The sequence below is a fragment of the Halodesulfurarchaeum sp. HSR-GB genome (assembly GCF_031432215.1).
In the GTDB taxonomy this organism is placed as follows: Archaea; Halobacteriota; Halobacteria; order Halobacteriales; family Halobacteriaceae; genus Halodesulfurarchaeum.
On record NZ_JAVKGN010000001.1, the window covers coordinates 1,165,743 to 1,221,747 of the forward strand.

The following is a 56,005-nucleotide window of genomic DNA, read 5'->3' on the forward strand; positions in this document are numbered from 1 at the left end:
TTACGAGGTCCACCTGAACAAATGGCTCCAGGAGGCTGGCTGGCTCTCCTTCGAGAGTGAGGACCCCGAGGACCTGAGCGACATCGACTCGGAGACGACCGCCTATTCCTTCATCCCCGGCCGCTTCTACCTCAACCTCGACGGGCGGGAGCCCCGCGGGTCGGTGCCCGAGTCCGAGTACGAGTCGGTCCGCGCGGATCTCAAAGCGGAGATCGAGTCCCTGACGGGCCCGGACGGCCGCCCCGTCGTCGACCGAGTCGTTCCGAAAGAGGAGGCCTTCGCGGGCGATCACGACGACATCGCGCCGGATCTGATCGCGATTCCGAACGACGGCTTCGACCTCAAATCCGGGTTTACGGCCCACGAGAACGTCTTCGATAAGGGTCCACGAAACGGGATGCACACCTTCGAGGAGGCCACGCTGATCGTGGACGACCCGTCGGTGTCGATCCCCGCGGAGACGGACTTGCTCGACATCGCGCCGACGATTCTCGATCTGATGGACCTCGACCCGGCCGTCTCCGAGTTCGACGGCGAGTCCCGCTGCTGAGGGGGGGTCCCGAGGTTTATCAGGGAACGTCGGCCCACCCTGGAGCGATGCCTGCACGACGCTCCATCGACGAACGACTGGGTGCCCTCGAACGCCGATTCGACGACCAGGACGGTCCGGCCCCACCGGCCAGGGCGGACACCGACCCAATCCGGGAGGAGTCCCTCGAAGCCCGAATCGAATCCCTCGAGGAGACAGTCACCGAACTCCGGTCGGAGATCCAGGCCCTACGGGGCTACGTGGGCCAGGTCGAGCACGTCAACCAGTCGGTCGAACGGCGGGCCGACGCGGCGATCGCCGCCGTCGAACGGCTCGAATCGGCCCCGAAGACCCCGCCACCGATCGCCACGGCCAGTCCCGAACCGACGACCGACGCCCCTGATTCTGGGACCGAAACCACCGAGTCTGATCCCGAGGAGCCGGCCGAACCCACCGCGGAGCCGGGACTCCTCGATCGGCTTCGCGACCTTCGATGAGCGTCCGGGTGTTGCTCGCGGTGGTCCTCGCCGCGGCGCTCATCGGGGCGGCGATGCCAGCGATTCACGAGGCCCACGCGGCCCGGGCCGACCAGCAACTCTCGGGGAGCGTCGATCGGCTGACCGCTGGAGCGAGCGAACTCACTCGCCACAGCGATCCAGTAACGCCCGGCGTCCCGGGGGCCAGACGACAGGTGTCGGTGACTATCCCGCCGAAACCCGCAGGTGTTTCTCTCACTATCGAACCCGCTTCGGGAAACGGAACCGGCACCGTCCTCCGGGCGACCGTTCCCGGCGAGCCCGAATCGATCACGCACCTCTCGATCCCCGTCCGTCCTGTGGGCACGGAACGGACCGTTCGGTGGAACGACACGCTCGTTCTCGAAGATTCGTGTGATCTCACGCTTCGATACCGGCTCGTCGACGGGCAGCCGGTGGTGACGGTTGCCCGAGGGTTCAAGTAGGGGCACCGGGCCACCCCGCTCCATGTTCGGATCGTCGGACGATGGCGAGGCCGCCTGCCAGTGTGTCCCCACGACGGACGGATCGACTCTGCGACTCGACGCGACTTCCTGCCAGTCCGGCGGCGACCTCGTGACGAGTGGGGCCTGTCGTCGGACTGTCGTCGAAGCGATTTCTCGGCCTATCGAAGCGATTCGCGTTCAGCGAGCCGGCGTCGAGCGGGTGCAGAAGGGTGAGGCGGTCGACCTGTTTCGCGCCGCCGGCCAGTTCGCCCGCCGAATCGGGGCTCGTGATGACCGGCTCGCCACGCGTGCCCGCGAGGATCCCCTCGATGCGGCCGCCGAGGCCGCCGGGCGGGCCGGGCTCGTCGGCGAGGCAGCCGCGGCGAGCGGGTTGGCCACGTACGACGACGCGGACAGCTACGAGCATCTACTGGATCCGATCCGTGTCCCGACGATCGCGTCGAGCGCACTCGACCAGCGGCCGCCGTCGGATGGGGTGCTCCGGGGCTCCCGCGTGCTCGATTCCGGCGCGACCGTTCGGGTCTACGATCGGCCCCACGGCCAGCCGATTCATCACCTCGAACCGCTGGAGTACACCCTCGGGGACACGGCCCTGTCGACACTTGCCGCGGCGCGGGATCGGCTGCTCTCGACGGCCCCCGGGACACCGAGGGATCATCGAACGGCCGTCGAGGCCGTCGCCGGGACGGACTGCCCGATCGACACGCTCACCCGGGTACTCCAGAAACACACCGCCGGATACGGCGTCTTCGAGGACCTCTTTGCCGACGACCGGCTGTCGGAGGTCTTCGTCAACGCCCCGGCGACCGAGAACTCGCTTTTCGTCCGTGTCGACGGCGAGGAACGGCGCACGAACGTCAGGCTCACTGACCGCGGCGCGGATCGGCTCGCCGCCGGTCTCCGCTCCGAGAGTGGTCGGGCCTTCTCACGGGCCACGCCGACCATCGACGCCTCGCTCTCCGGGATCGGGTCGGCCGACGCCGTGCGGGTCGCGGGTGTTCGTGAACCAGCGAGTGACGGGTACGCCTTCGCGCTCCGGGTCGAGGGCACCGATCGCTGGCGGTTACACGATCTGGTCGCGAACGACACCCTGGGGCCTGCGGCGGCTGGGCTGCTCTCCGTGGCGATGGAGCGAGGCGGCGCGCTGCTGATCGCCGGGCCGCGAGGGGCTGGAAAGACCACGATGGCCTCGGCGTTGCTCTGGGAGCTCCCCGCCCACACGCGCCTGCTGGCCATCGAGGACACGCCGGAGTTGCCCGTTCGGGCGCTCCAGGACGCTGGCCGGGACGTACAGCGCCTCGAAGCCGCCGCGGACCCGAACGCGGCGATCGATCCGGCGACCGCGCTGCGGACCGCGCTTCGCTTTGGCAACGGCGCGCTGGCGGTCGGCGAGGTCCGGGGCGAGGAAGCGTCGGTCCTCTATGAAGCCATGCGGGTGGGTGCAGCGAGCGACACCGTCATCGGGACGATTCACGGCGACGGCTACGACGGCGTCAAAGAGCGGGTGGTGGCTGACCTGGGGGTTCCCGAGTCCTCCTTTGCCGCGACGGATCTCCTGGTCACCCTCAAGCCCACGGCCGATGGGAAGCGAGTCCACGCAATCGAGGAGGTCACCGACGGCGGAAGTGCCACCCTCTACGAGTACGACGGCACGCAACTGAATGAGACACCGCGGCTCGAACGGGGGAACAGTCACTTCGCCGAGTCGATCACGCCTCCGGGAGAGACCTACGCCGAGACGCTCCGGGCGATCGAGAGCCGTGCCGACGCGCTCACGGGATCGCCGCTTACTCGGGACGGGCACACAACGGGGGCTCGGGCTGATGGGTGAGCGAATCGAGTGGGAGGCGATCGGGGCGACAGTCCTGACGATCCTGGGGGTGGACGAGCTGATGGAGTGGGTTCGGGATCGACTCGACGAGTTCAGCCGGATCCGGGCGGTCGGGGCCGCACCTGACCTGATCGCCTTCGTGATCCTCCAGTTGAAACTCACGCCGTCCCTGGAACGCGGCGCGGACTTCGCGACGGGGGCCGTCGACGGCCGACTGAGTCGCTCGCTTGCGGCCCATCGGGTCACGACCGTCTCCGGTGAACGTGCCTTCGAGACGTTCGGTGCCGAATGGGCACCGTATGCCCCATCCCTTCGCCGGGCAAGTACCCTGCTGGGAGTCGCGATGGACGCGCCTGCAGAGCGACGGGCGGAGACGCTGGCTGATGCCCTCGAAGCGGTCCTCGAAGGGACTCGCGAACGGGTCGTCGAGTTCTCGACAGCCATTCGCGGGCCGGCGATGGGGATCTACGCGTTTGGCGTGATGCTCCCGCTCGCGCTGGTCGGGTTGTTGCCAGTGCTCTCCTCGACTGGTGGTGGCGTCTCGACGGTCGCGCTGGCGGTCGCGTACGATCTGCTGGTTCCGCTCGGGTTGATCGCGAGCGGGGTGTGGCTCTGGGCCCGTCGGCCGGCGATCGCCGACAGCGCGTTCGACCGCGGGCTGCTGGCCCACGGGACGAGTTGGGTCAAGGTGGCACTGGCGGGGCTTGGTGCGGCCGTCCTCGCCACGCCGGGCGCGACCGTCCTTGGACCGTCCTGGGTCGGGCCGATCGTCGCCGTCGGCGCGAGTCTGGGGACCGCACTTTTCGTCTGGCTCCGGCCGGTCGTCGACGAGCAGGACCGACTCGACGAGTTAGCGGCCCGACTCCCCGACGTGCTGGCCGTCGTCGGGCAACGACTCGAAGCCGGTGATCCCCTCGAACGGACCCTGGTCGCCGTCGGCCAGCGATTCGACGGGCCGATCGGTGATCTCTTCGAATCGGGTGCGACTCGTCGACGCCAATCGGGCGAGCCGGTCGAGGCGGCGCTTCTCGGCCCCGATGGCGTGGTGGCCGAACTGTCACGAAAGCGTGTTCGAGCGGCCACGTCCCTTCTCGTGACGGCGGGCGAGTATGGTCCCGAAGGCGGGGAGACACTGCAGACCGTCGGGAGCTACCTGGGAGAGCTGTTCGCGGTCGAGCGTGAGGCCCGCCGCGAACTCGCACAGACGACGAGTACGCTCCGGCAGACCGCGGTCGTGTTCGCGCCGGCGATCGCCGGGGTCACGGTGGCGCTGGCGACCGGGATGAACGCCGCGGAGGCGGGCTACACCATCGAGGTTGCACCGCTGGGGCGTGTCGTGGGCATCTATGTCCTCCTGCTCGCGGCGATTCTCCCCTCGCTCTCGGTCGTCCTGGCTCGCGGGTTCGACCCGGTCCGGATGGGTTTTCAGAGCGGGATCGCGCTGGGTGTCAGCAGCCTCGTCTACCCGCTTTCCTTCGTGGCCGCCCGGACGCTGGTGTATGTTTAAGTAGGAACGTCGGACCACCCCGGTCCATGTTCGACGTTCCCGCCGACACGACGTGGCTCTGGGTCGGCCTGGTGCTCGTCTCGGCGACCATGCTGGGAGTAACCCTCAGCCTCCCCACGGCCCCACCGGATGCCGAGCGCGCGGCGTCGACGATCGACTCGGTTGCGGCGACTGACTATCCCGGTTCGGCTACGATCGACCTGCAAGCCGAGGCCGTCAAGATCGACTCCGAGCGGATCAGTCTTCGGGGCGCTGGCGGCCGGGCCCACGCAGACATCCAGTATGGCCCGGTCACGCCGGTGCCGCCCAATTCGAGGCTCGAACGAGTGCTCGACGGGCAGTCCCCGGCGTCAGTCTTCGACGGATCGATCGCGTTCGCCGGGGCGGCCGAACGGGCGACCGGCCGGCCGGCGTCCTGGCGCGAGAACAGCGAGACGCTGCGGGTTCGACAGGTAACTTACGGGGAGGTGAACCGTGTTCTCGTCGGCGCGTAGGGGCCAGATCGAGCCGCTTCCGGCCCTGCTGGCGGTCGCGATTTTCGCCATCGGGCTCTCCCTGTACGGGGTCACGCTCTCCGGGGTCCCGAACCCGACTGGACCCGAGATCACCGACGCCACGGTGTCGGCGACCGCCGAAACCCTCGGCGACGGATCGACGGTGGTGCCGGCGCGAATGGATCAACTGGACGGCGAGCTTCCACCGGACGTCGGCGTGACACTTCGGGCCGACGGCCAGGTGTGGGAGTACAACGACCCACCCGCGGACCCGGACCGAACGCGGATTCGACACGTGCTCGTTCGCACGGCGACGGGGGAGCAGCCTGGCCTGCTCCGGGTGAGTGCATGAGCGACCGCGGTGTGAGCACGGTGCTCGACGTCGTGCTCGGACTCTTGCTGGTCGGGCTCGCGGCGGGCGTTCTCGTCACTTCGATTCCTCAGCCCGCGGACCCACCGACCGAGGACGGGACCCCGTCTGTCCTCGGGAGCACGCTCACGGTCGAGTACGAGACGGCTGCGGGAGCCCATTCCGTCGAGGCCTCGGTGGGTACACTCCTGGGGGAGGCAGTCATGGCCAGTCACGGGTCACAGACGCCACGGACGGCTGCGTTCCGTTCGGCCGTTAAGCGGACGGTGAGTAGTCACCTGGAGACTCACGGCCTGCCAGTCCAGTTGGTCGGGACCTGTCGAGGCACCGAATCGACCGATCCACTCGTCGTCGGCCCAGCCCCGCCTGGCGAGCAGGTGGTCCGGGCGACGGTGTACCAGGTTCCAGCCCCGGCCAGTGCCACCGAGCAGTGTGAGCCGACGGTCGTCGTCCGGCGGTGGTCGCGATGACGTTCGTCGCCGACCGCCGCGGGCGGGTCCCCTTCGCGTTCATCGGGGCGGTCCTGCTCCTGACGAGTTCGCTTTACGCCGCCTCCGTGGCCCCGCCCGCGACAACCGAACCGATCGCCGAGGAGGTCGGCAGCGACGCCCAGATCGAGGCCCGACTGGCCCTCGACACGGCGATTCGCGACGCCGATCGAGCGGCCGCGGCCGAACCGGTTCTTGATCCGAGTCCACGTGGACTGGGCCGGGCGCTCCCCGAGAACGACACCTTCGAACACGCCCTCGAACTCCGGATCGCGGGGGCAGCAGAGACGGCCCTACAGGAGGTCGAGGCGGGTCGGGGCGGCGTCCAGGCCACCGTCTCGCTGCCACCGATCCGGGACCACGAGTCGGCCCGTGCGGCACTGGAGCGCGTGTCCATCGAACCCGTCACACCGGACCGCTACCGGGTGACGATCCGGGACCTGCGGGTGACTGTCACGCGACACGATCGGCCTATCGACCGGTTTCGGTACAACGAGACGATCACGATGGAACTCCCGTCGCTGTCTCTCCACGATCGGACGAGTCGGTACGAGAAGCGGCTGAACGCCGGGCTGGCCCAGCCGGGGCTCGCCCGTGACCTCACGGCCCGGCTCTTTCCGATCGTCTGGGCGCGGGGCTACGCCCAGTACGGGGGCGCGCCGATCCAGAACGTCCTGGCGAATCGCCACGTCGAACTCATGGCGAACGACGCGGCGCTGGCCCAGCAGGCGGCGGTCTTCGGCCAGGCGGACCCGGCGGGCCGCCGTGGCGTGAGTGTCGCCGCCATGGACGTCGCCACACGGGACGCTTTCGCGGGGGCCGAGGAGATGCTGAAGTCCCAGGTCAGCAAGCCACGGGGCGACCAGACGGGGGCTGGCGAGATCGAGGGCACCCCGTCGGTCTCGCTACCCAGTGTCGTCGACAACGAACAGTCAGTCGACGCGAACCACACCGCCGACGAGGCCTTCCTGGACTACCTCGCCGGCCGCGAAGGCCCGGATCTGGAATCGACCGTGGACGACATCTATCGAGCCGACGTGCGAGTCGAGACCCGGTCGCGGCCGATCGACACCGAGCGGGTGGCTGCCGAACCGCCGCCATCGAACGGGACCTATCTCGGCCGGACTCTCCACACTGACAAGTGGGTGGCGGACGGGCACTGGGAGTCCGGCCACGGTTCGACCCTCCGGACCTACGAGGGCCAGGTGATCGAGGAGCGACGGGTCACCAAATGGTGGGTCCAGAACGGCTCGCTCGCGTTGACCGAGGAGGTGGATCACACAGCCCACGCCGTCGAACTAACCCTTTCCTGTCGGTACCAGCCGCCGGGAATCGCACCGGACCGACCCGGTGATCGATGTCCCTTCGGGGCCGAGGTGCGCGAGCAACTGGCCGCGGACGGATCCGACCGTCTGCTCTCGGGATCTGAGCTTTCAAATCGGGCGCTGGCGGCCGTCGAAGGGGACGGGGAGTCGGGCTGGGAGCCGATCGACCTGGACCCACCCGAAACTGTTCGGAACCGGGCCCAGCAGGAGACTGGCGAGCTTCGGCGGACGGTCCGGGATATCTCGGTGAGCGTCGAGACCCGCTCGGTCGCGAGTTCCACGAACCCGGCCCGAAAACTGCGAAAAGCCATCGCTGATCGCCGGGCGTCGCTGCTCGAGACGCCTGCCAGCTACGACTCGGCGGCGGATCGGGCGGTGGCCGCCACACGCCAGACCTATCTCGACCGACTCACCGACCGCCTGGGGGACCGAACTCCCAAGGTCCAGCAGGCCCAGGCCGCGTTCTCGGATCAGCTCCAGGCCCACGCGATTCCGAGCGAACCGCCCGAACGGTCCAGCCCCACACGTGCCCCGTACGTGGCCGGGGTAGACGCCGGCCCAGCGTATCTCTCCGCCGATCCACCCTCGGAGACCGACCCGTCGATCGATGTTCGGAACGTGAACCTCTTTACGGTCCCCTACGGGGATGCAGCCGATGCCGTCACCGAGCAGGTCGAAGGCGTTGGGTCCCGAGGGGTCTCCCTCCGGACCGCGGCCCAGACGCTCGCAGCGGTCGAATCACGGGACTCCGTGTCCGGCCGCGAGGTTCGAGCGCTCCGTCGCGGAATCGAGGACTCGGTGGCGAGTGCGACGGCCCGCTACCGGTCAGTCCTGGAAGCGGAACTGGGTTCCCACGAAGCCGATCGGGTCGTCACCACTGCCACGAACCGGTATCCGGACACCGCGTCCCGGGCGCTCGCGATCACGGACGGGCGACTGGCGCGGGCCATCGGCGACTCGCTTCCGGCGGGGTTGCCATCCCACGAGCGGGATCGGCTGCGCGTGGCCCTCCGGGTCGCCGGAACCGAGATCCAGTCCGAATCCGAGGTTCAGGTCTCCCAGGACCTGGTCGAAAAAGCCCGTGTGGCGGTCGAATCCGGCTCGAATCCCGTCGTCTCGGAGACGGCCAAGGCGGCCGGCGAGAAAGTCGGGACGGCGGCCTGGGAGAAGGCAACCGACTCCTCGGTCGCAACGCTCCCCGCCGGGCTGCCGCTGTTGCCCATGCCCGGCTCCTGGTATGCCACCGCGAACGCCTGGACGGTCTCGGTCAGGGGCTCCTACGAGCAGGTCAGCGTTCACACGCGTCGGGCCACACCCGCCAGGGCAGAGAACGGGACCGTCGAGTACGTCCGCGAGGACGTCCCCGTCCGGCTGGATCTCGATCGGGACGGGCATCCCGACCGTCTCGGCTCCAATCGCGCGATCGACTTCGAGGCCCAGACGGGCGTGGTCATCGTGGTCCCGCCGGGCAAGACCGGCGTGGGCGATCGCGGTGGCGACGCGATCGAGGAGTCACCGGGCTGGTGAGCGGCGATGACCGAGCCGCCACTGACGGCATTTTTGCGGGTTCCAGAGCGAAGTGTGGAACCGATCACTGTCTCGCTGGAGAGTTTCGAGATGCTCCGTCGCGAGTATCGAGCGGTCCTGGCTGACGTGGTGCGAGCCGCGGGCGTCGACGCCGTGGCTGAGTCGACGGGGCTGGACCGGGAGCAGGTGGCGGCACTGCACCCTTCCACCGACGGATCGACGCCCTCGCTCACGATCGATTCGGCGGCCGCGATTCTCGCGGTCGAGTCTTCGCTGTCCGAAGCCGAGATCGGCGAGCGGATCCGGGAGGACCTGCAGGTCGAAATGGCCCGGGTCCCGATCGACCTGGAGGAGCTGGTGGCAGCACACGCGCTCGGTGATCGAGCGACGCTCCGTGCACAACTGGCGGGCGAACAGCCACTCTCGCTCCGCTCGTACGCACGCATTCGGGCGATCCTCTGGGACAGCGCACGATCGTAAGGTTTGACACGAGCCCCGGAGAATCCCAACCGTGCAGCCGCCGCAGACCGCCGACGCCGAGCGCCGCCGCCTGCAGGTCTTCTCGTCGCTTCTGGTGCTCGTTTTCCTGGTCAATTTCGGCCGGATCGTGTTTGCGCCCCTCCTCGATCCGTTCATCCGGACCTTCGGCGTCGGCGAGGCGACCGTCGGGATGGTCGCCACGCTCGCCTGGATGGGCAGTGCGGTCCCCCGCCTGCCGACGGGCTGGTTGCTGACCCGGTTCTCTCGCCAACGGGTAATTTTGGGAACCGGCCTGCTGCTCGCCGGGGCCGCAACGTTCACCGCGCTCGCCCAGTCGATCTGGCACATTGGGATCGGGGCCTTCCTGCTGGGTTCCTCGAGTGGGATCTACTTCATCGCGGCAAACTCCCTGGTGAGCGAGTTGTTCCCCGACCGGGTCGGTCGGGTCATCGGCATCCACGGGACCGCCTCCCAGGTGGCCGCGGTCGTCGCGCCGTTCCTCGTGGCCGCGGCCATCGCGATCTACAACTGGCGATTGCTCTTCGTGGCGATGGCGATCGCCGCCCTCCTGGGAACGGCCTGGCTGGTCTACACGGCCCGACGGACGGAACTCCCCGACGTGGGTCGCGGGGACCGCCATCTCCTGCGGTCGGTCCGGAATCACTGGCCGATCGTCCTGACCGCGGTCGCGATCATCGGCGCGACCGGCTTCGTCTGGAACGGCTTTTTCAACTTCTTCGTGCGCTATCTCGTCACCACGAAGTCCCTCTCCTCGGGGATGGCCGGGGCGATGTTGACGTTGATCTTCGCGGCGGGCGTGCCGGCCTTTTTCTATGCCGGGCGACTGGCCGACCGTCTCCCGCAGGTCTCGCTGATGCTCGGGATCATCACGTGGTTCGTCGGGTCCCTGCTCGTGATGACTGTCGTCCAGGGGCTCCTCGCGATCACCGTTGCGACCATCGCGCTGGGGCTGGGAATGCACAGTCTCCTCCCGGTCATCGACACCTACCTCCTCTCCTCGCTCCCCGATGCGGACCGCTCCAGCGCCTATGCGGCCTACAGCGCCACCATGATGGTGATCCAGGCCAGCGCCAGCGTCGTGGTCGGGACGCTGATCGAGGCGGGCTATGGCTTCGATCAGGTGTATCGCAGCTTTTCGGTCGTGCTGGTGATCGTCGTCGTCCTCCTGCTCGCTCTCCACCTGACTGACCGGCTCCCGGAAGGGACAACGTGATAGCGGCCCCGAACGAGGGGCCGGTATGGAGCTGTCAGGCGACGAACTCGCCGGGATCGTCGACCAGTTCGGGGCCCTGCCCCCGGCCGCGCTCCGCTCGGGGATCGAGGAGACGGCCTTCCGGGTCGGTGTGGAACTCGATGGGGAGACCGTCGAGGAGTGGATCGACGAGGCGAAAGCGGACTTCGAACTGTTGACTGTCGAGCACGACGACGAAACGCTGATCGTCCCGGGTCCCCGGGCGTTCCCCGAGGTTCCCGAGGCCGCCTCGGACCTGCCACACGTGCTGGCGGAGCCAACCCGCACGGTCCCGGCGAGTGCACTAGAGTCGGGCATCCGAGCGCGGCTGGACGAGTCCGTCGCGGCGGCCGAAACCCCGGAGCGTGCGCACGAACTCATCGACGTGACCTACGACGCGGAAGCCTGGGCCGGGATCGAACTGGCGGACGTTCGGGATCGGTTGCTCGATCTGGCGGAGGGGGAAAGCTAAGTTCCTGCATCCGAACTGGGCGTATGGATCTCGGGCCCATCGCCGACCGCGATCCGACCCTCGCCTCGAACCCGCAGCGGGCAGCAGCGGTGCTGGTTCCCGTGATCGAGGGTTCGGGCGGGCCGGAGTTGCTCTTCATCAGGCGGGCCCCGGACCTCGCGGAGCATCCCGGCGAGATGGGCTTTCCGGGCGGGGGTGCCGAACCGATCGACCGTGATCGCTGGGAAACGGCAGTGCGGGAGGCTGGCGAGGAGATCGGTCTGCAACCCACGGAGATCGAGTACGCGGGCCGGTTAGACGACGTGTCGACGACGACCGGTTACACCATCTCGCCCTTCGTCGCCCGGGTGCCACAGCGGATCTATCAACCCGTCGATGGGGAGGTCGCGGCAATCGCGTCGCTCCCGGTTGCGGCGCTGTACCGGACGGAGAATCACCGCTTCGAGCCCCGCGAGCATCCCGAGTACGGAACCGTCCCGGTCCATCATTTCCGGGTCGATGGGTACACGATCTGGGGCGCCACGGCCAGGATACTCACCCAGTTGCTGTCGCTGAGCACGGACTGGACGGAACCGGAACCGCCGGCGCGGCCGCTCGGAGAACTGATCGGGGACTGATCGCCTTACGCCGCCGTCTCGCCCGTCTCGTCCGTGTCTTCCGTGGCGGCGGTCGGGGCCTTTGGCACCGTGACGACCAGCGTTCCGTGGTCGGTCAGCGTGGCTGTTGCCCCGTCGGCGTCGATGGCGTCCTCGGGAAGCGGGACCTGTCCGTCGAGTTCCAGCCCACGTCCCGGGAACAGCATCTCGAAGCCTTCGTTAAAGGGGCGGAAACGATCGATACGGACCTCGATTGTGCCGTCGGTCACTTGGACCTGGACGTCGCTGGCCGTCGCACCGGGGGCGTCGAGGATCACGCGATACGCCGTGTCACTCTCCAGAATGTCGGCCGGGATCGGGGACTCCTCCTGGACCCGACTCGTGGCTCGGCCCACCCGTTCGAGGACTGTCTCGGGAATCGCACGCCCCACCTCACGCAGGGCTCGTGGATCGGGCTTCATACGGTGAGTTCCTCCAGCGTGTCCGTCTCCCCGCAGTACGGACAGGCGAAATCCGCGACGGTGGTGTCATCGGGCATGTCGTAGGTGTAGTGGACCTCGAACATGTCGAGTTCACAGTCCGGATTCGTGCACTTGATCTCCTTTGTCGGGGGCATAGCCGCCTTTGGTCGGCCGCGGGCATAAGCCCGGTGGGCCCGGTGTGCTTTTGCCGGTTGAGCGGCAAACCGACTCGATGACTGCTCCCCGCGACCTGGCGGTGACCATCGTCGACGGGTACGTCGACGAACCGGCCCACTTCGGGGTGCCCCCCTACGTCGCGACCTATCCCCGGTACACTGCCGGGGCCCTCCGGGACGCCGGCGTGCCGGCCGAGTCGATCACCTACCACACGATCGACGGCCTGCGCGAGGACAACGCCGGCTGGCGGGACGTCGAATCGGCGGATCTCCTGATCTATCTCGGCGGGATGACCGTTCCAGGGAGCTACGTCGGGGGGACCCCGGCGGAACCCGACGAGGCCAGGAAACTCGCCTGGACGGCGAATGGCACCGCGATCGCCGGCGGCCCGGTCCGCTTTGGCGTCGGCGAGCAAAACGAGGGCGGTACCGAGACGACCCGGACCGACCTCGACTTCGACTTCCTCGCGATGGCCGACGTGGAGGCCGCGGTCTACGATCTCGTCCAGAACGGTCTGGAAGGGTTTTCCGACCGCTATCGCGATCTCGACGAGGCGGATCGGTGGGCCGAACTGGGTGCGTTCGTCGTCGCCCAGCATCCGGACCACCCGGCGGGGCTCATCGCCGAAATCGAGACGGCCCGTGGGTGTGCCTTCCGCTGTTCGTTCTGCACCGAACCCATGTACGGCGACCCCTCGTTTCGCGATCCCGAAGCGATCCACGCGGAGGTCGCCGCGCTCGCCGACCGGGGGGTCAGACACTTCCGTCTGGGTCGACAGGCCGACATTTTGGCCTACGGTGGTGACGGCGAGCGGCCGAATCCGGACGCCCTGGAGACCCTGTATGCGGGGATTCGGGCGGCCGCTCCCGACCTGGAAACGCTCCACATGGACAATATGAACCCCGTCACCATCGTGAACTATCCCGAGGCCGCCCGGGCGGCCCTGGAGGTCATCGCGACATACAACACGCCGGGCGATACGGCCGCGTTCGGTGTCGAGAGCGCCGATCCGGTGGTGCAAGCGGAGAACGATCTCCTGGTGACACCCGACGAGGCCTTCGAGGCCGTGAAGCTGGTGAACGAGGTCGGTGGCTGGCGACCGGGCGAGGACCACTCGGCCGCCCCCTCGATCGACCCCGAAGTGCCGACGCGGTTGCCGACCCTGTTGCCGGGGATCAACTTCGTCCACGGCCTGGCCGGGGAGCGTGAGGCGACTTTCGAGCACAATCGGGCGTTTCTGGACCGCATCCTCGAATCGGGTCTGATGGTCCGCCGGATCAACATTCGCCAGGTGATGGCTTTCGAGGGTACGGAGATGGAATCGACCGGTGCGGACCTCGCAGACGCTCACAAGAAGCAGTTCAAGGCGTACCGGGCCGCCGTTCGCAAGGAGGTCGACGTGCCGATGCTCGAACGGGTCGCCCCACCGGGGACCGTGCTCCCGGACGTGCGCACCGAGTACCGTGAGGGTGAGTACACTTTCGGCCGACAGGCCGGGACGTATCCGCTCCTCGTCGGGATTCCCGGCGAGCATCCGCTGGGGGAGTTCCTCGACGTCGCCGTGGTCGATCACGGGCCCCGGTCGGTGACTGCCGTTCCCTATCCCCTGTCGATCGACGAGGCGGGGATGGACGAACTCACCGCGATTCCGGGAATCGCTTCGGCCACGGCCGGAGATATTCTCGTCGGTCGGCCCTACGAGTCACTCGAAGCGGTACCCGGGCGGGAGAAACTCGAACCGTACGTCGGGGCTACTCGAAGTCTTCCTCGATGACGTCCCCCACCGCGAAGTTCGACTTCACTTCGGTGATCTCGATTTTCACGCGCTCGCCCATTTCCGCACCGGGCACGATGATGACATAGCCTCGCTCGACGCGAGCGATCCCGTCGCCCTGCTTGCCGATGTCCTCGATCTCGACGTACCGGATCTCGCCCTCTTCGACCGGCGGCTGGGGTTCCGACGGGACAGTCGTCTCCGCGGACTCGCCGCCCTCACTGGGTTTGCCCCCACGGGCGATGATCGCGACACGGTAGACCGATTCGGGGTCGATCGTGCCGTTCTCGACTTCCCGCTCGGGGATCTCCACGACGTAGCCGTCTTCGGTCGTGGTGACTTCCCCGTTGAACAGACAGAGGAGTTCATCAGAGATTTCCATGGATTCCAGCTACCCCTCCACGCGGGCCGCTATTAGTAGTTGTCACCGACGGGTGCCCTCGAAGGCCGTTCCGTCCGGATACTTTGCCCCCTCCGAGTCGTGAACGATCACGCCCTCGGGATCCGGAACCGGCTGGTACTGCTCCCGGAGCGCGATGGTCTCCTCGAGTTCCCTGATCGCCCGCGTCTTGAGTCGCTCGGCCATCGAACGGGCGCGTTCGGCATCCAGCTCAGCCCCGAGTCCGGGACAGGCCGAGGCCCGGACTCGCCCGGCGCTCTCGACGGCCGCGTCCTCGGAGACGCCGGTTCCGGGCAGGGACAGGCTGAACGGGTAGGTTTGACAGAGCAGTGGTCGGGTGCCGTAGATCGAACACCTGGTCCTACCGTCCTCGCTCGTCAGAAACGTACAGTCGCCGTTCGGGGCCGTCTGCAGTGCCCACTCGAAGGTCTCACCGGTGCCGTCCTCGATCCCGAACGGCATCGGTCGCGCGATCTCCGCCCACTCGTCTCCGGTTTCGGTCTGGATCGCCCGCACCTCGTCGGGAAAGACAGTCGCGGTGTGGGGCTCCCCATCGGCGGCCGAACAGCAGCGCCCACAGCGCGTGCACTCGAATCCGATCTCCTGAAGGCTCCGGGCGATCGGCTCCGGGTCGAGTTGCCGGACGAACTCCAGGGCGGCTTCCAGACGCTCCATGGGGTCACCACGGGCTCGCGGGGAAAAACCACTCCGAAAACGGGCCCGATCAGACGTCCAGGTAGTAGACCTGCTTTCGGGCGTCCCGGAAGCTGTACCGCGAATCCACGAGTTCTGCCTCGCTCAACCGGTTGAGCGCGTACCGGACTGTCCGGTCCGGGAGCAGGGACTCTTCGGCGAGTTGGCCCTGTGAGAGGGGCTCTTCGGTTTCCAGAACTTTTGCGACCAACTTCGCGCTCGGCGGGAGCTCACGGAGCCGCTCCCGGAACTCGTCGTTCGCCTGGATCGGGGATTGGCTGGTGGCCGACGTACTCATGTGTTACCCACACTGATGGTGCAAGGTAAAGGTTGTCTATACTTGTGACTATATTCCTTATATTATATTAGGTCAGATCGTCCGCCGAACGCAGTCGGGATCGACCGCCTGTGTGCCATCTCGGTTGTTTCCAGTACGGTTTTAACTACGGGCCGGCGTGTTACTGATGACGTGAAGGGACAGGAGTTCTACCAGGCCGATGCGGTCGCCGAGGCCTACGAGGACAAGCGCTTCTCGCGTGGCGGCCGCCTCATCGATCGCCGCGAGAAGGAAGCCGTACTCGAGGCCCTTTCGCCCCTGCAGGACCGGCGAATCCTCGAAATCGCCTGCGGGACCGGTCGGTTTACCGTCATGCTCGCGGAGCGAGACGCCGACATCGTCGGCCTTGACATCTCCCAGGCGATGCTCAGTCAGGGCCGCGAGAAGGCCAAGCGGGCGGGCGTGACCGATCGCCTGGACTTCATGCGTGGCGACGCCGCCCGACTCCCCTTCCCCGACAATCACTTCGATGCCGTCTTCGCGATGCGATTTTTCCACCTCGCGGACACGCCACAGGCGTTTCTCACAGAGATGGCCCGCGTTTCGAAGGACCTGGTCTTCTTCGACACGTTCAACGCCCGCAGCGCCCGGAGTGTCTACAACTGGGCGCTTCCGATGGGCTCGCGGCTCTACGAGGACTCGGAGGTAACAGAGCTCATCGCGGGGGCCGACCTCGAACTCGAGGCCGTGACTGATGACTTCGTCCTCCCATACGGACTTTACCGGAAGATCCCCGACTGGATGGCCGACGGCCTCCGTGATCTCGACACCGCAGCCACCGACGGCTCGGTGGGCGAGTCCCTCGCGACCGTCTCCTACTGGACTGCGCGGCACTCCTGATCCGAATCCGAGAGGTTTTACGCGTGTCTGTGTTTTGTCACGGGCATGCGACTCTCGGTGGTGGTCCCGACGCTCAACGGCCGGTCCGAGCTTCCGGCCACGCTCACGGCCATCGCCGATCACGCCCCCGACGCGGAGGTCATCGTCGTCAACGGCCCCTCCGCCGACGGCACCTCCGGCTACCTCTGTGGGCACGAGACCGTCGATACGTTCCTCGAACTCTCCGACCGGAACTTGAACGTCGCTCGGAACGCCGGTATTCGGGCCGCGTCGGGCGACGCGGTAGCCTTTCTCGGTCAGGACACCCAGATCGAGGCAGGCTGGCTTCAGGCCGTCCGAGCCGCGCTTGGGGCGGGGGCCGACGCGGTCACCGGCCCGATTCATCGACAGCTCGGCGCTGATGTGACGACCGAATCGCTCGAAGAAACCACCTTCGGCGATCGGACGATCCGCTTTTTCGACGGCGGAAACGTCGTCTTCGACCGGGCGGCCATCGAAGCCCTCGATGGCTTCGACGAGTATCTCACGGTCGACGCCGCCAGGGATCTGGCCCACCGGCTCGCCGCCCAGGACCGCTCGCTCGCCTGGGAGCCCGGGGCGGTGGTTCTCAGAACCGACCCCGACCCGACCGCCCAGGCCGACCCCATCGAAGCGGATCCAAAGGGCCGGTACCGGTCCCGGGGGTATCGACTCGCCAAAAACTACGGGCTCGACTGGCGCTCGGGATTGCGACTCGCCGGTGGGCTCGTGCGGGACGGCCTGGCAGCCGGCTGGGCCGCGCTTCGTGGCGAGGGGAAACCCTCGGCCTGGCTCGGACAGGGTCGGGACGCGATGACGGCCGTGGTCCGGGGGATCCAGGACGGCCTGGCCGCCAGATACGCCGATCGGACTCCACGTCGGAACCCGCACGGGGTCTCGGCCAGATACGGACGCCCCGTAACACGCTGTGAGGACGATTAACTGTCCTGTAGTTCCGGAAACACCCGACGCGGGTTCTTCGTGAACACCCGACCCATGATGTTCTCCGGGACGTCGAGGGTCAGCACCTCCATCACCGCAACGTTGGGGTGGACCGTCGGGCTGTGGCTGCCGAACAGCACCCGATCCGGGTGTTCCATGATCGCCCGTTCGAGCAGGTCACGGAACCGGACCGCGCTGGTGTCCAGATAGAGCGAATCCCGTCGATCCAGCAGGTCGATCGCGTCGGCCATCAACTCCCGGTCGGCTGGATACCCCCCGAAGTGGGCCAAGACGACCGGCATCGAGCGACCGAGAAGGTGTTCGTCGACCCGCTCGGGCGGAAATGCCGTGCCGCCCTCGACGAGAACCGGCAGGCCCACCTCAGCGAGGGCATCCAGGACCGCCGGGGTGGGGAGCCCATCGCGACCGGGATCGAGTTTGAACCCGAAGAACCGATCGTCGTAGGCGTACTGCTCGATGTCTTCCGCGGTGGTGTGGCCGGTGTCGGGGCTGGCGATGGTGTCCCTGAGCCGTGCGGTGACCGTGCCGGTCCCCTCACGCGGCCCGTCGAGTCTGGCGACGGCGAGGAAGGGGCGTTCGACGGCCTGCCGGGCGATGGCGTTGTTCGCCCGGAGGTAGCCACCTTCGTCGCTGACCGGCCCTGGGGCGACGATCGCCTGGGCGATCCCCGCCTGGTGGAGTTCCCGTTCGAGCCCTTCGGCGTCGATGGTCTTCCCCCGGATCGGCTGGCCCGGCCCCGGGTCCAGGCGGGCGTTCACGTCGACGGCCTGGAACCCGTGTTCCAACTCGAGCATGTCACTCCCTCCGTGGGGGCCCCATATCGGCCTGACGGTGACTCTGTCAGTCAGTGGCGTTCTCCACCGGAGCGAGATAGACCGGATCGCCGGGTTCGAGGTCGAAGGCCCGGTCGCCCCGGCCTCGGTTCACCGCGAGTTCCACGTTGCCGTGACTGCCGACGGTTGCCACTCTCTCGGTCGGGGGCACCTCGGCGTAGGTTCTGGCGACTGGGGTCTGCCGGCCGTCGACGAGGATCGCGTCCCGAGAATAGCCATTGAGAAACGAGCCCGGGACGTTCGTGATCGCGTTGCCGAAATCATCGACGACCAGCACTTCTCCGATCGCTTCCGGCCCCTCGATCGTGGGCGTGGGGAACTCGACCCGTGTCACGTCCTCGACCGGGGTGAGTCCCTCGCGCTCGACGGTCGATTCGAGCCCCGAATCCTGGATATCGGCCGCGAGCGGGGCGAACACGTCCCGGCCGTGGAAGGTCGAACTCGCGGGATCGGTCGCCGAGCCAGCATAATAGGTCGGGTCCGCGGCCAGGCGCTCTGCGACCGGCACCAGAATGCCGTTGTCCGGGCCAACCAGGCGGTGGTCCCCGGCCTCGACGATCAGCACGCGGCGGTCGGTGCCCACACCCGGGTCGACCACGACCAGGTGGACGGCCGACGGGAAGTACGGAAGCACTTCGCGGAGCCAGAACGCGCCTGCCCGAGGGTCCTGTCGTGGCAGGTCGTGAGCCACGTCGACGAGGCGGGCGTCGGTCCGGGAGAGGATCACGCCCTTCATCGCGGCGGGATACGGCGAGCCGAAATCCGAGGCGAGGGTGATCATTCCGGATCGGCCCGCCCGCTTTCGTCCGTGTCCGCGACGTGCTGGATGCGGGTGATGCCGTTGATCTCCTCGATCGTCGCCACCACTGGGTCCGGGAGCAGCTCACGCCAGTCCTCGTCCTGGCGCATGCGGTCGCGGATCGTGGTTCCCTCCAGCTGTTCGCGTTCGAACATGGGGGACTGGTGCACTTCGATGTTCGACTCCTCGAAGAGCCGGATCACCAGTGGGTTATTCGAGTAGGCCACGTCGAAGGTCGGGCTCATCGCCTGGACGTGACTGACCCAGACCGAGTTGCGGTTGATGTCCTCGATCGGCACCACGTAGGTGACCAGATCCAGATCGGCCAGACACTTCGTGATCATCACCATTCGCTCCCCGGCCGTGAAGGGGTTGTCGAGGGTGTGGCTCTGATCTGCGCTCCCGATACCGACGACGAGTTCATCGACCTCCGCCGCGATCTGCTCGATCACGCGGTGATGGCCGCGGTGATAGGGCTGGAAACGGCCGATGTAGAACCCCCGTGTCATTACCACCGCTTGGACAGGCACCTACATGAATGTCGGCGATCCGGGTCCACTGCCCAGTCGTCCCGAGCCGAGTGGCAATTTCGGCGGGGAGCAGGCCTGATGGACGGATAACGCTCCGAATCGCTGGATGGCCGAAGGGAGAAAGTATATCAATCGAGGGACCCTGTTTTCGAGCGTCGAACACATTCTATGAGCAACGATCCTACGAGCGATCCCCCCCGCGACGACGCCCCGATCCGGAAGCGGGAGGACCGTCCGTCCGGTGAGGACACGCCGGCGGAGGGCGATTCGGTCCCGCTTTCGGAGGACCTCGGGAGCGAAGTTGACGTCGAAGGGGACCTCACGATCGACGAGGACGCCGCGGAGGACGACCTCCTCGGTGGCCTGCGAATCGACTCGACGGCCGACATCGAGGTGCCCGAACGGCTCGTCGATCAGGTCATCGGGCAGGAAGAGGCCCGGGAGATCGTCAAACGGGCCGCCAAACAGCACCGTCACGTGATGATGATCGGCTCCCCGGGGACCGGGAAGTCGATGCTCGCAAAGGCGATGAGCCGCCTGCTCCCTCAGGAGAGCCTGCAGGACGTTCTGGTCTATCACAATCCTGATGACTCCAACGAACCGCGGGTCAGGACCGTGCCCGCGGGCAAAGGCGATCAGATCGTCGAGGCCCACCAGGAGGAGGCCCAGAAGCGCAAGCAGATGCGCTCGTTTTTGATGTGGATCGTCATCGCGATCATCGTCGGGTACGCCATCCTGATCGCCGGCCAGGTCCTCCTGGGCCTGCTGGCTGCGGGTGTCATCTACTTCGCCTTCCGGTACACGAACCGGGGCACCGACGCGATGGTTCCCAAGCTCCTGGTCAACAACGGCGAGCGGTCGATCGCACCCTTCGAGGACGCCACGGGTGCCCACGCCGGGGCCCTGCTGGGTGACGTCCGCCACGACCCGTTCCAGTCCGGGGGCATGGAGACCCCGAGCCACGAGCGCGTCGAGGCGGGCTCCATCCAGAAAGCCCACAAGGGCGTGCTGTTCATCGACGAGATCAACACCCTGGACATCCGGTCCCAGCAGAAGCTGATGACCGCGATCCAGGAGGGCGAGTTCTCGATCACCGGCCAGTCCGAGCGCTCCTCGGGGGCCATGGTCCAGACCGAACCCGTGCCGTGTGACTTCATCATGGTCGCGGCGGGGAACATGGACGCGATGGAGAACATGCACCCGGCGCTTCGTGACCGCCTGAAGGGCTATGGCTATGAGGTCTACATGGAGGACTCCATCGACGAGACGCCCACGACCCGGCGGCAATACGCCCGCTTCGTGGCCCAGGAGGTCGAGAAAGACGGCCGCCTGCCACACTTCCAGCCCGATGCGGTCCGGGAGATCATCCTGGAGGCCAAACGACGGTCCGGCCGGAAGGGCCAGTTGACCCTCAAACTTCGTGATCTGGGTGGCCTCGTCCGTGTGGCCGGGGACATCGCCAAGGCCGAGAACGCCGAATTCGTGGACCGTGAGCACGTCCTGGAGGCGAAAAAGCGCTCGCGCTCGATCGAACAGCAGTTCGCCGATGACTACATCGAGCGGCGCAAGGACTACGAACTCAAGGTCAACGAGGGCAGCGCGGTCGGCCGGGTCAACGGCCTGGCAGTCATGGGCGGCGACTCCGGGATCGTGCTCCCCGTCATGGCCGAGGTCACGCCCCGCCAGGGTGAGGGCGGTGAAGTCATCGCCACCGGCCAACTCAAGGAGATGGCGATGGAAGCCGTGCAGAACGTCTCCGCGATCATCAAGAAGTTCTCCGACGAGGACATCTCCGAGAAGGACATCCACGTGCAGTTCATCCAGACACAGGGCGTGGAGGGCGATTCGGCCTCCATCACCGTCGCGACGGCGGTCATCTCGGCCCTGGAGAACATCCCGATCGAGCAGGACCTCGCGATGACCGGGTCGCTCTCGGTCCGTGGGGACGTCCTCCCGGTCGGCGGTGTGACCCACAAGATCGAGGCCGCCGCAAAGGCCGGCTACGATCGGGTGATCATTCCCAAGGCCAACGAGCAGGACGTGATGATCGAGGAGGAGTACGAGGAGATGATCGAGATCATCCCCGTCTCACACATCAGCGAAGTGCTCGACGTGGCGCTGGCCGGCGAACCCGAGAAGGACTCGCTGGTCGATCGGCTGAAGTCGATCACCGGGCAGGCCCTCGAAGCCACCGAGGGGACCACGGCGACCGGGGCCAACCCCTCCCCACAGTAGGGGACCTTCTTCTTTCCGGCCTGCATAGTGATATTCGATGCCGACCCCGGCCTGGAGCACGTTCGTCGTGTTTGCAGTACTTCTCACAGCTGCCGTGGCCGTCCTCGCGCGCCGCTCGGCCCAACTCCTGGACGAATCAATCGAGGTCGGTCGAGTGGCCCTTTACGCGAACCTCGCCGCAACTCAGGCGCTCCTGCTTGGTGCGGTCTGGCTCTTGCTAACCTGGACGAACGTCCCAGTCGAGACGCTTGGTGTGACCGACCGTCCGACGATCCTCGCCCTGGTGGCACTCACAGTCGCACTCGTGGCGTTAAACGAAGGTGCATCGAATCTGACGGCGGACACTGACAATCCGCTACGCGCACTTCTCACTCCGGAACGGCCCCTGGAGTGGCTCGTCCTCGCGGGTATCGTGCTCCCGGTCATCGTGATCAGCGAGGAGGTGCTGTTTCGCGGGGTGTTAATCGGCGGGCTGGCGGCGGGAACGGGAATCCACCCGGCAGTTTTGATCGTCGGCTCCGGGCTGCTATTCGGGCTGGCCCACACGGCCCAGGGCCGACTGGGGATGCTGGTCGCTTCGACCCTCGGGGTCGCGCTCGGCGTGGCCTTCTGGCTCAGTGGGAGTCTCTGGCTCGTAATCCTCGCACACTACCTGGTCGATCTCGTGGAGTTCCTCCGGCACGCGAGATTCAGTTACGGCTCTCGATTCGCTGGAGGGTCTGTCTGATGGCCGGCGGGGTACCACCGTCAATACCGGTGACGCGGTGGTCCGGAATCAAGATCGGCACCGGATTCTCCGCGAGCGCCGTTCTGGCGGTTTCCATGTCGGACTCCTCGGCCGGATCGAGCCCTGGCGTGTGTGCGACCAGTCGATCGAGCGGGAACTGTTCCCCGTAGGGAATCTCCCGCACGCGTTCGAGGACGGCCCGCTGGTCAGTCGGCACGGTCAATCCCACGTCGATCTCGGTCACGTCCGTGTGCTCGCCGTCGAGGTATCCCTCGATCCAGTCTAGAATTTCGTGGTCCGCAGTGGCACTCGGGTCCGGCGTCTCGGGGAAGGACAGGGAGATCACTCGCCGGTTCGCCACGCCGATCTGAACGAACCGATCGATGGACGCCACGTTCCTGGCGTAGATCCCAGCACCTGGCATGGGACTGGATTCGCCGAGACCGCCCTTGAACGTTGGCCTGGAGTCACAACAGTTATGTACACATCCGTCCATCAATGGACAATAATGGGTACTACAAAGCAGCCCGGACGTGAGCTCGCGCCGGCAGTTCGCGAGCTCCTCGCGGCCGCGTCGGAGCGCTCCCGTGGCGACGAACGCGTGTCAGTCGAAGCCCGCTCGCTTCCGGGGGCTTTCGAACGAGCGCGAACCGAGGGCCGAACGCCGCTGATCGCCGAAGTGAAGCCGACCAGCCCGACCGCGAGCTACGAGAACCACGTCGATCCGGTCGCGGCGGCCGAATCGATGGTCGCCGGCGGGGCCAGCGCCATCTCGGTGCTCACCGAACCCGACCACTTCGGCGGGTCGATCGAAGCGCTCCAGGCAGTGCGGGAGGCGGTTTCGGTGCCAGTTCTCCGGAAGGACTTCCTCCTCCGGGAGGCCCAACTCGACGCGGTCGCCGCCGACGCAGTGTTGCTGATTGCCCGGTTTCTGGACGACCTAGACGGGATGATCGAGGCGGCCCGCGACCGTGGGATGACCCCGCTGGTCGAGACCCACACCCGGGACGAAATCGAGACGGCTCTCGCGGCCGGTGCCGAGGTGATCGGCGTGAATAACCGTGATCTCGCCAGCCTGACCGTCGATCGCTCGACCGTCGAACGACTGGCACCGGCAGTACCGGATTCGGCGACGCTGATCGCCGAGAGCGGAATCCAGACGACCGAGCACCGCGATACCATGCTCGGTGCCGGGGCCGACGGTTTGCTCGTGGGGTCGGCGATCATGGACGGGGACATCGAGGCGAACACCCGGAGGCTGGTCGCCCGATGAGCCAGCACCGCTTTGGCTCGTATGGCGGCCAGTACGTTCCAGAAGTGTTGATGCCGGCCGTCCAGGAACTGGAATCGGCCTACGAACGCTACGTCCTGGAGAACGAGGACGGGTTCATGGACGAGTTCCGCGAGCGTCTGCGGGACTTCGGTGGCCGACCGACCCCGCTCCAGCGGGCCGACCGGCTCAGCGAGGAGTACGACACCGAGGTGTACCTCAAGCGCGAGGACCTCCTGCACGGCGGGGCCCACAAGCTCAACAACGCCCTCGGACAGGTGCTTCTGGCCCAGTACATGGGCAAAGACCGGATCATCGCCGAGACGGGGGCCGGCCAGCACGGCACCGCCGTGGCGATGGCCTGTGCCCACCTGGACATCGACTGTGAGATCTACATGGGCCGGACGGACATCCGTCGCCAGCGGCCCAACGTCTTCCGAATGGTGACCCACGACGCGACGGTCAACCCCGTCGACGAGGGCTCGGGCACGCTAAAGGAGGCCATCAACGCCACCATGCGGGACTGGGCGACGAACGTCGAGGACACCCACTACGTGATCGGCTCCGTCGTGGGGCCGCACCCGTTCCCGAGCATGGTTCGGGACTTCCAGGCCGTCATCTCCGAGGAGGCCCGCGAGCAGGCCATCGAAACCATCGGGGACCTTCCGGGCACCGTCCTGGCCTGTGCCGGCGGCGGGTCGAACACGATGGGCTCCTTCCAGCATTTCCGGTCGGATCCGGTCGAGTTGATCGCGGCCGAAGCGGGTGGGGAATCACTCACCGTCAACGAATCCGAAGAGTACGCCCCCCACTCGGCCTCGCTCGCCACGGGGACCGACGGCGTGCTCCACGGCGCACACACCAGGCTCCTCCAGACCGAGACGGGCCAGATCGTCGAGTCACACAGCGTGAGTGCGGGCCTGGATTACGCCGGGGTGGGCCCGGAACTGGCCCACATGGTCGAAACTGGCCGGGTCGAGCCAGTCTCGGTCGGCGACGAGGCGGCTCTTCGGGCCTTCCATCACCTTTCCCGGGCCGAGGGGATCATCCCGGCCCTGGAGAGCAGCCACGCCCTCGCGGCGCTCGAAGAACGGGACTTCGCCGACCCGGTGATCGTGACCGTCTCGGGCCGGGGGGACAAGGACCTGGATACCGTGATCGAGGAGTCGGATCGTCGCGATCTCGATGCCGCGCCGGACATGGAGGTGTTCTCCCATGAGTGAAGAATCGATCCGTGCGGCCTTCGAGGGCGGGGCCCTGGTGCCCTACATCGTCGCCGGGGATCCGACCCCGGAAGCGACGGCCCGATACGCCGACGCACTGGTCGAGGGTGGGGCGGACGTGCTCGAACTCGGGTTACCGTTCTCGGAACCTGTCGCAGACGGCCCGACCATTCAGGCCGGTATTAGACGGGCGCTCGACGCCGGCATGACACCCCAACGGTTCCTCGATCTGGTTGCGGACCTCGACGTGGACATCCCTGTGGTGGCGATGACCTACTACAACATGCTCTACCGGTACGGCGACGGCGACGTCCGGGAGTTCGTCGCCGATGCCGCCAATGCGGGGCTCTCTGGGCTCATCGTCCCGGACCTGCCGGTCGAAGAGAGTGCGGAGCTGGCTGCTGCGTGTGACGCGAACGACCTCGCACTCGTGTTTATCGTGGCCCCAACCACTACCGAGGAACGGCTGGAGTCTATCGTCGACCGGGCGACTGGCTTCCTCTATGTGCAGGCCCGGATGGGCACGACCGGTGCGCGGACCGACGTGAGCGACGAGACGACCCGCTCGCTCGCCCGACTGCCCGAGACGGAGATTCCGACGGCGGTCGGCTTCGGCGTGAGCACCCAGGATCAGGCGCGGGAGATCGTCGCCGGTGGGGCGGACGGGGTCGTCGCCGGGAGCGTCTTCGTGGACATCGTTGCGGATGGGGAGGCCGTTCCAGAACGGCTGGCGGAGACGGCGGCCGAGTTGGCCGCGGGCGTCGCGGCGGGCCGATAAACCGGAACGAACATACCCACCCGCTTGCTATCCCCTGGCAATGTCTACAGGGGTCGAAGCGCGATTGACACGACTCGGGCGCGACGGCAAGTTCGTCACCGTCCCGATGGACCACGGCATCACCATGGGGGCAGTCGACGGGCTCAAAGACATCGAGTCGACCATCGCCGACGTCACCGAGGGCGGGGCCGACGCCGTCCTCACTCAGAAGGGACTGGCCGATCGGGTCTACCCGAACCGCCACGACGCGGGCTATCTCGTTCATCTCAATGGCTCGACGGAGATCGGCCCCGACGAGGCCGAGAAGCGCCAGACGGCGACCGTCGAGGAGGCCGTGCGGCTGGGTGCCGACGGCGTCTCCTTTCACATCAACGTCGGCAGCGACCACGAACCGGACCAGATCGAGGCGCTTTCCAACGTGACCGAACGGGCCCACCAACTGGGGATGCCGGTCCTCGCGATGGCGTACGCTCGTGGCCCGGGCATCGACGAACACGACGCCACGAACCTGGGGCATGCCGTCAGGTTGGCCGAGGAACTCGGGGCCGATATCATCAAGACTGCCTACTCCGGGGACCCGGAGAGTTTCGAACACGTCGTCGAGTCGACGAGCAAACCCGTCATCATCGCCGGTGGCAGTCCGTCCAGCGACCGTGAGACGCTCGAAACCGTCCAGGATGCGGTCTCGGTCGGTGGGGCCGGCGTCTCGATGGGCCGAACGATCTTTCAGCATCCCGACCCCTACGCCATCTCTTCGGCTATCGCGGCCGTCGTCCACGAGGGCTTTGCCATCGACGTGGCGATGGACCGATTCGACCTGCCGATCGAGCCCTGAGTTTCGGTCCGGCACGTTCAAGGCGGGGCCCCGTGTGTGACCGGGTATGACACGGAGCGTCTGGCTCAAGGCCGACGACGAGGTCGGCGACTGGGAGCAACGCAAGCGACGGATCACCGCCGGGCTCGAGGCCGGCGTCGACTGGATTCTCGTCGACGAGTGGGACGTCGACCGGGTCCGCGAACTGGGCGAGATGAACGTCGCCGCCTTCGTCACCGACGACGTCGACGTGATCGGCGACGACGCCGAGGCCGCCGGCGAGGCCGACCGCTACGTGGTCGGCAAGGACGGCGAGGGCGACGGGACGATCGACCTGCCGACTGACTTTTCTGGATCAGCGGACCTCTCCACGCTTCGCCGTGACGGTGCGAGCGGGGCCTACGTGCGGATCTACGACCCGGACTACGAGACTTTCGCCGAGAAGGCGGCCGAGGAGTCCGAATTCACGATCGTCGTGGGCGAGGACTGGCAGATTATTCCCCTGGAGAACCTCATCGCCCGAATCGGCGACTCGACGGATCTCATCGCGGGTGTGACGACCGCCGAGGAGGCAAAGACCGCCTTCGAGACCCTGGAGATGGGTGCGAGCGGGGTCCTGCTGGACACCGACGACCCGGACGAGATCCGGGAGACCGTCGCAGTCCGGGACGACTTCGACCGCGAGCAACTGGACCTGGAGTACGCCACGGTCAGCGCCATCGAACCCGCCGGCAGCGCGGATCGGGTCTGTGTGGACACGGGCAGTCTCTTCGACCACGACGAGGGGATGTTGATCGGGAGCATGTCACGCGGACTCTTCTTCGTCCACGCCGAGACTGCCGAATCACCGTACGTCGCCTCCCGTCCCTTCCGGGTCAACGCGGGCGCGGTCCATGCCTACGCCCGCCTCCCGGACGGCTCGACGACGTATCTCTCCGAACTCGGGAGTGGCGACGAGGTGCAGGTCGTCGATACGGATGGACAGACCCGCGAGGCCGTCGTCGGCCGGGCCAAGATCGAGCGCCGGCCGATGTTCCGGCTGGAAGCCGAAACCGAAAGCGGCGACCGGATCGAGACGCTCATCCAGAACGCAGAAACCATCAAGGTCCACGCCAAGACCGGGCGCAAAGCCGTCACCGACCTGGAAGCCGGAGACGAGGTGCTGGTCTACACCCAGCCGGGTGGCCGGCACTTCGGGGAGTCCATCGACGAGCGCATTATCGAGAAGTAATTAGCGGTCGGACCTGTTTTCGGCGTCCTCCAGCCGGGTGGTACACCACGGACAGAAGTCCAGTTCCGGGTCGAGTTCCTTTCCACACTCCGGGCAGGTGTTCGCTTCGGGTGCCTCGGCTTGGGCCGCCTTCGTTGCCTGCTGTAATCCGGTGAGATAGGCGTCGATGGCGTTGAGCACCCGGACGACGAGCATGCTCAGAACCGCTTCGGTCGGGAGGGTCCGACTGACCGCCACGAGTCCCGAAAACCCGTCGGTCTCGAAGGCGGTGTAGGCCGATTCGGGCAGCACCATCGCTGCCGCGATCAATGCGACGCCGAACCAGGCGATGGCGCGAAACCAGGCCCGGAGGTAGACGTGCCCGAGCCCGGGATAGACCATTGCCAGTATCGCGGCGACGAGCGACCGTCGCGTGAACCAGGACCGCTGCACGAACGAGGGTTGGGTGGGTCGACGGTTAAACCTTTGAATCCGCGGGCCGCTCGACACCGAACGTCTCGAGCAGTCCGTCGAGGGTCGCCAGATCGAACTGCCCGGGGGCCGTGGCGGCCTCGGGATCGATCGGGGCGTACCCGATCTTCGAGCCGTAGAGCGGCGCAATCGCCCGGGAATGTGCCCCAGTGGCTCCCATCGCCATCGTCGCGACGGTATGGCCACAGGTGGTCAGGTCCTGGGTCGCGGCCAGCAGGTCCAGCACGTCTCCCGGGTCAGTGGCGGTCATGGCGAGTTTGGCGACCGACCCGAGCCGGCAGCCCCGCTGGGCCAGACCGAGCAGCGTCGCTCTGGAGGGGACCCGCTCGAAGTCGTGGACCGAGACGACGACCGGTAGGCCACGCTCCTGGGCCCGGTCCAGGACGGAGCCGAGGTCCGTCCGATCGGTCGGCTCTTCCAGGGCTCGAAGCTCCAGGTCGACCGCCGCGACGGCCGGCTCCGAGAGCGCTTCGAGCAGCTGGTCGCGGCGCTCGGGACCGTCTGGATGCTCGCCGCCCTCCCACTCCGGTCGGTTCGTGACCATGATCGGCAGTTCTCCGTCGTAGGCCGCGAGTGCCGAAAGCGGGTCCGCGGCCAGATCCATCCGGAACTCGAGCAGGTCGGCGTGGGGGCGAGCCGCCGGCTCCGCGTCCAGGTTCGGCGTCGAGGCCGCCAGGTGAAACGACTCGAACTGCAACATTGGCCGGGTTAGACCGGAATCGAGTCCTCGGCTTCGAGGAGTTCGTGATATCGGTTGCGGATGGTGACCTCCGAGATGTCCGCGACTTCACTGACCTTTGCCTGTGTGGTCTTCTCGTTGGTGAGCAGGGCGGCCGCATAGACCGCGGCGGCGGCGAGCCCGACCGGGCTCTTGCCGCTGTGGACGCCCTTCTCCTTGGCGTTCTCCAGCAGTTCCCGGGCCCGATGCTGGGCCTCGTCGCTGAGTTCGAGTGAGGAGGCAAACCGGGGGACGTAACTCGCGGGATCCGCGGGCTTGACTTCCAGGCCCAGTTCCCGGATCACGTACCGGTAGGTGCGGGCGATCTCGTCCTTGTCGACCCGGCTGACGTCGTTGATCTCATCGAGGCTGCGGGGCACGCCGGCCTGGCGGGCGGCGGCATAGACACACGAGGTCGCGACGCCCTCGATCGAACGGCCCGGGAGCAGGTCTTCTTCGAGGGCCCGGCGATAGATCACCGAGGCTGTCTCGCGGACGTTGTCCGGCAGGCCAAGCGCACTGGCCATCCGGTCGATCTCGCCGAGGGCCTGCTTGAGGTTGCGCTCCTTGGCGTCACGGGTGCGGAAGCGCTCGTTCCACTTGCGCAGGCGCTGCATCTTCTGGCGCTGTCGGGAGCCAAGGGAGTTGCCGTAGGCGTCCTTGTTCCGCCAGTCGATGTTCGTGGAGAGGCCCTTGTCGTGCATCGTGTTCGTGGTGGGGGCCCCGACCCGGGACTTCTCGTCTTTCTCCTGGGAGTCAAAGGCCCGCCACTCGGGCCCGCGGTCGATCCCTTCCTCCTCGACGACCAGGCCACAGTCCGCACAGACCTTCTCGCTGTGTTCCTCGTCGTGGACGACCAGACCGCCACACTCCGGACAGCTGTCCGTTCGTTCGGGTTCCTCCTCTTCTTTTTCGCGTGATCTGAGAGTTGCGTTGGGCATAATTACAAAGTGTATCGGGATTCGGTGACCCATCGGTTTCGACAAAACGTACTTAAGGATTGTGTTTTCTTTCCGTAAAACAACCGTGACAGACTCCACTTGACGTCGTTCGACGATGTCGAAACCGTCTCGCGCACCGGCGTGTGAGTAGGTCACGATGTCTCCTAACGGCCGCGTAGGCTGGCTCTGTCCGGCGTTCTTGAGCGACGGGCGAAACTCGTCCCGCCCGTCGCTTTTAGTGGGCCTTCAGGTTCGGTCCGGTCGACTCGACCCCTCTTCGATCTCGCCCGGCCCGTCGATCGCCTCGGTGAGCGAGACGTTCAGGACGACCATCGAGGCCGCGCCGCCAAGCACCGTCACGGCGTTTTTCACCGCGTGATCGACGATGGCGACGCCCAGCGCCGTAGGTGGTGAGACCGCTGTCAGGGCAACAACAAGCACCGTGAACGCCGCCTCGTAGAGGCCGATCCCACCGGGGGAGAGGGGCAGCACTTTCGCCAGGTTGCCCACGCTGACCGCGAAGAAGGAGACTGCGACCAACAGCCCGAGTGGCACCTCGACGCCGAAGGCCTGGAAGACCAGGATGGCCGTGAGAACGTCGATCGCCCAGATTGCAAGACTCGCGAGCCCGACCCGAACAAAGGTGGCCGGTTCGGCTGCGACACGCTGGACGTCGCCCACGAACCCTTCGAGGGTCGTCGCGACCAGTTCGACGTAGGAGTCCTCCGACGCCCAGTTGACGACCCGCCGGATCCGGTTGCGATCCGATCGCGCGGAGAGGACGATGGCGATCACGGCCCCGATTGCGCCGATCCCGACCACCGCTGCGACGGCGATCGCCGTTCGGGCACTCTCCTGTTGCCCCCCGGAGAGGCCGGTCCCCTCTGTCAGGGCCTGGCTCAGCGCCACGACCCGTTCGGGGGCGAGGGTGACGACGCCGAGGAGCACCCCGCCGGCCAGGACGGTGATCGTCAGCAGGTCGAAGACCCGTTCGACGGCGAGCGAGGCGAACCCCGAGGTATAGGGCACCTGCCGTCTGGCTTTGACGACGTAGGCCCGGACGGCGTCCCCGGCCCTGGCGGGGAACACCAGGTTCCCGGTCTGGCTGATGAAGACCGCCCCCGTGAGAAAGCCCACGCGCTCGCGATAGCCGAGCGATCCCAGAATGTCGGCGTATCGCCAGCCACGAATCGGCCAGGAGAAGACATAGACGAGCGCGGCAACCGCCACCAGGCCCAGGTCGGCCCGGGCCATCTCCCGGAGCACGTCCCGGGGATCCAGATAGAAGAACATCAACGCGATGGCCAGTACCGAAAGCAACAGCCCCGCGACCATGCCGGTCCGTCGGTTCGCGTATGGTTTGACCTGGATCTCCCAGGCCGTCCGGAGGATCTGGCTGCCCATCCCGAGGACGTCCCGGACCAGATCGACCTTCGAGTCCCCCTTGGGCGTCCAGTCCACCGCGAACTCCTTGACGGCAAATCCTCGCCGCTGGGCCTTGACGAGCATCTCGGTGTCCCAGAACCAGTGGGAGTCTTTCACCGCCGGGCGCAGGGCCTGAAAGGCAGCCCGGCTGAAGGCCTTGAACCCGGCCTGGTGATCCTGCAAGTCCGAGCCCAAAAGCGTTCGAACGAGGATGTTGAATCCGCGACTGGAGATCGCCCGCTTGGCCGGCCGGTCGGCCTCCTCACCGGGCATCCAGCGCGAGCCAGTGGCGAGGTCGTACTCCCCGGAGCGGACACTCTCGACGAGCTCTTCGAGGTGGGACATGTCCGTCGCGAGGTCGGTGTCGAAGTAGACCAGCGTGTCGCCGGCGGCGCTCTCGAAGGCCCGATTCAGCGCCTCACCCCGGCCCAGTCGCTCGTCGCTGTGGTAGTGACTGATCCGGTCGTCCGCAGCCGCCAGTCGATCGGCGATCTCCGGGGTTCGATCATCGCAGCCGTCCTCGGCGATGATGACCTCGAACGTGCCGGCCGGGAGGAACGATTCCAGCGTGTCGAGGGTGACCTCGACGGTCGATTCGATGGTCCCCGCCTCGTTGTATGCGGGGAGCACGACGCTGACCTCCACAGCCGACTCCATGATTCGCTGTCGGGGGTGCCCACCCAAGAACTTTCTGAACTGTGTCACCCTCGATTAACCGATCGTACCAAACCCGCTTTTGACCTGGCGCTTCTCCATATTGCCATGGGGGCCAGCGCCGTCGAACTGAGCACGGAGGGACTGACGCCGAAACAGCGGACGATTCTCCAGTATCTGCGCGACCGGGTGGACCAGGAGACCTACTTCAAGTCCCGGCTCATCGGCGAGGAACTGGGTTTCTCGGCCAAAGAAGTCGGTTCGAACATGCGTGCGGTCGCGGACGCCGAACACGAACTCGACATCGAACAGTGGGGCTATTCCTCCTCGACGACCTGGCAAGTAACCACCGCCTGAGATTCAGGGTTCGTACCTGAGCAGGTCGGCCGCGTCCGCGGCGAAGTTGACCGTCTCCGCGTCGAAGCTCTCGGCGTATCGAACGAGCAGCGTGATGACCGTCTCCGGCCGATTCACCTGATACCCCTCACTCCGGTCGAGGACACCGTGTTCTGCCATTTCCGTGGCGTAGTTGCTCACCGTCGCCGGTGAGACACCGATCGCCGCTGAAAGCGAGGACCCGGTGTGGGTGGGCTCCTGCAACAGCGAGCAAAGCATGGCTCGGGGGGTCTCCCGTCTGAGGTAGCCCAGCGTGACCTGCTCGAAGGTATCGAACCGGCCGGCTGGATAAAAGCGCTTGTAGTCCCCATCCCGGTAGCGTTCGAGTGTGCCCTGGTCGGTGAGCCGCCGGAGGTGATACTGAGTCTCCCCCGTCGCGATCCCCAGGTCGTCACGGATCTTCGAGAAGTGCGCGCCGGGGGTCCGCTCGACGTAGCCCGCGATGGCTTCCCGTGTCTCGCTGTCCCCCTCGTCCTGACTCGCCAGCCCGAGCAACGGGCTCCCGGCTCCGACGGCAGCGAACTTCCGCAACGTTGTGCGCTTCTCCTCGTCGATTCCCATTTACTTCTCCGTTGGTTCCTCAGTGTCTTCGAGTTCGGCGTCCATCTCCTCGATGACCTCCTCGGCGGACTTGATCGAGCCCGTTCCCTCGGTGAGGTCGGACTCGTTGACGTCCATCGGCGCGCCGATCTCGTCCAGGATCGATTCGATGTCGTCCAGCCCCAGCAACTCCCGGGTCTCCGCGTCGAACTCCAGACTCTCCAGGCCCTCGGTCGGTTCGGCGACGTCGCTGTCGGTGAGCTGTTTGCCGTACCGACCCACCAGCGAGGTCAGTTCCTGTGGGAGCACGAAGGTCGTACTCTCCGCGGCACCGATGACCTCCAGGGCTTCCAGGCCGCGTTCGATCACGGCCCGCTCGCCCATCGATTCGGCGGACCGAGCCCGCAGCACGGTCGAGACTGCATCCCCCTGGGCTTCGAGGATCTGGGACTGCTTTTCACCCTGTGCGCGGATGATGTTCGAGCGTTTCTCCCCCTCGGCACGCTCGATCGCGGACTGTCGTTCACCCTGGGCCTCCAGGATCATGGCCCGGCGCTTGCGCTCGGCGGAGGTCTGTTGCTCCATCGCCTGCTGGACGTCCTTGGAGGGGTTGACCTCCCGAACTTCCACGGACTCGACTCTGATCCCCCACTCGTCGGTGGGTTCGTCCAGCTCTTTCCGGATGCGGGCGTTGATCTCCTGGCGCTTGTTGAGCGTATCGTCAAGTTCCATGTCCCCGATCACGGCCCGCAGCGTGGTCTGGGCCAGGTTGGAGACCGCTCGCTTGTAATCATCGACCTCCAGGAAGGCCCGCTTTGCGTTCATGACCCGGATGTACACCACGGCGTCGGCGGTGACCGGGGAGTTGTCCCGGGTGATCGCCTCCTGCCGTGGCACGTCGATCGTCTGGGTCCGCATGTCGAAGATGTACGTGCGGGAGACGAACGGCGGGATGAAGTTGATCCCCGGTTCGAGCAGGCCCCGGAACTCGCCGAAGACCGTCAACGCCTCTTTCTCGTAGGCGTCGACGATCTCGATGGCCTGGTAGACCGCCACCACCAGGACCACGAGCAGGAGCAACCCGACGACCGAGAGCGGCGACGGGCCGGTCAGTGACTGAAGGGGGAGCACCATACTGCTCCTTATGTCCGACGGTTGATAAAGTTGCGCCAGCCGGTCAGTCGTGCCACTGATTCACACTACCTGGCCGATTCGTCTTCGGTCTCGGCTTCGACATCCGCCTCGCGGGCGCGACCGCGTTCGAGTTCGCGGTCGATGTCGTCCACTTCCGAGAGGGCTTCCACCTCGACGACGTTGCCGCCGCCGGGATCCACGACGATGATCTCGGCACCTACGTCGATCTCGCCCTCGACACTCCGGGCGGCGTAGGTTGGATCGAAACCGCCCTCGGAGAGTTTCACACGGCCGGTGCGGGGCGTGACACGCTCGGTCACGTAACCGCGTCGTCCCATGAGCTCCGCCGACCCCTCGGTTTTCCCCCGGTCGGTCCCCTTGTAGAACTCGAAGTGACGGTAGACATAATAGGAGCCGGCCCCGGCGAGAAGCACCGTGAGCCCGAGCACTAGCGGGTTCGCTGCGCCCGGGACCAGGATTCCCAGAAGCCCGGCTGCGAGGAGCGCGACCCCCAGGACGATGAAGTGTGCACCCGGTGCGAATCCTTCCAGCACGACGAGCACGAGCCCGGCGAGCAGGAGGACCGTCGACAGCGAGGTCCCGAGTACTGAGGCCATGTCACACGTTTGGACCCGGGTGGGGAAAACCGTTGCCCGGACAGCGCCCCTTGCCGGAATCGGCGCTTAGAGACTCACAACGAGGATCGCGATGGCGAGACCGGCGCCGAGCAGGAACGGAAGTACGTGTTCCAGACGCGGATTTCCGGGTTCGATTTCGGGGACCTCGAGCTCGGCCTCGGGCCCGACCTCGTCTAACTCGAACTTCCAGTCGCTCATAACGGCCCCCGTTTGCGCCCCGCCGCGGGTTTGTTCACCTCGCCGTCGTAGACCACGCCGCGTTCGCCGTCGATGGTCACCCGCTGCCCGGGTTCGAGATCCTCGATGTCGGCCCCGGTGATCATCGGGATTTCGAGTTCGCGAGCCACCATGGCCGCATAGCCAGTCATCCCCGAGCGGGCGCTCACGATCCCGCCGAGTTTCTCCAGCCCGTCGCTGAACTCGCCTTCGAAGTCCCGGTGGATGACGCCGATGCTCCCGGACTCGATCGTTTCGGGGGCCACGTGCTCCAGGTCGACGACCGGCCCGGTGGCCCGCCCGTCGACCACCGACCGACCGACGGCGAGGGTTTCGGCGGCCACGTGGACCTTGAGGGTGTTCGTCGTGTCTTCCCCCTCCAGTTCGGTCATCATGCCGGTCAGGACGACGACGGTATCCCCGGGGTCGACGATCCCGGAGTCAAGCCCGGCTTTCACCGAGTCCTCGATGACCGTGGTCGCCGTCCCGACCTGGACGTTCGCGTGCTGTGCGTTCACGCCCCATACGAGTCCCAGCTGTCGGTGGACCTGGTCGTTCGGCGTGGTCGCCACGACTGGGACGCTGGGGCGGAACTTGGTGACCCGTCGGGCCGTGTACCCGGACTCGCTCGCGACGACGATCGCACTCGCGTTCACGTCCCGGGCCAGATACCGTGCCGAGCGCGCGAGGGCGTCCGTGCGGCTCTCGCCGGTCGCCTCCGGAACCCGCTGTTCGATGATTTCGTCGTACTCCACACTCTCCTCGATCTCGCGGATGATCCGGTCCATCGTCTCGACGACCCGGGTCGGGTGGGCCCCGACCGCGGTCTCCGCGGAGAGCATGACGGCGTCGGTCCCGTCGAGGACCGCGTTCGCCACGTCCGAGGCCTCCGCACGGGTCGGGCGGGCCTGTTCGACCATCGAGTCGAGCATCTCGGTCGCGGTGATGACCGGCACGCCTGCAGCCTGGCTCTTGTGGATGATCCGCTTCTGGATGAGCGGGACGTCTTCCATCGGAAGTTCGACGCCCAGGTCCCCCCGGGCGACCATGATGCCCTGGGCGGTCTGGATGATCTCGTCCAGGTGGTCGACGGCGTCGGCCCGTTCGATCTTCGCCACGACCGGGATCTCCGCGCCTAACTCCTCGATGGCGGCCTCGACGTCGAGTACGTCCGCCGCGTCCCGGACGAAACTCGCGGCGACGAAGTCCGCCCCCGCTTCGACGGCCAGTTCGAGGTCCGCGCGGTCCTTCGCCGTGACTACGTCCACGTCCAGGTCCACGCCCGGGATGTTTACGCCCTTGTGGCTCCGCAATTTTCCGCCGCTCTCGACAGTCGCGTGGACCGCATTCCCGTCGACGGATTCGACGACGGTCTCGATTCGGCCGTCGTCGAGCAGTACGCGATCGCCAGGAGAGACACGTGAGATGTCCGTGGAGAGGCCGATCTCCTGCTCGGTCACGGTTGCAGACTCGCGGAAGGTGACCGTCGAGCCACTCTCCAGGGTGACTGGCGCTGCCGTCTCGCCGGTGCGGATCTCCGGGCCCTGGAGGTCGACCATGACCGCGACCGGTTTGTCGAGTTCGGCGTCGACCCGCTGGGCCCGCTCGATGAGCGCGGCCCGGTCCTCGCGGGTCCCGTGACTGGAGTTGATCCGCGCGACGGTCATCCCCGCCTCAGCCAAATCGCTGATCGCGGCCCGGTCGTCGCTGGCCGGGCCGAGCGTACAGACGATCTTCGCGTTTCGCATTACGGGGGGTTGGACCCCCCACCGAATAAAGGTGGCAGGCTCGGTTACTGAATCTTCGTGCCGGGACCGGCCTCGCCCTGGGTGGTCAGCAGGTCGGCTTCGTCGCCGGCCGCCAGGAGCATGCCGTTGGATTCCACGCCGAAGAGCTCGGCTTTCTCCAGGTTCACCAGGACGATGATTTTGGTGCCCGGGAGCTCCTCGATGTCGTGGAGCTTTCGGATTCCCGCGACCAGCTGCCGGGTCTCCGCGCCGATGTCGACCTGCAGGCGGACGAGTTTGTCAGCCCCCTCGATCGGCTCGGCGGACTCGATACGGCCGACCCGGATGTCCAGGTCCTGGAAGTCTTCGAAGGCGATGCGATCTTCGTTCAGGGGTTCGATGTCGGTCATTGTCGTGTCGGTCTCGGAGTCGGTGTCTTCGTCCTCGATGCGTTCCTGCAGGGCCGCCTGGCGAGCTTCGACCTGCTCGTCGTCGATCTTCTCGAAGGGCTCCCGTGGCTCGCCGAAGGTGGCCGGGGGCGCGTCCAGGCAGTCTTCGATCGTCGCCTCGGCTGCAGTCCCGTCCTCGTTCAGGTCGGTCCAGATCTGCTCGGCGGTCTGGGGCGTGAAGGGCTGGATCGTGATCGCGATGGCCTTCACGAGCTGGACGGTGTCACGGATGACCTGGGCGGCCTGCTCGGGATCCTCGTCGACGAGCTTCCAGGGCTCGTTGTGCTGGATGTACTCGTTCCCGAAGCGAGCCAGTTCGAGGGGGACGGTCCCGGCCTCCCGGACCGAATACTCGTTGAGCGCCGCCGTGAACTCCGCCATCGCCGACTCGATCTCGGCTTCGACGTCGGCGGAGACCGCGGCGTCGGGCGTGCCCTCGTAGTTCCGGTTCGCGAAGAGCAGCGCCCGGTAGACGAAGTTCCCCACGTCGTCGGCGAGTTCGGCGTTGACCCGGTCCTGGAAGGTCTCCCAGGAGAAGTCGATGTCCCGCTCGAACGGACCCGCCGTCGCGATGTAAAACCTGAGGAGGTCCGTGTCGAACGGCGAGTCCAGGTACTCCTCGGCCCAGACTGCTCGATCGCGACTCGTCGAGAAGCTCGCACCGTCGAGGTTGACAAACCCGCTTGCCATGACCGCTCGCGGTTCGTTGAACCCGGCCCCGGCGAGCATCGCGGGCCAGAAGACGGTGTGATGCTGGATGATGTCCCGGCCGATGACGTGGACGATCTCGCTTTCACCCTCGCGCCAGACTTCCTCCCAGTCGTAGGTGTCCGCGCCCACGCGATCGCTGTACTGTTTGGTCGAGGCGATGTACTCGATGGGTGCATCGACCCACACGTAGAGGACCAGATCGGTCTCGTCCTCCGGGTAGTCGATGCCCCAGTCCAGGTCCCGGGTGATACACCAGTCCTGGAGTTCGCCCTCGATCCACTCCCGGGGCTGGTTGCGGGCGTTTTTGGTCCCCTCCAGCCGGTCGATGAACTCCGAGAGGTAGTCCTGGAACGCCGAGACGCGGAAGAACTTGTGCTCGCGGGTGCGATACTCCGCGGGGTTCCCGGTCAGGATGCTCGTCGGATTTTCGATCTCGCCCGGTTCGAGGTGGCGGCCACAGCCCTCGTCACACTCGTCCCCGCGGGCGGTCGCGCCACAGTAGGGACAGGTCCCCTCGACGTAGCGATCGGGGAGCGGCTGGTCCTCGATCGGGTCCCAGGCGACCTCGATCTCCTTCTCGTAGACATGCCCCTCCTCGTCGAGGGTTCGGACGATCTCCTGGGTCAACTCGACGTTTTCGGACTGGTGGGTGTGCCCGTAGTTGTCGAAATCGACGTCGAACTGCGGGAAGGTCTCCTCGTAGGTCTCGTGCCAGTCCAGGGCGAAGTCTTCGGGTGAGACCCCCGACTCGGCCGCGTTGACCGCGATCGGCGTCCCGTGCATGTCCGACCCCGAGACGAAGGCGGTCTCCTGACCGATGGTTCGCAGCGATCGTGTCAACACGTCGCCGCTCACGTAGGTCCGCAGGTGACCGATGTGGAGGTCCCCGTTCGCGTAGGGCAGTCCACAGGTCACCACCGCCGGGTTCTCGGTGGGAAAGGACTCGTGGCTCATGGGTATGGATGCCACCCCAACCGATTAAAGTCCCGTGATTGGCGGGCGTCCTCAGTCCAGAATTTCGACGCCGCCGAAGAGTGTCACACCGGTCACCACGAGGTCCGGGGTCTCGTTGACCGTCTCCCGCCGCCGTGAGTCCTCCGTGCCCCCGAAGATGGCGAGCACGTCGACGGTCACGTTCCACTCCGGCGGGACCCGAAACTCCGTGCCACCGAAGAGGGTGACCGTCTCGATCACGGCCGGTGGGTGGGAGACCTCGGCGTCCCGGAGATCGATCTCCGAGCCACCGAAGATCGAGATGACGTCGCCGCCGGTGAAGTCCGTGGCGGTCACCCGCTTGTCGGCCCCGCCGAAGACGGCGATCGCATCCAGTTCTCCGCTCGTTCCCTCGACACGACTCCGTCGGCGACTGCGGCCCACGAGTAACAGGAGCCCGAACAGGACCACGAAAAGCGGCCACCACGCCTCGATCTGGGCGTCCGAGACGACTCCCAGGTTTCGAAGTTGAACGGTTCCGGCGACGGCGATGACCATTACTGGCCCGGTGAGGTTTCGGCCCCGGGACCGGACCAGCGCCCAGACTCCGAGGAGGACGAAAACCGCAGGGACCCAGTTCCAGAGTGATTCAGTCGCGAAGGCCCCGGTCGTGCCGGCGAGCAGGAGGGCCCCCAGGAGCAAGACGAGAAAGGCAGTCGTCGTTCGACCGGTTCGTCGAAAGTCCATATCCACCGGTAGGTCTTGTCAGTATATAATAATTTGTGGCTCAACTACACGACGAAGAGGGCTCCTTCGATGAGCCCGATCGTCACCACGAGTCGGCCCACGCTCCCGGCGAAGGCCGCGGCCGCGAAGCGCCGGTAACCGGTTCCGAGGACCGAGAAGGCATAGATCGAGGCCGTATCGGGGAAGAACGGAACGCTGAGCCCGATCGCCATCCCCAGGGGCCCCCACCGCTTGCCGAGTTCGACCATTCGCTTCTGTGACCACGCCACCGGGTCGAATCCCAGCCGTTCGATCGCCCCTGTCACGATCCCGGAGTGGCTGGCGCTGTGGCCGACCATCAACGCGATAACACTCCCGAGGGCCTTTCCGAGCCCGCTCACGACGATCACGAGCCCGATCTGGACTTCGTAGGGGAACGGCGCGAGCGCGAGGCTATTGGTCGGACAGAGATAGCCAACCGGGCAGAGAACGATCTCGCTTGGAAACGGAAGCACGAAGGCGATGAGCGCCGAGTAGACGAAGATCACGCCAAGCCCGGACCAGCCCGAGGCGGCCCGGACGGCCGTTTCGAGCCCGAGGTCCAGGATGGCTTCGAGCATTGGCTCTCCCTGTGGGCTCCGGTCTCAAAACCGTGCCGATCACGGACGGTGCCGGTCCACAGCAGCCAGGAACGCTTCTAGCATGTTCCGGTCCACGTGGGGCATGACGACGATCCGTATCGCCCCCTGCTGGGTCCGGGCGATCCGCCAGCCCGCTTCCCGAAGGCGCTCGAAGAGCGACTGACTCGCCTCCCAGGCCACGAGCGGGAGTTCCGGCTCGGCCACCGTGAATCCCCGCGAATCGAGTGCCGTCGCGAGCCACCTGGCCAGTTTCATCGTCCGCTCGAAGGCAGCACGGTAGCCGTCGGGCCAGAGCGTTTCGAGTGCGGCGTGGGCGCTCGCGACGCCCGCCCCACTCCGGGTACCGCCCAGTGAGACCTGGGATTCGGACTCCAGGTAGGGCGTCTCGACGGACAGCGCGTCGAGCACCGATCGGTCACGCACCAGGAACCCACCAGCCGGAATCGCCGCCCGCCCGGCTTTGTGAGGGTCGATCGTCATCGTATCGATTTCGGCGTGGCCGAAGTGCCACTCCCGATCGGTAAACGGAAGGAGAAACCCGCCGAAGGCGGCGTCGACGTGGACCATCGCGTCGACGGAGTCGGCAAGATCCACCAGGGCCGGGATGGGATCGACCCGGCCGTACTCCGTCGAGCCGGCGACGCCGAACACGAGGGCGGTCCGCTCGTCCGCGGCGTCGGCCATCGCTGCGGGGTCCGCGCGATGATCCGGCCCCGTCTCCACGAGTCGGAGTTCGACATCCAGCAGCGAGGCGGCCTTCCGAAGCGAGAAGTGGGCGCTGGTGGGCGCGACGACGTTCGGTTCGGCCACCGTGGCTCGGTTTCGCGCGGCCCGAACCGCCTGGATGTTCGCCTCGGAACCGCCGGCCGTGACATAGCCGTGGGGGTCCGCCAGGCCGGCCAGTTCACCCAGCATCGAAACCGTCTCCCGCTCGCGTGCGGCGACGGCCTGGAAGGTCGCCGGGTCGCCAGGATTCGAGCCCAGAAACTCCATCGCGGCCCGTCTGGCTGCCGGCGCCGGCTCCGTGCACATCGAGGAGAGCACTCGGTCGAAGGACTGTGGCTCCAAGTGCGAGCGATTCGGTGTCATCAATGCCCGTCCTCCCGGAGGGTGCGAATTCGCTCGGGGACCGGCGGATGCTGGTAGTGAAACGCCTCGTAGAGCGGGTGCGGGAAGGGATTCGAGAGGTTCTCACCGGTCATCTGTGCCAACGCGTCCGCCAGGGGGTCGCCCGATCCCATCACTTCGACGGCGAATTCGTCGGCGGCCCGCTCGCTTCTGAGCCAGAGGCGATTCGAGAGTGGCTGGGTGAACTGCAGCACCGGCTCCAGCCAGAGCCCCGCGAGCAGGAGCCCGGCCGCCGGGATCTCGGGCACGCCGAACATGGCGTACAGCCAGGACTGGCCCATGAGCACCTGGGCGAGCGCGAGCAGCACGGCCGCTTCGAGGATCGAGACGGCCATTCGCTGCCAGACGTGCCCCTTCTTCCAGTGGGCGAGTTCGTGGGCCAGCACGCTCTGCAGTTCCCGCGCCTCGAGTTGCTCGATCAGGGTATCGAAGAGGACGACCCGCTTGGTCCGGCCGAACCCCGTGAAGAAGGCATTGGAGTGGCCGGATCTGGAACTGGCGTTCATCGCGTAGACGTCCTCGCAGGTGAATCCGGCCCGATCGAAGACCGCTTCGACGGCCGTCCGGAGGTCCCCCTCCTCGATCGGCTCGAAGTCGTAGAAAAGCGGCATGATCACCCGCGGGACGACGATCTGGGAGCCGAGCACGAACAGCGCCACGACGCCCGTCGCGGCGAGCCACCACCAGGTGGGGAACTGCTGGAGCACGAGGAGAATTCCGGCCCCCAGGATGGAAACGAAGGCCACCGAGACGGCGGTCTCAACGATCGCGTCGCGGACGAACAACCGTGGGGACTGTTCGTTGAATCCGTAGGCCGCCTCGATCCCGAAGGTGTCGAAGGCTTCGAAGGGAAGGGAAAGCAGTTGCATTGTGACTGTCGCCACGACGAAAATCCCGACCCCGGCGAGGAGGTCGTGCCCGATCGCTCCGTCGATCGCGGCGACTGCGTCTCCGAACAGGCCGGTGTAGAGCACTAACAGGACGACCGCGAGGACGAGCACGTTCTTTAGCGTGCCGGCGCTCGTCGAGAGGCGATGGTACTGGCGCAAACGGGCGGGGTCATCGACGGCCAGTGTCTCTGTCAGCCACGCGGAGTGCTCCCGGATCGTCCGATCCGCGTGCCGAACGTTCAGTGCGGCGAGCCCGGCAAAGACTCCCGTCGAGCCTCCCACGAGCAGTAGAAAGACGGCGTGATACGCGAGCATACGCTTCGATACGGCAGCAGGTAAAAACGTCTGACGTTTAGCGAACAGAGTCGAGCAGCAGGCGCTGTTCGGTCCGTTTGACCTCGTGCTGGACGTCCCGCACGGCGTCGATGTTCGCCGAAATCGAGGAGATCCCCTCCTCGACGAGGAACTCGACCATCTCGGGCTTCGAGCCGGCCTGGCCGCAGATACTCGTGTCCACGTCGTGCTCCCGGCAGATCTCGATCGTGCGACCGATGAGTTTGAGCACGCCGGGGTGGAGTTCGTCGAAGCGGTCCGAGACCCGCTCGTTGTTCCGGTCGACCGCCAGGGTGTACTGCGTGAGGTCGTTCGTGCCGAAGGAGGCAAAGTCGATGCCCTCCGCGGCCATCTCCTCGATCGTCATGACGCTGGCTGGCGTCTCGATCATCACGCCCCACTCGCGTTTCGTCGTGTCGATGCCCGCCGATTCGAGCAGTTCCCGGGCCCGCCGCACGTCCTCCGCGTCGTTCACGAGCGGGAACATGATCTCGACGTTGTCATACCCCAGTTCGTAGAGGTGCTTGATGGCCGCAAGCTCGTGTTCGAAGATCTCGGGCTCGTTCAGACTGCGCCTGAGGCCCCGGTACCCGAGCATCGGGTTGTGTTCGCTCGGCTCGTCGTTGCCGCCTTCGAGCTGTCTGAACTCGTCGGTGGGCGCATCGAGGGTGCGCACCCGGACCGGTCGCGGGTAGAACTCCTCGGCAACGGTGCGGATCCCGTCGACGATCTCGTCCCGGTAGGCCTTGGCTCCGTGATCGTCGATGTACCGCTTGGGGGTCTTGTTCGTCCCCATGACCATGTGCTCCATCCGGAGGAGTCCCACCCCGTCCGCCCCGGTTGCGGCCGCCCGCTCGGCGGCCTCCGGGATCGAGATGTTGACCTTCACCTCCGTGGCGGTCATCGGTTTGACCGGCGCTTTCGGGCGGGCCTCCTCGATGGGCTCCCGTTCCGACTCTTTGGGGGTGTCACGGCCCTCGCGGACTGCACCGCGCTCGCCGTCGATCGTGATGATCTGGCCGTCGCTCAGAATTTCGGTCGCGCCGCCGGTGCCGACCACGGCCGGCACGCCGAGTTCGCGGGAGACGATGGCGGCGTGGCTGGTCATGCCGCCCTCTTCGGTGATGATGCCCGAGGCCCGCTTCATCGCGGGCACCATATCGGGAGTGGTCATCGGCGTGACGATGATGTCGCCCTCGCTTACCTTGTCGAGTTCGTCCAGTTTGCGAATGATGCGAACGGCGCCGCTGGTGATTCCCGGACTGGCTCCCAGCCCCGAGAGGATATCCTCGCCGCCGGCTCCTTCGACCTCGGTGTCGTTCGAACTGGTGTCGTCGATCGTGGTGATCGGGCGGGACTGGAGCATATAGACAGTCCCGTCCATGATGGCCCACTCGACGTCCTGTGGGGTCTCGTAGTGGTCCTCGACCCGCTCGCCCATCTCGACTAGCTCCTGTATCTCGGCCTCGGTCAGGACCTGGGAATCACGGCGATCGTCCTCGATCGACCGGGTGACGGTCTCGCCGGTCTCCTCGTCCCGGACCATCTCGATTTTCTTCTCGGCGACGGTGACCGACTCGATCTCACGGCTCTCCCGGTCGACGTGGTAGTTGTCAGGTGACACCGATCCCGAGACGACGGCCTCTCCGAGCCCCCAGGCGGCCTCGATGATGGTCTGGGGCGCGCCAGTCGACGGGTGGCTGGTGAAGAGGACGCCGCTTTTCTCGGCGTCGACCATCTGCTGGACGACCACGGCGATGTCGACCGCGTCGTGGGCGAACCCCTGTTCCTCGCGATAGTAGATCGCTCGCTGCGTAAAAAGCGAGGCCCAGGCCCGCTGGACCCGATCGAGCAGTTCTTCGCCCTGAATGTTGAGGTAGGTCTCCTGCTGGCCGGCGAAACTCGCTTCGGGCAGGTCCTCGGCGGTCCCCGAGGAGCGCACCGCGACGAACGGCTGTTCGCCCTCCAGGTCGGCGTACGCGGCCATGATCTCCTCGCGGATGTGTTCGGGCATCTCGGTCTCCAGAATCAGTTCCTCGGCCCGCGAGGCGGCCGCCGAAAGCGCCCCGGAGTCCTCCGTGTCGACGTCGACGGCCGCGAACAGCTCCTCGTCGATGCCGGTGTCTTCGATGAACGATCGATACGTGTCCGCGGTGACGACGAACCCGGGCGGGACGGGGAGCCCGGCGTCGGTCATCTCCCCGAGCGAGGCCCCTTTCCCGCCGACGCTCCCGATGTCGTCGGCTCGTATGTCTTCCAGCCAGCGTACAGCCATGTGGCAGGTAAACGAACCCGGAGCGAGCCCATGAAGGTTGCGGAGGGCCGGTTCCGGTAAACTTGGGTACTGACCCGGACCTCGTGACGGTGGATTTAAGCCGGACCCCACACCCGTCACCGGCATGGAGCGAACTCGATCCCTTCGATGGGCTGGTCGGTACTTCCTCTACACCACTGGGCTGGGCCTGTTGGGCCTCCTGCTGGTCGGACTCGGTGGCTACCTGGCGTATAGCGGACTCATGCTCGGGCCGGAGACGATCTACGGGGTCCCCTATCCCCACGTCACGAGCACGTCTTTCTTCGGTATCGTGCCGGTCGTCCTCGGGGTCGTCGTCTGGCGCGCGGGCAAGGCCTGGGCCCTGTATCACACGCTTTCCGGGGCCGTGAGCGAGGAACTCGGGGATACCTACGACACCGAACACGTCAAAAGTGACATCGTCGCGGTGCTCGACGACCGCCTGGCTGACATGCAACAGGACCTCCAGTCGGTCAATCGGGAGGTGCGGGACCTCAAGGAAGCCGAGGAGTTCGAGTTCAACACTGCGGATTGATCGGGCCGAGACGAGTGGATTAAAGTCCTCGCTCCCCTCGGTGGCCAATGGTGACCGAAGCTAATGGGTGAGCTCCCGGACGAATTTGACTGTACCATCACGAACTGGGATTACATCTACGGTCTCACCAGGGACGTCGCCAAGCAGGTCCGCGCGGCGGACTTCGAACCGGACGTCATCGTCGCGCTGGCCCGCGGGGGCTGGTTCGCCGGGCGTGTCCTCTGTGATTTCCTGGGGCTGGATGACCTGACCAGCCTGAAGGTCGAACACTACGTCGGTACGGCGGCGAAATCCGAGGAGCCGGAGATCCGCTACCCGATGCCCGAAGGCTCAGTCGAGGGCAAGGACGTGCTGATCGTCGACGACATCGCGGACACCGGCGGGTCGATCGAGCACGCCTACGAGTACGTGACCGACCGGAACTCCGGGGAGGTCCGCACGGCCACACTCCAGCTCCTGCAGACAAGCGAGTTCGAACCGGACTTCATCGGCGAACGCCTCTCGGACTGGACCTGGATCGTTTATCCCTGGAACTTCATCGAGGACATGGTCGATCTCGTCGCCGGGGTCATGGAGAAAGGCGGTGACGGTCCCTACCGCCCCGAGCAGATCCGTACTCTTCTCGAAACCTATCACGGGATCGATCGTATCGAGATGGAGATCGCCCAGCCGGACCGCCTGGCGGAGGTCCTGACGGAGATGGCCCATCGCGGGGTCATCACCCAGGAGGGCGAGAACGCCTGGGCGCTCACCGACGCGAACTGACCGTCTGGGAACCCAACGTTAAGGGCCCGAGGGACGAAGCTATCGGTATGATCGGATTCATCGGTGGAAGCGGTATCTACGAAGCCCTTCCGCTCACGGACGTCCGCGAGCGCGAGATCGAGACGCCCTTTGGCGAACCGAGTGCCCCAGTCACGATCGGGACCTACGAGGGGACTGAGACCGAGGTCGCGTTCATCCCCCGACACGGCCGGCACCACCAGTATTCGCCGACAGACCTGCCCTATCGGGCGAACATCTACGCGTTCAAGCGCCTCGGCGTCGAGCGGGTCATCGCGAGCAACGCGGTCGGGAGCCTTCGCAAGGAGATCGAGCCCCGCACGCTTGTCGTGCCGGATCAACTCTTCGACCGCACCCGCCATCGGGAGTACTCCTTTTTCGGAGACGGGATGGTGGTCCACCAGGGCTTTGCCGACCCGTTCTGTCCCGAACTCTCGAAGGAACTCCAGAACGCCGCCGTCACGGAGACCGACGCGTCCGTCAAGGGCGGATGCACGTACGTCACGATCGAGGGGCCACAGTTCTCCACCCGGGCCGAGAGCGAGTTCTACCGTGAACAGGGATTCGACATCATCGGCATGACCGCCATCCCGGAGGCCAAACTCGCCCGCGAGGCCGAACTCTGCTATGCCACCGTCGCCGGCGTGACCGACTGGGACGTCTGGAAGACAGACAGCCAGGTCTCCCTGGAGGAGGTGCTGGAGAACGCCTCGCACAACGAGGCCGCGATTCAGGACGTGGTCGGGGCGGCCATCGAATCCCTCTCCGAAACCCGCTCCTGTGAGTGTGGGTCGGCGCTGGAGGGAACGATCAACACGGACCCCGAGCACATCCCCCAATCGACGCTGGAGTCGGTAGCCCCACTCGTCGAGGACTACCTCTAGTCTTCGGCCTCGACGCGCTCCGTGGGGCCGATTTCCTCGGCCTCTCCGTCTCCGACTGCGTCTTCGCGCTCTGTTGTGGTTTTTTCGCCGTCCGCAGACACGTCCGTTTCGGCGGTTGGGGGCTCCTCACTCCGCCGATCCTCGATCCAGAGATCGCCGAAGAGTTCGTCCTGATCTAGGAAGACTGCTCCCCGGTGGGCCAGAAAGAGCAGCGCGAGGAACGTGTCGACTCGCGAGCCACCAGCGTCCGCGATTTCGGCGAACAGGACCTCGGCTCGGCCCCGGTCGTATCGCTCGTGGAGTTCGGCCTCGACGGCCTCGATGAGCTCGTCGATGTCCTCGTCGTGGGCGGTGCCGGTGACATCCGCTTCCTCGGGTTCGCCCTCGCTGCGTGTGTCGTCTCCCGAGCGGTAATCCAGGGTCTGAACGCCGCGCTGGAACCCCTTGGGGGAGTTCTCGGTGTCATACGACCGGCCCGACTTCCACCAGGAGCCCCGTTCGGCCTCCCGGAGTTCGTGGACGAGTTCGTCGAGGGTTTCGGGGGTCCCACGGGCGGACTGGCGTTCCAGCCGGCGGTCCATTTCGGCCTCTAGCTGGTCGATCGGATCGCCGACCCCCGTCTCGGGCCCGTCGAGAGGCGTGTCACCTGCGAACGGGTCGACCCGTTCGGGTTCGTCCGGCTCCGGGTCCTCGTCCTCGACGAACAGTTCGTCGCTTTTCATCCGGAGGAGGACACTGGCATAGAAGAGCGCCCGCCCAGAGGTCCGGATTTCGGCCTCGTCGATGGCCGCCAGGAAGGCGTCGGTCACCTGGATGATGTCGATGTCCCAGGGGTCGATCTCCCCCCGTTCCGCGAGCCCGACCAGCACCTCGACGGGTTCCGGCCCCTCCTCATCCGGCTCTTCCGGGCCGAAGGCCGCGGCTTCAGTCATCGGCGACCGCCTCCTCCCGGCCGGCCAGGTCGATGCCCGTGACCGCCGAGACGTTGTTCTCCTGCATGGTCACCCCGATGGCCCGCTCGGAGCGTTCGAGCATGGCCGAGCGGTGAGAGACGACCACGAACTGGGCCTCGCTGGCCAGTTCGTCGACCATCTCACCGACCCGCTCGGCGTTCGCGGCGTCGAGGAAGGCGTCGATCTCGTCAAGCGCGTAGAACGGGGCCGGGTTGTACCGCTGGACCGCGAAGATGAAGGCCAGCGCGGTGAGTGATTTCTCGCCGCCCGACATGGCGTCCAGGCGCTGGACCGGCTTGTCACCCGGCTGGGCGCGCATCGTCATGCCGCCCTCGAAGGGCTGCTCGGGATCTTCGAGTGAGAGTTCGCCGGTCCCATTCGAGAGGCGCTCGAAGATCTCCTGGAACTGGTCGTTGATCGCCTCGTAGGCCGCCATGAAGTTCTCGCGTTTCAGCCGGTCGTAGCGGTCGATGCGCTCTTCGATTGCCGCCCGCTCCTCGTCGAGTTCGTCGTGTTTTTCGGTTAACTGGTCCAGCGCCGATTCCACGGTGTCGTACTCCTCGATGGCCTTCATGTTGACCGGCTCCAGGCGGGCCATCTGGCGTTCGAGTCGCCTGACGTTTTGCTCGACGGTTTCGAGGTCGGGGACCGACTCGGGATCGGTCTCCTCGACGTTTGCCTCGAGTTTGGCGACCTCGGCTTCGAGCCGCTGGGCCGACCGTTCGAGGCTCTCGATCCGGTTCCGCAGACTCTCGGCCTCGTTTTTCGTCTCGTCGCGCTCGTCCCGGGCCGCCGCGAGTTCCTCGCGGAGGTCCTCGCGCTCGGCCTTGAGATCCGCCAGTTCCGACTCGAGTTCTGCGATCTCCGCCTCCTTCTCCTCGATGTCCTCGCGTCGCTGTTCGATGGTCGCCTCCAGGTCTTCGATCCGCTCTTCCTGTTCGGCTTTCGTGTTCTGGGCGGACTCGACGGTCTCGTGGAGGTCCTCGATGGCCGACTCGGCGTACTCCTTCTCCAGGTTCAGGCTGTTGAGCTCGCTGTCGATGTCCTCGATGCGATCCTCCAGGTCCGCGACCTCGGCCTGCAGGGACTCCTTTTCGTCTGTGAGTTCCGGGATCTTCGACTCGGCCAGTTCGGCTTCCAGATCCTCGATCTCCGCTTCGGTGGTGCTGATCTCTTCCTCGGCGGCCTCGATTTCGGCGTCGAGTTCGGCCATTTCGGCCTGAACGGACTCGCGTTCTCCCTCCAGTTCCGCGATCCGGGTTTCGAGCTCCTCGATGTCGGTCTCGGCCTCCTCGCGGTCCCGCTCGGCCCGCTCGATTTCGGACTCGATCTCCCGCACGCTCTCGACTGCGTCGGCGCGTTTCTCGCGCGCCCGGTCGAGCTGTTCGTCCAGGTCGGTGATGTCGGCCTCGATGGAGGCCCGTTCGTCCTCGAGGGACTCGATCCGTTCGGCAACCCGTTCGAGTTTGCCCTGGCCCGTCGCCGTAAAGGAGTAGCGGGACCCGGAGCGGCTGCCACCGGTCATCGCACCGCTTTTCTCCACGAGGTCGCCGTCGAGGGTCACCAGCCGGAACTCGCCCATGAACTCCCGGGCGGTCGCCATGTCCTCGACCACGAGCGTATCCCCCAGCACGTAGGAGAAGACCGGCGCGTAGGTCCGATCGAAATCGACCAGGTTGTACGCGAAGTCGATCACGCCGGGGTCCTGGGGCAGGCTGGGGAGCGAGCGGTGCTCCATCTCCGTGATCGGGAGGAAGGTTGCCCGACCGGCGTTCCGGGACTTCAGGTGTTCGATACAGCGCTCGCCGACGCCGTCGTCAGCCACGACGACGTGGGCCATCCGGCCACCGGCCGCCGTCTCACAGGCGGTCGCGTACGCTTCTTCCACGCTTCCGAGTTCGGCGATGGGGCCGTGGACGCCCTCGATGTTGGCGTTGCGAATGGTCGTGACGGCCCGGCCGAAGGAGCTGTCACCGCTTTCGTCGGCCCGTGCTTCGAGTGACGCGTACTCCTCCTGAGCGGCATCGAGTTTCGATTCGACGGCCTCCAGATCCGAACGCCGCTCTTCCCGTCGGTTTTCGATGTCTTCGATGACCTCCTCGATCTGGGTCTTGTTCGTCCGGGCTTTCTCCAGTTCGCGGTCCAGATCGGCGAGTCGCTCATCGAGCTCCTCGATACGGGTCTGGGCGGCTTTCTTATCCTCCCGGGCGGATTCGAGTTCGGTCGACCGCCGCCGGGCCTCGTCGAGATAGCGGTCCTTCTTCCGCTGGAGGTCGTTGCGCTCGGATTTGGCCGCTTCGAGGGATTCCTTCGCCGCTTCGAGATCCGCCCGGAGATCGTCGTAGGCCGTGTCCACGGCCTCGATTTCAGCCTCGACCGACTCGATCTCCTCCTGGAGGTCCTGCTTCTCGCCGACCAGCGAGGCCTTCTCGACTTTCAGCTCGCGGATCTCGCCTTCCAGGTCCTCGATCTCCTCCTGCTTGCGGTCGATCTTGACGAAGGCCTGTCGCCGAGTCTCGGTGGCTTCCTCGATCCGCTCTTCGGCCCCGTCGATGCGGTCCTCCAGGCCGCCGATCTCGGCCTTGAGCTCCTCCATCTCGCGTTTGAGTTCGAGCTGTTCCTCCTCGCCGGTCCGTTCGATCTCGGCCTCCAGGTCTTCGAGGTCCTCGGTGAGTCGCGTGACCCGCTCCTCGCGTTCAGCGAGTTTGGCCTCCATGGATTCGAGTTCCGCCTCGCGATCCTCGATATCGGCCTCGGTGGCCGCGAGTTCCTGCCGGCGCTCTTCGAGTTCGGCGACGTCCCGGTAGGCCTCGTATTCGGCTTTCTCCTCGCGCAGGCCCTGGTACTCCAGGGCCGTCTCCCGCTCGTCTTCGAGCTGTTCGAGGCGTGTTTCTTTCTCCTCGATTCGTAACTCCGCCTCGTGGATGTGCTCCTGGACCTGTTCGAGTTCCTCGTGGGCGTCTGCCTTCTTCCGGTCGAACTCCGCGACGCCAGCGATCTCGTCGATGATCTCCCGGCGCTCGTGGGGGGTCATCTGGATGATGCCGGTCACGTCCCCCTGCATCACGACGTTGTAGCCCTCTGGGGTGACCCCGGCCGCGGCCAGCAGGTCCTGGATATCGGAAAGGTTCACCGAGCGCCCGTTCAGGTAGTAATAGGAGTAGTAGTTGTCCTCGGTCTGCTTGATCCGCCGTTTGACTCGGATCTGATCGACTTCCTCGATGTCCTCGGTGCCGATCGCCGTGGCGATCTGGGAGGGCGAGATCGTGCGGTCCTCGTTGTCGAGGGTGACTTCGACGCTGGCCTCCCGAGCGCCGTCGTAGTCCCGGTCCTCCTCGTGGGCGGGATTGTAGATCAGGTCGGTGAGCTTCTGGGCGCGCATGCCACGGGTGCGAGCCAGGCCCAGCGCGAACAGGATCGCGTCGATGATGTTCGACTTGCCCGAGCCGTTCGGGCCGCTGATCGTGGTGAAATCCTCGTAGAAGGGGATCCTGGTGGTTCGTCCGAAGCTCTTGAAATTCTCCAGGACGATCTGGTCGATGTACATCGAGAGGGTTAGCCGACGATTATGTCATCGCCGATTGTCTCGACGTCCCGTTCCTCCCCGTCCTCATCGCTCGTCTCTTCTGCCGCGAACAGTTCCTCGACGCTCTTCTCGGAATCCGTCTCCTCGGTCAACTCGGCTTCGAGGAGTCGGACGCGTTCCTGGAGGTCGAGTAGCTCCGTCGTCAGTCCGTCGACGGTCGCAGCGAGTTCTTCGACGCGGGCAGAATCGGCGTCGCCGTCGGTCATGCCTGGACGAACCGCCGTGATCCTCTTAAAGCGTGCGGCAGACGCCCGTCAGACGACCGGCCCCACCCTTCGTCAGGTTAAAAGCCCTCGGTAGGGAATCGAAGCACAATGACACAGGCCTCAGCGCGGGACACTCTCGCTCCCGTCATCGGCCTCGAGGTCCACGTCCAGCTAGAGACGGCGACGAAGATCTTCTGTGGCTGTTCGACGGACCCCGATCCCGAACCCAACACGCACACCTGTCCGGTCTGTCTCGGCCTCCCCGGCGCGTTGCCGGTTCTCAACGAGGCAGCCGTGGAGGCGGCGGTCAAACTGGGCAAGGCGATCGAGGCCGACATCCCCGAGCGGACCCGCTTTCACCGGAAGAACTACTTCTATCCCGACCTCCCCAAGGGCTTTCAGATCACCCAGTACGACGCGCCGATCTGTGCCGGGGGGCAGTTGGAGATTTCCCACGAGGGCGAGCGCCGCGAGATCGGCATCGAGCGGGCCCACCTCGAGGAGGACCCGGGGAGTCTGCAACACGCCGGCGGCCACATCGACACCGCCGATTACACCCTCGTCGACTACAACCGCGCGGGAATCCCGCTGATGGAGATCGTCACCGAACCGGACTTCCGGAGCCCCGGCGAGGTCCGGGCGTTCCTGAGCAAACTCGAAGAGGTCCTTGAGTATCTGGGAATTTACGACGGCCAGCGCGACGGGAGTCTGCGGGTCGACGCCAACATCTCGCTGGTCGAGGCAAGCGAGATCGACTCGGACGGCGGGATCGCAGCGTCGGTGCTGGAATCGGCCAACCGGACCGAGGTGAAGAACATCTCCAGTCACAAGGGGGCCGAGACCGCCCTGGCCTACGAGGTCACCCGTCAGCGCAACGCCATCGAGCGCGGTCGGGAGGTCACCCAGGAGACCCGCCACTGGGACGAGTCACGGGGCATCACGGTCTCGATGCGCGAGAAGGAAGCGGAGAAGGAGTACCGATACTTCCGGGAAGCGGACATCCCGCCGCTGGAGGTCAAAGACTGGAAGGAGAAGATCCCGATCCCGGAACTTCCCGAGGCCCGTCGCGAACGGTTCCAGGCCGAGTACGACCTGGGCGAGGAGGCGGCGGCGAAACTCACCTCGACGAAGCAGGTCGCGGACTTCTTCGAGGACATCGCGGATCGCTTTGCCCCCGATCTGGCGGCGACCTGGGTTGCGGACGATCTGCTGGGCGAACTCAACTACCGGGACATGGCGATCACCGACATCGCCGACCGCTTCGAGGAGTTCACCCGGCTGGTCGAGATGGTCGCCGCGGAGGAGATCACCGAGAAGAACGCCCGCGAGGTCGTCCTTCGCCGGATGCTTGATGACGGCGAGCGTCCGGATGAAATCGTCGAGGCGGCGGGACTGGGCAAGACGACCGGCGACGAAGTGGCCCAGGCCGTGAAGACGGCCATCGAGGAGAACCCCGACGCCGTCGAAGACTATCACGCGGGCGAGGGCGGGGCCATCAACTTCCTCGTCGGGCAGGTCATGCAGCAGACCGGCGGCAGCGCCGACCCGGGCGAGGTCAACCAGCTCCTCCAGGAGCAACTGGAGTAAACTCGGAGTTAAGCGGTTTTGCGGCCGTTTCGAGACACGCGAGAGCGAATTACCGACTCGCGGCCCAGTAATAGGTGGCCCGGTAGAGCCCATAAAGAGTCCAGTCGAAGAGTCCGACGGTTGCAACGAGGCTGGGGCCCAGTCACGAACGACGAAATCCTTACAAACCGGTCCGGCTTACGGCCAACTCAGTTCCCGTGGAACTCATCATCACCGAGAAAAACAACGCGGCCCGCCGCATCGCAGACATCCTCAGCGACGGTTCAGCCCGAACCGAACGCGTCGGGGGCGTCGACGTGTACGCCTGGGGGACCCACCGCGTGATCGGGCTCGCCGGCCACGTCGTCGGGGTGGACTTCCCGCCGGAGTACGAGGACTGGCGGGACGTCGAACCGGCCGAACTGGTTCACGCGCCGATCGAGACCCGGGTGACGAAACCGGACATCGTCACCAGCCTCAAGCGACTCGCGGGGAAGGCCGACCGCGTCGTGATCGCCACCGACTACGACCGCGAGGGCGAACTCATCGGGAAGGAGGCCTACGAACTCGTCCGCGAGGTCGAGGAGTCGGTGCCGGTCGATCGGGTCCGGTTCTCCTCGATCACCGAAAACGAGGTGAAAACCGCCTTCGCGAACCCGGACGAACTGGACTTCGAGTTGGCCGCGGCCGGCGAAGCCCGCCAGCGCATCGACCTGCTCTGGGGGGCCGCGCTCACCCGCTTTCTCTCGCTTTCGGCCGGCCAGCGTGGCCAGGACTTCATCAGCGTGGGCCGGGTCCAGACGCCCACGCTCAAACTCGTCGTCGACAAGGAGCGGGAGATCCAGGCCTTCGATCCCGAGACTTATTGGGAACTCTTCGCCGATCTCGCGGGTGGCGAGACGACCTTCCAGGCCCAGTACTTCTACGACGATGACGGGTCGGAAGCCGAACGGATCTGGGACGAAACGCATGCCACCGATGCCGAGGCGGACCTCGCCGGGGCCGGGACCGCGAGTGTGGAATCGGTCCGGCGACGACAGCGCACCGACGACCCGCCCGCACCCTTCGACACCACGCAGTTCATCAAGGCGGCCGGGTCGCTGGGGTTCAACGCGGGTCAGGCGATGAGCATCGCCGAGGACCTCTATACCGCTGGCTACATCACCTACCCGCGAACCGACAACACCGTCTATCCGGACGATCTGGAGCCGGCCGAGTTGCTCGCGCTCTTCGAGGGAACTCCCTTCGACGAGGCGGCGAGTTCGCTCCTTGCGGGCGAGGACCTGGAGCCGACCCGTGGGGACTCCGAGACGACCGATCACCCGCCGATTCACCCCACGCCGGACGTGCCCGACCAGGGGGATCTCTCCGAGGACGAGTGGACGGTCTACGAACTCGTGACCCGTCGCTTTTTCGCGACGCTCGCGGAGCCGGCCATCTGGGAGCACCTGCGCGTGGTGGCCGTCGCCGAGGGCCGCTCGCTCAAGGCAAACGGCAAGCGCCTGGTCGAGCCGGGGTATCACGCGGTTTACCCCTACGTCGACACGTCGGAGAATTACGTCCCCGATCTGGAGGAGGGCCAGACCCTCCAGATTTCCGCTGTCGACCTCGAAGAGAAGGAGACCCAGCCACCCCGACGGTACGGCCAGTCTCGGCTCATCGAGACCATGGAGAAGCTGGGCATCGGGACGAAGAGTACCCGCCACAACACCATCGAGAAGCTCTACGACCGCGGGTATCTGGAGGACGACCCGCCGCGTCCGACCCAGCTCGCGATGGCGGTCGTGGAGGCCGCCGAGGAGTACGCCGACCTGGTCGTCAGCGAGGAGATGACCCAGGAACTCGAAGCGGAGATGACGGCCATCGTCGAGGGCGAGAAGGACCTCGAGGATGTCACTGCAGACTCCCGGGACGCACTGGACCGAATTTTCGACTTGCTCGGGGCTTCACGCGCGGAAATCGGTGATCACCTTCGGTCCTCGCTGAAGGCCGACCGAACCCTCGGGCCCTGCCCGGAATGTGGCCGGGACCTTTTGGTTCGCGAGAACCGGTATGGCTCCTACTTCGTGGGGTGTGATGGCTATCCGGACTGTGAGTTCACCGCCCCGCTCCCGAACCGTGGCGAGCCCCAGGTCATGGACGAGACCTGTGACCGGCACGACCTGCACCACATCAAGATGCTCGACGGGCGGAACACCTTCGTTCACGGCTGTCCGCTCTGCCAGGTCGAGGACGCCGAGTCCACCGAGGACACGGTTATCGGCCCGTGTCCGGAGTGTGGTGAGGACCACGGCGGCGAACTGGCGATCAAGCACCTGCGAAACGGCTCCCGACTGGTCGGCTGTACCCGCTACCCCGACTGTGAGTACGCCGTCCCGTTGCCCCGCCGCGGTGAGATCGAGGTCACCGAGGAGCGGTGTGCGGAACACGACCTGCCCAAACTCCGCATTCACGACGACGATGACGAGCCCTGGGAGTTCGGCTGTCCGATCTGTAACTATCAGGAGTACGCCGCCCGGCAGAACGGCGACCTCGAATCCATCGACGGCATCGGGGAAAAGACGAAGGACAA

56 protein-coding genes (2 of these 56 only partly in view) are annotated in these 56,005 nt (G+C 66.2%); 29 read left to right on the top strand and 27 right to left on the bottom strand.

The genetic code is table 11. From position 1 onward, the window contains the following. The 13 genes in view from RH831_RS06130 to RH831_RS06190 are tightly spaced (at most 54 nt apart) and all read left to right on the top strand, a layout consistent with a single transcriptional unit that may run on beyond the window. Positions 1-550, top strand: the 3' portion of a protein-coding gene (locus RH831_RS06130; RefSeq protein ID WP_310553350.1) for an alkaline phosphatase family protein. It extends 797 nt beyond the left edge of the window; only the last 550 of its 1,347 coding nucleotides appear in the window; the start codon falls outside the window, past its left edge; it ends in the stop codon at positions 548-550. A 47-nt stretch (positions 551-597) separates the two neighbouring features. Next, positions 598-1,026: a hypothetical protein gene (locus RH831_RS06135; protein ID WP_310553351.1), complete on the top strand. Its 429-nt coding sequence runs from the start codon at positions 598-600 to the stop codon at positions 1,024-1,026. Beyond that, a complete protein-coding gene (locus RH831_RS06140) occupies positions 1,023-1,490 on the top strand; it encodes a hypothetical protein (protein WP_310553352.1) in 468 nt (155 codons plus the stop codon). The genes RH831_RS06135 and RH831_RS06140 overlap by 4 nt, the downstream gene beginning before the upstream one ends. A gap of 22 nt (positions 1,491-1,512) precedes the next feature. Continuing rightward, on the top strand, positions 1,513-3,342 hold the full coding sequence (locus RH831_RS06145) for an ATPase, T2SS/T4P/T4SS family (RefSeq protein WP_310553353.1): 1,830 nt from the start codon (positions 1,513-1,515) through the stop codon (positions 3,340-3,342). After that, positions 3,335-4,849 carry a hypothetical protein gene (locus RH831_RS06150; protein WP_310553354.1) on the top strand — a complete coding sequence of 505 codons (1,515 nt, stop codon included), beginning with the start codon at positions 3,335-3,337 and terminating at the stop codon, positions 4,847-4,849. Before RH831_RS06145 ends, RH831_RS06150 begins: the two co-directional genes overlap by 8 nt. Before the next feature lie 26 nt (positions 4,850-4,875). Continuing rightward, positions 4,876-5,343, top strand: a complete 468-nt coding sequence (locus RH831_RS06155; protein WP_310553355.1) for a hypothetical protein — start codon at positions 4,876-4,878, stop codon at positions 5,341-5,343. Continuing rightward, complete coding sequence (locus RH831_RS06160; protein ID WP_310553356.1) at positions 5,324-5,695, top strand: hypothetical protein; 372 nt, start codon at positions 5,324-5,326, stop codon at positions 5,693-5,695. The genes RH831_RS06155 and RH831_RS06160 overlap by 20 nt, the downstream gene beginning before the upstream one ends. Then, positions 5,692-6,183 carry a hypothetical protein gene (locus RH831_RS06165; protein ID WP_310553357.1) on the top strand — a complete coding sequence of 164 codons (492 nt, stop codon included), beginning with the start codon at positions 5,692-5,694 and terminating at the stop codon, positions 6,181-6,183. Before RH831_RS06160 ends, RH831_RS06165 begins: the two co-directional genes overlap by 4 nt. Then, positions 6,180-9,053: a hypothetical protein gene (locus RH831_RS06170; protein WP_310553358.1), complete on the top strand. Its 2,874-nt coding sequence runs from the start codon at positions 6,180-6,182 to the stop codon at positions 9,051-9,053. Before RH831_RS06165 ends, RH831_RS06170 begins: the two co-directional genes overlap by 4 nt. Positions 9,054-9,107: 54 nt before the next feature. After that, complete coding sequence (locus RH831_RS06175) at positions 9,108-9,533, top strand: DUF5791 family protein (RefSeq protein ID WP_310553359.1); 426 nt, start codon at positions 9,108-9,110, stop codon at positions 9,531-9,533. 31 nt (positions 9,534-9,564) lie between these two features. Beyond that, entirely contained in the window at positions 9,565-10,767 is a 1,203-nt protein-coding gene (locus tag RH831_RS06180; protein WP_310553360.1) for an MFS transporter, read from the top strand. A 25-nt stretch (positions 10,768-10,792) separates the two neighbouring features. Then, positions 10,793-11,257 carry a hypothetical protein gene (locus tag RH831_RS06185; protein WP_310553361.1) on the top strand — a complete coding sequence of 155 codons (465 nt, stop codon included), beginning with the start codon at positions 10,793-10,795 and terminating at the stop codon, positions 11,255-11,257. A gap of 23 nt (positions 11,258-11,280) precedes the next feature. Next, positions 11,281-11,874 (top strand): CoA pyrophosphatase, encoded by a 594-nt coding sequence (locus RH831_RS06190; RefSeq protein WP_310553362.1) that lies wholly within the window; start codon positions 11,281-11,283, stop codon positions 11,872-11,874. Between the two features lie 5 nt (positions 11,875-11,879). On the opposite strand, the gene RH831_RS06195 is transcribed toward RH831_RS06190, so the two are convergent. Then, the gene (locus tag RH831_RS06195; protein WP_310553363.1) at positions 11,880-12,314 is read right to left on the bottom strand and encodes an Hsp20/alpha crystallin family protein; all 435 of its coding nucleotides are present in this window, start codon (positions 12,312-12,314) and stop codon (positions 11,880-11,882) included. Further along, complete coding sequence (locus tag RH831_RS06200; RefSeq protein WP_310553364.1) at positions 12,311-12,469, bottom strand: hypothetical protein; 159 nt, start codon at positions 12,467-12,469, stop codon at positions 12,311-12,313. The genes RH831_RS06195 and RH831_RS06200 overlap by 4 nt, the downstream gene beginning before the upstream one ends. 77 nt (positions 12,470-12,546) lie before the next feature. On the opposite strand from RH831_RS06200, the gene RH831_RS06205 reads away from it, so the two are divergent. Beyond that, complete coding sequence (locus tag RH831_RS06205) at positions 12,547-14,265, top strand: radical SAM protein (protein WP_310553365.1); 1,719 nt, start codon at positions 12,547-12,549, stop codon at positions 14,263-14,265. On the opposite strand, the gene RH831_RS06210 is transcribed toward RH831_RS06205, so the two are convergent. The 3 genes from RH831_RS06210 to RH831_RS06220 are packed head-to-tail and all read right to left on the bottom strand — an operon-like array spanning position 14,243 to position 15,656. Beyond that, the gene (locus tag RH831_RS06210; protein WP_071933266.1) at positions 14,243-14,647 is read right to left on the bottom strand and encodes a TRAM domain-containing protein; all 405 of its coding nucleotides are present in this window, start codon (positions 14,645-14,647) and stop codon (positions 14,243-14,245) included. The two genes, RH831_RS06205 and RH831_RS06210, sit on opposite strands and share 23 nt — an antisense overlap. Before the next feature lie 42 nt (positions 14,648-14,689). Then, positions 14,690-15,340 carry a YkgJ family cysteine cluster protein gene (locus RH831_RS06215; RefSeq protein ID WP_310553366.1) on the bottom strand — a complete coding sequence of 217 codons (651 nt, stop codon included), beginning with the start codon at positions 15,338-15,340 and terminating at the stop codon, positions 14,690-14,692. Between the two features lie 49 nt (positions 15,341-15,389). Further along, positions 15,390-15,656, bottom strand: a complete 267-nt coding sequence (locus tag RH831_RS06220; RefSeq protein ID WP_070365307.1) for a helix-turn-helix domain-containing protein — start codon at positions 15,654-15,656, stop codon at positions 15,390-15,392. Positions 15,657-15,827: 171 nt separating this feature from the next. On the opposite strand from RH831_RS06220, the gene RH831_RS06225 reads away from it, so the two are divergent. Both RH831_RS06225 and RH831_RS06230 read left to right on the top strand, forming a co-directional pair. Then, positions 15,828-16,535: a class I SAM-dependent methyltransferase gene (locus RH831_RS06225; protein WP_071933264.1), complete on the top strand. Its 708-nt coding sequence runs from the start codon at positions 15,828-15,830 to the stop codon at positions 16,533-16,535. Between the two features lie 45 nt (positions 16,536-16,580). Further along, positions 16,581-17,495: a glycosyltransferase family 2 protein gene (locus RH831_RS06230; RefSeq protein ID WP_310553367.1), complete on the top strand. Its 915-nt coding sequence runs from the start codon at positions 16,581-16,583 to the stop codon at positions 17,493-17,495. On the opposite strand, the gene RH831_RS06235 is transcribed toward RH831_RS06230, so the two are convergent. From RH831_RS06235 to RH831_RS06245, 3 genes are read right to left on the bottom strand one after another with little or no spacing between them, the layout of a single operon-like run. Next, the gene (locus RH831_RS06235; RefSeq protein ID WP_310553368.1) at positions 17,492-18,310 is read right to left on the bottom strand and encodes an amidohydrolase family protein; all 819 of its coding nucleotides are present in this window, start codon (positions 18,308-18,310) and stop codon (positions 17,492-17,494) included. The two genes, RH831_RS06230 and RH831_RS06235, sit on opposite strands and share 4 nt — an antisense overlap. A 46-nt stretch (positions 18,311-18,356) precedes the next feature. Then, complete coding sequence (locus RH831_RS06240; protein WP_310553369.1) at positions 18,357-19,130, bottom strand: SAM-dependent chlorinase/fluorinase; 774 nt, start codon at positions 19,128-19,130, stop codon at positions 18,357-18,359. Next, complete coding sequence (locus tag RH831_RS06245; protein ID WP_310553370.1) at positions 19,127-19,657, bottom strand: nicotinamide-nucleotide adenylyltransferase; 531 nt, start codon at positions 19,655-19,657, stop codon at positions 19,127-19,129. The genes RH831_RS06240 and RH831_RS06245 overlap by 4 nt, the downstream gene beginning before the upstream one ends. A gap of 189 nt (positions 19,658-19,846) precedes the next feature. On the opposite strand from RH831_RS06245, the gene lonB reads away from it, so the two are divergent. Both lonB and RH831_RS06255 read left to right on the top strand, forming a co-directional pair. Then, positions 19,847-21,913: an ATP-dependent protease LonB gene (lonB, locus tag RH831_RS06250; protein ID WP_310553371.1), complete on the top strand. Its 2,067-nt coding sequence runs from the start codon at positions 19,847-19,849 to the stop codon at positions 21,911-21,913. 37 nt (positions 21,914-21,950) lie between these two features. Continuing rightward, entirely contained in the window at positions 21,951-22,640 is a 690-nt protein-coding gene (locus RH831_RS06255) for a CPBP family intramembrane glutamic endopeptidase (RefSeq protein ID WP_310553372.1), read from the top strand. Here the strand turns inward: RH831_RS06255 and RH831_RS06260 are convergent. Further along, positions 22,603-23,064, bottom strand: a complete 462-nt coding sequence (locus tag RH831_RS06260) for an MGMT family protein (RefSeq protein ID WP_310553373.1) — start codon at positions 23,062-23,064, stop codon at positions 22,603-22,605. The genes RH831_RS06255 and RH831_RS06260 overlap by 38 nt on opposite strands. 84 nt (positions 23,065-23,148) lie before the next feature. Here RH831_RS06260 and RH831_RS06265 point away from each other — a divergent pair, with 84 nt between their 5' ends. The 5 genes from RH831_RS06265 to RH831_RS06285 are packed head-to-tail and all read left to right on the top strand — an operon-like array spanning position 23,149 to position 27,956. Next, the gene (locus RH831_RS06265; RefSeq protein ID WP_070365298.1) at positions 23,149-23,913 is read left to right on the top strand and encodes an indole-3-glycerol-phosphate synthase; all 765 of its coding nucleotides are present in this window, start codon (positions 23,149-23,151) and stop codon (positions 23,911-23,913) included. Then, positions 23,910-25,133 (top strand): tryptophan synthase subunit beta, encoded by a 1,224-nt coding sequence (gene trpB / locus RH831_RS06270; RefSeq protein ID WP_070365297.1) that lies wholly within the window; start codon positions 23,910-23,912, stop codon positions 25,131-25,133. Before RH831_RS06265 ends, trpB begins: the two co-directional genes overlap by 4 nt. Further along, entirely contained in the window at positions 25,126-25,911 is a 786-nt protein-coding gene (gene trpA, locus RH831_RS06275; RefSeq protein ID WP_310553374.1) for a tryptophan synthase subunit alpha, read from the top strand. Before trpB ends, trpA begins: the two co-directional genes overlap by 8 nt. Positions 25,912-25,951: 40 nt before the next feature. Beyond that, positions 25,952-26,746: a 2-amino-3,7-dideoxy-D-threo-hept-6-ulosonate synthase gene (locus RH831_RS06280; RefSeq protein ID WP_310553375.1), complete on the top strand. Its 795-nt coding sequence runs from the start codon at positions 25,952-25,954 to the stop codon at positions 26,744-26,746. Positions 26,747-26,792: 46 nt separating this feature from the next. Beyond that, positions 26,793-27,956: a 3-dehydroquinate synthase II gene (locus RH831_RS06285; RefSeq protein ID WP_310553376.1), complete on the top strand. Its 1,164-nt coding sequence runs from the start codon at positions 26,793-26,795 to the stop codon at positions 27,954-27,956. On the opposite strand, the gene RH831_RS06290 is transcribed toward RH831_RS06285, so the two are convergent. The 4 genes from RH831_RS06290 to RH831_RS06305 form a co-directional block, all read right to left on the bottom strand. Beyond that, a complete protein-coding gene (locus RH831_RS06290; RefSeq protein ID WP_310553377.1) occupies positions 27,957-28,388 on the bottom strand; it encodes a zinc ribbon domain-containing protein in 432 nt (143 codons plus the stop codon). It abuts the gene before it with no gap. A gap of 25 nt (positions 28,389-28,413) precedes the next feature. Then, positions 28,414-29,124: a type I 3-dehydroquinate dehydratase gene (locus tag RH831_RS06295; protein WP_310554139.1), complete on the bottom strand. Its 711-nt coding sequence runs from the start codon at positions 29,122-29,124 to the stop codon at positions 28,414-28,416. 11 nt (positions 29,125-29,135) lie between these two features. Beyond that, a complete protein-coding gene (locus RH831_RS06300) occupies positions 29,136-30,086 on the bottom strand; it encodes a transcription initiation factor IIB family protein (protein WP_070365293.1) in 951 nt (316 codons plus the stop codon). Between the two features lie 246 nt (positions 30,087-30,332). Further along, positions 30,333-32,168, bottom strand: a complete 1,836-nt coding sequence (locus RH831_RS06305) for a flippase-like domain-containing protein (RefSeq protein ID WP_310553378.1) — start codon at positions 32,166-32,168, stop codon at positions 30,333-30,335. Between the two features lie 105 nt (positions 32,169-32,273). Here RH831_RS06305 and RH831_RS06310 point away from each other — a divergent pair, with 105 nt between their 5' ends. Beyond that, entirely contained in the window at positions 32,274-32,522 is a 249-nt protein-coding gene (locus tag RH831_RS06310; protein ID WP_310553379.1) for a hypothetical protein, read from the top strand. Between the two features lie 3 nt (positions 32,523-32,525). Here RH831_RS06310 and RH831_RS06315 read toward each other — a convergent pair whose 3' ends face one another. The 11 genes from RH831_RS06315 to ppsA all read right to left on the bottom strand — a co-directional run bounded on the left by RH831_RS06315 (position 32,526) and on the right by ppsA (position 44,902). After that, positions 32,526-33,122, bottom strand: coding sequence for a MarR family transcriptional regulator (locus tag RH831_RS06315; protein ID WP_310553380.1), 597 nt, complete (start codon positions 33,120-33,122; stop codon positions 32,526-32,528). Then, a complete protein-coding gene (locus RH831_RS06320; RefSeq protein WP_310553381.1) occupies positions 33,123-34,235 on the bottom strand; it encodes an SPFH domain-containing protein in 1,113 nt (370 codons plus the stop codon). It abuts the gene before it with no gap. A 65-nt stretch (positions 34,236-34,300) separates the two neighbouring features. After that, on the bottom strand, positions 34,301-34,852 hold the full coding sequence (locus tag RH831_RS06325) for an NfeD family protein (protein WP_310553382.1): 552 nt from the start codon (positions 34,850-34,852) through the stop codon (positions 34,301-34,303). 66 nt (positions 34,853-34,918) lie between these two features. Further along, positions 34,919-35,071: a hypothetical protein gene (locus RH831_RS06330; RefSeq protein ID WP_310553383.1), complete on the bottom strand. Its 153-nt coding sequence runs from the start codon at positions 35,069-35,071 to the stop codon at positions 34,919-34,921. Beyond that, the gene (pyk, locus tag RH831_RS06335; protein WP_310553384.1) at positions 35,068-36,837 is read right to left on the bottom strand and encodes a pyruvate kinase; all 1,770 of its coding nucleotides are present in this window, start codon (positions 36,835-36,837) and stop codon (positions 35,068-35,070) included. The genes RH831_RS06330 and pyk overlap by 4 nt, the downstream gene beginning before the upstream one ends. A gap of 44 nt (positions 36,838-36,881) precedes the next feature. Further along, positions 36,882-38,930 (bottom strand): methionine--tRNA ligase, encoded by a 2,049-nt coding sequence (gene metG, locus RH831_RS06340; protein WP_310553385.1) that lies wholly within the window; start codon positions 38,928-38,930, stop codon positions 36,882-36,884. A 51-nt stretch (positions 38,931-38,981) separates the two neighbouring features. Next, positions 38,982-39,656 carry a LiaF transmembrane domain-containing protein gene (locus RH831_RS06345; protein WP_310553386.1) on the bottom strand — a complete coding sequence of 225 codons (675 nt, stop codon included), beginning with the start codon at positions 39,654-39,656 and terminating at the stop codon, positions 38,982-38,984. 44 nt (positions 39,657-39,700) lie between these two features. Then, entirely contained in the window at positions 39,701-40,255 is a 555-nt protein-coding gene (locus RH831_RS06350; protein ID WP_310553387.1) for a VTT domain-containing protein, read from the bottom strand. A 39-nt stretch (positions 40,256-40,294) separates the two neighbouring features. Further along, positions 40,295-41,365, bottom strand: coding sequence for a tyrosine decarboxylase MfnA (gene mfnA, locus RH831_RS06355; RefSeq protein ID WP_310553388.1), 1,071 nt, complete (start codon positions 41,363-41,365; stop codon positions 40,295-40,297). After that, positions 41,365-42,609 carry a M48 family metallopeptidase gene (locus RH831_RS06360; RefSeq protein WP_310553389.1) on the bottom strand — a complete coding sequence of 415 codons (1,245 nt, stop codon included), beginning with the start codon at positions 42,607-42,609 and terminating at the stop codon, positions 41,365-41,367. The genes mfnA and RH831_RS06360 overlap by 1 nt, the downstream gene beginning before the upstream one ends. A 37-nt stretch (positions 42,610-42,646) precedes the next feature. After that, positions 42,647-44,902: a pyruvate, water dikinase gene (gene ppsA, locus RH831_RS06365; protein ID WP_310553390.1), complete on the bottom strand. Its 2,256-nt coding sequence runs from the start codon at positions 44,900-44,902 to the stop codon at positions 42,647-42,649. 124 nt (positions 44,903-45,026) lie between these two features. Here ppsA and RH831_RS06370 point away from each other — a divergent pair, with 124 nt between their 5' ends. The 3 genes from RH831_RS06370 to mtnP all read left to right on the top strand — a co-directional run bounded on the left by RH831_RS06370 (position 45,027) and on the right by mtnP (position 47,122). After that, positions 45,027-45,455: a hypothetical protein gene (locus tag RH831_RS06370; RefSeq protein ID WP_310553391.1), complete on the top strand. Its 429-nt coding sequence runs from the start codon at positions 45,027-45,029 to the stop codon at positions 45,453-45,455. A gap of 63 nt (positions 45,456-45,518) precedes the next feature. After that, the gene (locus RH831_RS06375) at positions 45,519-46,220 is read left to right on the top strand and encodes a phosphoribosyltransferase (RefSeq protein WP_071933248.1); all 702 of its coding nucleotides are present in this window, start codon (positions 45,519-45,521) and stop codon (positions 46,218-46,220) included. A 41-nt stretch (positions 46,221-46,261) separates the two neighbouring features. Next, complete coding sequence (gene mtnP / locus RH831_RS06380; protein WP_396275460.1) at positions 46,262-47,122, top strand: S-methyl-5'-thioadenosine phosphorylase; 861 nt, start codon at positions 46,262-46,264, stop codon at positions 47,120-47,122. Here the strand turns inward: mtnP and RH831_RS06385 are convergent. From RH831_RS06385 to RH831_RS06395, 3 genes are read right to left on the bottom strand one after another with little or no spacing between them, the layout of a single operon-like run. Next, on the bottom strand, positions 47,119-48,054 hold the full coding sequence (locus tag RH831_RS06385) for a ScpA family protein (protein ID WP_310553393.1): 936 nt from the start codon (positions 48,052-48,054) through the stop codon (positions 47,119-47,121). The genes mtnP and RH831_RS06385 overlap by 4 nt on opposite strands. Then, the gene (gene smc, locus RH831_RS06390) at positions 48,047-51,622 is read right to left on the bottom strand and encodes a chromosome segregation protein SMC (protein WP_310553394.1); all 3,576 of its coding nucleotides are present in this window, start codon (positions 51,620-51,622) and stop codon (positions 48,047-48,049) included. The genes RH831_RS06385 and smc overlap by 8 nt, the downstream gene beginning before the upstream one ends. Positions 51,623-51,630: 8 nt before the next feature. Next, the gene (locus RH831_RS06395) at positions 51,631-51,867 is read right to left on the bottom strand and encodes a hypothetical protein (protein ID WP_310553395.1); all 237 of its coding nucleotides are present in this window, start codon (positions 51,865-51,867) and stop codon (positions 51,631-51,633) included. A gap of 108 nt (positions 51,868-51,975) precedes the next feature. Between RH831_RS06395 and gatB the strand changes: the two genes are divergently transcribed. Further along, a complete protein-coding gene (gatB, locus tag RH831_RS06400) occupies positions 51,976-53,454 on the top strand; it encodes an Asp-tRNA(Asn)/Glu-tRNA(Gln) amidotransferase subunit GatB (RefSeq protein WP_310553396.1) in 1,479 nt (492 codons plus the stop codon). Positions 53,455-53,651: 197 nt separating this feature from the next. Continuing rightward, on the top strand, positions 53,652-56,005 hold the 5' portion of the coding sequence (locus tag RH831_RS06405) for a DNA topoisomerase I (RefSeq protein WP_310553397.1). Its footprint extends 124 nt past the window's final position; 2,354 of the gene's 2,478 nt are visible here — the first part of the coding sequence; the start codon lies at positions 53,652-53,654; its stop codon lies off the right edge, out of view.

Excerpts from the sequence above, each read along its gene's own strand:
- RH831_RS06135 (WP_310553351.1), top strand. The coding sequence starts at position 598 with ATGCCTGCACGACGCTCCATCGACGAACGACTGGGTGCCCTCGAACGC.
- RH831_RS06140 (WP_310553352.1), top strand. The coding sequence starts at position 1,023 with ATGAGCGTCCGGGTGTTGCTCGCGGTGGTCCTCGCCGCGGCGCTCATC.
- RH831_RS06145 (WP_310553353.1), top strand. The coding sequence starts at position 1,513 with ATGTTCGGATCGTCGGACGATGGCGAGGCCGCCTGCCAGTGTGTCCCC.
- RH831_RS06150 (WP_310553354.1), top strand. The coding sequence starts at position 3,335 with ATGGGTGAGCGAATCGAGTGGGAGGCGATCGGGGCGACAGTCCTGACG.
- RH831_RS06155 (WP_310553355.1), top strand. The coding sequence starts at position 4,876 with ATGTTCGACGTTCCCGCCGACACGACGTGGCTCTGGGTCGGCCTGGTG.
- RH831_RS06165 (WP_310553357.1), top strand. The coding sequence starts at position 5,692 with ATGAGCGACCGCGGTGTGAGCACGGTGCTCGACGTCGTGCTCGGACTC.
- RH831_RS06170 (WP_310553358.1), top strand. The coding sequence starts at position 6,180 with ATGACGTTCGTCGCCGACCGCCGCGGGCGGGTCCCCTTCGCGTTCATC.
- RH831_RS06185 (WP_310553361.1), top strand. The coding sequence starts at position 10,793 with ATGGAGCTGTCAGGCGACGAACTCGCCGGGATCGTCGACCAGTTCGGG.
- RH831_RS06190 (WP_310553362.1), top strand. The coding sequence starts at position 11,281 with ATGGATCTCGGGCCCATCGCCGACCGCGATCCGACCCTCGCCTCGAAC.
- RH831_RS06195 (WP_310553363.1), bottom strand. The coding sequence starts at position 12,314 with ATGAAGCCCGATCCACGAGCCCTGCGTGAGGTGGGGCGTGCGATTCCC.
- RH831_RS06200 (WP_310553364.1), bottom strand. The coding sequence starts at position 12,469 with ATGCCCCCGACAAAGGAGATCAAGTGCACGAATCCGGACTGTGAACTC.
- RH831_RS06205 (WP_310553365.1), top strand. The coding sequence starts at position 12,547 with ATGACTGCTCCCCGCGACCTGGCGGTGACCATCGTCGACGGGTACGTC.
- RH831_RS06210 (WP_071933266.1), bottom strand. The coding sequence starts at position 14,647 with ATGGAAATCTCTGATGAACTCCTCTGTCTGTTCAACGGGGAAGTCACC.
- RH831_RS06215 (WP_310553366.1), bottom strand. The coding sequence starts at position 15,340 with ATGGAGCGTCTGGAAGCCGCCCTGGAGTTCGTCCGGCAACTCGACCCG.
- RH831_RS06220 (WP_070365307.1), bottom strand. The coding sequence starts at position 15,656 with ATGAGTACGTCGGCCACCAGCCAATCCCCGATCCAGGCGAACGACGAG.
- RH831_RS06230 (WP_310553367.1), top strand. The coding sequence starts at position 16,581 with ATGCGACTCTCGGTGGTGGTCCCGACGCTCAACGGCCGGTCCGAGCTT.
- RH831_RS06235 (WP_310553368.1), bottom strand. The coding sequence starts at position 18,310 with ATGCTCGAGTTGGAACACGGGTTCCAGGCCGTCGACGTGAACGCCCGC.
- RH831_RS06240 (WP_310553369.1), bottom strand. The coding sequence starts at position 19,130 with ATGATCACCCTCGCCTCGGATTTCGGCTCGCCGTATCCCGCCGCGATG.
- RH831_RS06245 (WP_310553370.1), bottom strand. The coding sequence starts at position 19,657 with ATGACACGGGGGTTCTACATCGGCCGTTTCCAGCCCTATCACCGCGGC.
- lonB (WP_310553371.1), top strand. The coding sequence starts at position 19,847 with ATGAGCAACGATCCTACGAGCGATCCCCCCCGCGACGACGCCCCGATC.
- RH831_RS06255 (WP_310553372.1), top strand. The coding sequence starts at position 21,951 with ATGCCGACCCCGGCCTGGAGCACGTTCGTCGTGTTTGCAGTACTTCTC.
- RH831_RS06260 (WP_310553373.1), bottom strand. The coding sequence starts at position 23,064 with ATGCCAGGTGCTGGGATCTACGCCAGGAACGTGGCGTCCATCGATCGG.
- RH831_RS06265 (WP_070365298.1), top strand. The coding sequence starts at position 23,149 with ATGGGTACTACAAAGCAGCCCGGACGTGAGCTCGCGCCGGCAGTTCGC.
- trpB (WP_070365297.1), top strand. The coding sequence starts at position 23,910 with ATGAGCCAGCACCGCTTTGGCTCGTATGGCGGCCAGTACGTTCCAGAA.
- trpA (WP_310553374.1), top strand. The coding sequence starts at position 25,126 with ATGAGTGAAGAATCGATCCGTGCGGCCTTCGAGGGCGGGGCCCTGGTG.
- RH831_RS06280 (WP_310553375.1), top strand. The coding sequence starts at position 25,952 with ATGTCTACAGGGGTCGAAGCGCGATTGACACGACTCGGGCGCGACGGC.
- RH831_RS06285 (WP_310553376.1), top strand. The coding sequence starts at position 26,793 with ATGACACGGAGCGTCTGGCTCAAGGCCGACGACGAGGTCGGCGACTGG.
- RH831_RS06300 (WP_070365293.1), bottom strand. The coding sequence starts at position 30,086 with ATGCCCAACGCAACTCTCAGATCACGCGAAAAAGAAGAGGAGGAACCC.
- RH831_RS06305 (WP_310553378.1), bottom strand. The coding sequence starts at position 32,168 with ATGGAGTCGGCTGTGGAGGTCAGCGTCGTGCTCCCCGCATACAACGAG.
- RH831_RS06310 (WP_310553379.1), top strand. The coding sequence starts at position 32,274 with ATGGGGGCCAGCGCCGTCGAACTGAGCACGGAGGGACTGACGCCGAAA.
- RH831_RS06315 (WP_310553380.1), bottom strand. The coding sequence starts at position 33,122 with ATGGGAATCGACGAGGAGAAGCGCACAACGTTGCGGAAGTTCGCTGCC.
- RH831_RS06320 (WP_310553381.1), bottom strand. The coding sequence starts at position 34,235 with ATGGTGCTCCCCCTTCAGTCACTGACCGGCCCGTCGCCGCTCTCGGTC.
- RH831_RS06325 (WP_310553382.1), bottom strand. The coding sequence starts at position 34,852 with ATGGCCTCAGTACTCGGGACCTCGCTGTCGACGGTCCTCCTGCTCGCC.
- RH831_RS06330 (WP_310553383.1), bottom strand. The coding sequence starts at position 35,071 with ATGAGCGACTGGAAGTTCGAGTTAGACGAGGTCGGGCCCGAGGCCGAG.
- pyk (WP_310553384.1), bottom strand. The coding sequence starts at position 36,837 with ATGCGAAACGCGAAGATCGTCTGTACGCTCGGCCCGGCCAGCGACGAC.
- metG (WP_310553385.1), bottom strand. The coding sequence starts at position 38,930 with ATGAGCCACGAGTCCTTTCCCACCGAGAACCCGGCGGTGGTGACCTGT.
- RH831_RS06345 (WP_310553386.1), bottom strand. The coding sequence starts at position 39,656 with ATGGACTTTCGACGAACCGGTCGAACGACGACTGCCTTTCTCGTCTTG.
- RH831_RS06350 (WP_310553387.1), bottom strand. The coding sequence starts at position 40,255 with ATGCTCGAAGCCATCCTGGACCTCGGGCTCGAAACGGCCGTCCGGGCC.
- mfnA (WP_310553388.1), bottom strand. The coding sequence starts at position 41,365 with ATGACACCGAATCGCTCGCACTTGGAGCCACAGTCCTTCGACCGAGTG.
- RH831_RS06360 (WP_310553389.1), bottom strand. The coding sequence starts at position 42,609 with ATGCTCGCGTATCACGCCGTCTTTCTACTGCTCGTGGGAGGCTCGACG.
- ppsA (WP_310553390.1), bottom strand. The coding sequence starts at position 44,902 with ATGGCTGTACGCTGGCTGGAAGACATACGAGCCGACGACATCGGGAGC.
- RH831_RS06370 (WP_310553391.1), top strand. The coding sequence starts at position 45,027 with ATGGAGCGAACTCGATCCCTTCGATGGGCTGGTCGGTACTTCCTCTAC.
- RH831_RS06375 (WP_071933248.1), top strand. The coding sequence starts at position 45,519 with ATGGGTGAGCTCCCGGACGAATTTGACTGTACCATCACGAACTGGGAT.
- RH831_RS06385 (WP_310553393.1), bottom strand. The coding sequence starts at position 48,054 with ATGACTGAAGCCGCGGCCTTCGGCCCGGAAGAGCCGGATGAGGAGGGG.
- smc (WP_310553394.1), bottom strand. The coding sequence starts at position 51,622 with ATGTACATCGACCAGATCGTCCTGGAGAATTTCAAGAGCTTCGGACGA.
- RH831_RS06395 (WP_310553395.1), bottom strand. The coding sequence starts at position 51,867 with ATGACCGACGGCGACGCCGATTCTGCCCGCGTCGAAGAACTCGCTGCG.
- gatB (WP_310553396.1), top strand. The coding sequence starts at position 51,976 with ATGACACAGGCCTCAGCGCGGGACACTCTCGCTCCCGTCATCGGCCTC.